Below are 57671 nucleotides of genomic sequence, written 5' to 3'. Positions count from 1 at the left end.
GTCGAATAGCGCTCGCATGGCTTTGGACGAGTTCGTGTACGACCCCAACGGGAAGTCGAACTCGACCTTGCTAAGTCTGACCAAGGGAACGATTACTTTTGTTGCCGGAAAAATAGCGACGACTGGTGACATGAAGATCGACACCCCTGTCGCGACTGTGGGGGTTCGAGGTACTACGCCACACGTCGAAATTCAGGACGATGGGACGGTCAAATTTTCTACTCTTATTGAGGAGGGCAAGAGCAAGCTCACGAAAAAGCCGGGGACGCCCGCCGCGGCGCAGCAACCCGAGCAAAAGCCCCATCCCAAGTCAAACTTGAACATCTGTCGAGGGTGCTAGGGCGTCTGCGAGACGCAAGCTGGTCCCGGTAGGAGCAATTTGCCAGTCAAACAAATCCGGACGTGCAACGCTCAACCGCCAGATATCAACGACCGCATATTCCTTAATTCCAAAATCGGAAGCCTGATATGGAATTTAGTGCAAGCGGACGCATCATCCACGGCATGGCGCCCATACTCTTCTTGCTGCTGCTCGGGCCGCCGGCGGTGGCGCAGAACTCGAAGAAGAGCAGCAATATCGAGAATATTGCGCTGTGCAACGGCGCGGATCGCACCTCACTCGAATCCCGGATCAATGCTTGCGCGGCGCTCATCGATTCTGGGCAAGCCACGACGGCTGCCATGGCTATCGCCCACAACAATCGTGGCAATGCCTATGTCGCGAAGGGAGACCACGACCGCGCTATCCAGGATTTCGACCAATCGATCAAGCTCAATCCGGCCTACGCCAAGCCCTTCAACAATCGCGGTGCAGTTTACGTGAAGAAGGGCGAATACGACCTCGCGATCAAATCTCTCGATGAGGCGATCAGGCTCAATCCCGACTATGGCAGAGCTTTTGCCAACCGTGCCGGAATCCACCTGAAGAAGAACGAGTATGACCGTGCGGCGCGGGACTATGACGAGGCCATTCGCCTCGAGCCCGATCTGGAAGCCGTATGGAGCGGACGCTGTTGGACCCGCGTTATCCTCGGCGAGTTGCAGGCGGCGCTGGAGGACTGCAATAGGGCGCTTCAGTCGGGGCCGGACAAAGCCGAGACGTATGACTCGCGTGGGTTGATCCACCTGGAGATGGGTCAGCTCGACGCGGCTATCGATGATTACGATTCTGCATTGCGGATCGACCCGAAGCTCGCGAGCGCGCTCTATGGACGTGGGCTCGCCAAGCTCAGGAAGGGCGACAAGGCCGGCAGCGATACCGATATCTCAGCGGCAAAGACGATCCAGGCCAGATGACTTCACGCGCTATGGGGTGCCGTAGACGGCCGAACGCAGGGCTCCGGATCCAGCCACATCCGGCTGGAGTCGGGCCCGGAGTGCCCCGCTCGACATCCTGTGCCACGTCTTCCCCTCTTATCCGACAAGGAAGACAGCGCCAATGCTTCCGTCAGATATCTGCGGAGACTGTGGCTTGTCGCGCCTGTTCGGCGAGCTGCGGCGCAGCCAACAGGTCCTCGAGCCACGTCTCGCCACGGAATTTGCGGTACTGCTCTGCCCGCAGCCGATCCGCCAGGCGTCCGGCCGGCAACCCAACGTCGTCGTAGGTGATCACGGCGTCCTTGGCGATGCCGCGCTTCAACCGGCACCCCTGCACCAGGCCTTCCGGCAAGTAGCGGCCAGCGCTCATCTCATCGGCATTCACTGCCTCTCCATACGTCATGTACATGCCGTAGTCGTCGAGCACCTCGCCGGCCTTGAGATCGCGCTTGGCGACGGCGCAGACTTCGACCACGGGGCCGCCCAGCGGCTTGGTGGTGGGATCGCGGAACAGTACCGCGCGCGCAATCGCGTTCGGCGCTTCAAAATGCACCAAGTGATAGGGGATGAAGAACGAATAGAGCGGCCCCGGTCCCATCTTGTACAGGCTTAGATAGTGCTGCTGCTTGGGGTCGGGATGCTCGGCCAGGCAATAGACCTTGGTCAGCGGCGTCCCCACCACGTAGTCGATCGCGCCGCCGAGCTTGCGCAGTTCCTCGACGTCGTATAATTCGCCGATCTTGAGCACGTCGCCGGTGTATTGCAGTCCGCGCGACATGCCGCGCGAGCGCACCTTGAATCCCGTCGCGTTGGCTACGATGCTCTGCTCGAAGCTGATTTTGGAGCCATCGGCGAAGCTGGTCACCATCGCGGCGTTCTGTCCCCAACGCTCGGCAAAGCCCTGTTGCGTGGTCGGGTTACGATAAGGATCCTGCAGGCCTTTCACGTTCCCCATCAGGCGCGGCGTGAGGCCAAGGCCCTTGACCCAGCGATAAAGATTCATCTGCACGCCCGGCTCGTCGCCCTCACAACCGGTGAGGATCGCACCATGCTGGTCGGCATAGGTCTGAAGGATGGGGCCGATGGTGGCATCGAGCTCGGCGTTCATCAGCACGACGTCCTTTCGATACTCGAAGGCTTCGAGCACGACGTGGGCGCCATATTCGACCGAGCCGGTAACATCGACGAGTACGTCGATGTGCGGGGAGCGTGCGAGGAGCATCGGGTCGCCGGTTGCCACCGGCCGCGCGCGTGCGGCGGCATGATCAAATTTGAGCTGCGATTCGGCGACGACAATGTCATCATGTCCCGCGTACTTGAACACCGCGACCGCCCTCTCGGGACGCCGGTTGGATATCGCGACGACCCGCATTCCGGGTGTGCTGTTGACGATCTGATTGGTCAGGCCCTGGCACATGAAACCGGCGCCGACGATGCCGACGCGGATGGGCCTGTGCTGATCGGCGCGAGCCTTCAATGCCGTATCGATGATCCACATGTTCTTCCCCACCGCCGCTCAACGCATCCGCCGGGCGGTTCATCTGCAGGAATCGTCACGCAGCCGCCATTGCGGGCGACATCCTGCGTTTCACCTCGTCTTCGACTTCATACAACGGGCGGAACGCCTGATCCTTCGATGAGATCACCGAGACCGGTAGCGGCCATTTGAGCCTCAGCCATGGGTCGTCGTAGCGGAGCCCGCTCTCGGCGCTCGGAGTGTAGAACTCGCCCACCTGGTAACTTGTGTCCGTGCTGTCGCGCAGCACCTGGTAGCCGTGCGCGAAACGCTCCGGCACGTAAAGCGCGCTCATATTGTCCTCGTTGAGCTCAACGGAGATGTGCCCGAGGTAGGTCGGGCTCTCGGGCCGCAGATCGACGATGATGTCGAGGATGGCGCCGCGCGTGCATCGCACCAGCTTGCTCTCGGCGGCCGGTGGATACTGGAAATGCATACCGCGTAGCGTGCCTTTCTTTGCGTTCGAGGCGACGTTGGCCTGCGCAATCACGGACTTCAATCCATGGTCGCGGAATTCGTTCTGGCAGAAGGCGCGCGCGAAGAAACCCCGCTCGTCCGTCTTGCGGTCGAGATCGATGATGAAGGCGCCCTTGAGCTTTGTTTCGGTGAAGATCATCGCCCGCCTCCGATTTACCCCTTGACGACAGAAAGCGGCCGGTCCGCTGCCGGTTCGGCAGCCCGGCGATGTCGCAGGTCGTCAGCGAGGATGCCGTCGGCGATCAGTTTCTGGATGTGGCCAATGCGCTGGTAACGCGGCCCCTCGAACTCCTCGAGCGTCAGCTTCGATCGGCGAAAGGCGTTATAGAGCTGCTCGGCACCGCGGCGCGCATCCCATTGTGGCTTGAAGGCGGGCAGCACGCGTGCGATCTTGTCGAAGTTGACGCGATAGGAGCGCGTGTCGGGGCTCGCATCAGGAGCGATCTCGAGTCGGCAGCGCGGAACCACATCGGCGACGATGGCGGCGATATCGCGGATGCGGTAATTATGCGCGGTCTGGCCGACATTGAACGCCTGATTGAAGACGATGCCCGCCGGGGCTTCCAGCGCCGCGATGAAGGCGCGCGAGATGTCTTCAATGTGGACGATCGGCCGCCAGGGCGACCCATCCGACTTCAGATAGATGAGGCCCTTGGTGACAGCCCAGGCCACCAAATTGTTGAGCACGATATCGAAACGGATGCGTGGCGAGACGCCGTAAGCGGTCGCCGGACGCATGTAGGTCGGGCAGAAGTCGTCGCCGGCGAGGGCGGAAATATCGCGCTCCGACCGGACTTTGGATTCACCGTAGGCTGTAACCGGGTTCAGCGCCCCGGTTTCATCGAGCATAGCCTCGCCGGCCCGCCCGTAATTGCTGCACGAGGAAGCCAGCAGGAATCGCTTGACGCCCGCCTCTTTGGCAAGCACGGCGAGGCGCACGCTGCCGCGGTGATTGATCTCGTAGGTGAGTGAGGGACGGAAGTTTCCGAGCGGGTCGTTCGAGAGGGCGGCCAGATGAATGATGGCGTCGAGCCCTTCGAGATCTTCGTGTGCGACGTCACGGACGTCTTTGCGGATATGCGGCACCGGCGCGATGCTGCCTCCGGCGCCAAATGTGCAGCGTTCATAGAGATTGCTGTCGAGCCCGACCACTTCGTGGCCCGACCGCAGCAGCATCGGGACCATTACGGTTCCGATATACCCTAGATGGCCCGTCACCATTACACGCATGACCGTTCACCCCGTTCAGTGCACCACCATCTTCCTTGCGTGGAAGGCTTCCGCGAATCCGTCCGGCGCCCGGCATTCCGCGCCGCGCAGCCGCGCCAGACCCATGAAGGTTTGCGCGTCGAACCAGTCCTTTGAGCGCTGCGTGCCGAAATGGTCGAAGAGCAGCTTCGCCTTGCGCTCCATCAGCGTCTTGCTGGCCGGGATGAAGACGTTTGGCTGGCTCAGATCGCCGTCCCATTTCGGGATTTCGTATTCGAGGATCGCGTGGTCGCGAAACGTGTTCCAGGTCAGCATCGATACTTCACGATGATCCTGGTGTGCATCATTGCGCGAGTGGGACAGGATCACGTCGGGCGATGTGCGTCGTTTCAACGCCTCGAACCAGGTCTTGATGTCGGCTCCCTGATACGGAAAGAAGCCGTCCTTGAACTCCGCCAGCTCGATGACCGACCGCGCGGCGTCTGCAAGGAATGCTTCGGCGGATGCACGCGCTTCGTCGGCACGTGGGCCGCAGGCGCTCAGCACCGCCCAGTGCACGTCCAAACGCACGCCGCGCGCGATCCAGCCCAGGATCGTTGCGCCGGCACCGATTTCGATGTCGTCCGAATGCGCGCCGATGCAGAGAACCGACAGGCGCTCACCCGAACCTGCAAGCTCAACGAGCTTCATCCAATCTTCCTTTCGGTCCCGGCTGAGCCGGCGGGGGAGGCCGGATTGAGGAGCCAAGGCATCGTGCCTTTCTCGACGAGGTCCTCGAGTATCTGCTTGTCTTTCAGCGTATCCATCGGACGCCAGAAGCCGTCGTGCTGGAAGGCCATGAGCTGGTCGGCTTCAATCAGGCGTCTGAACGGTGCCTCGACGAGTTCATCGCCCTCGCGCATGTAGTCGAATATTTGCTTGCGGAAGACGAAGAAGCCGCCGTTGATCCAGAGATTGGCCTCCTGGCTGGCGCGGATGCGCTCGACCTTGCCGTCGGGCCGCATGTCGACCAGATGCAGGCTGAACGACGGCCGCACCGCGGTAAAGCACGCAATCTTCCCGCTCGCGCGGAAGGCCGTGATCATTTCAGTCAGATTGACGTTGGAAAGTCCGTCGCTGTAGTTGGCGAGGAACATGTCCTCACCCGCGACGTGTTCGCGTACCGCCCACAGCCGCTCGCCGATATTGCGCCAGATGCCGGTGTCGATCATTGCGATGCGCCAGTCCTGCTGCGGATCGCCCAGAATCTCGACCTGATTGCCAAAGCCCTTGACGACGCAGTCGGCGTAGGTCTGCGGCTTGTAGTTCAGGAAGTATTCTTTGATGACGTTTGCCTTGTAGCCAAGGCACAGGACGAAGTCGTTGTGGCCGAACTGGCTGTAGTAGTGCATCAGGTGCCAGAGGATCGGCTTGTCCCCGATCGGAATCATTGGCTTCGGGATGCTTTCGGAGACGTCTCGAATGCGCGTGCCGAGACCGCCGCAGAACAGAACTGTTTTCATTTCAGCGGCCTTTGTTCGGGCGTGTCGCCTGTCGGCTTGCACCCATGTCAACGCCGTATCTCGGACAGTGAGGAACGTGCGACCTGCCGGCGCATCGTCGTCTTCCGTCTCCCGGAAAGAAGGGTGTCGGTGACGGTGCACGGAGTCAACCTGCCGTCCGAGGTACCCCCTTGGAAGGCGCACTATGCCGGAGCCAAGGAGGAGTTTCGCATCGTGACTTTCGAGGTAGCCACTATGCAGCGCATGCGTCGCCCAAAGCGCTGCCCGCTACCCGCTCCGATCGGATATTGAATCAACGATGAATGTGCAGCTCAAAGTCGATCATCCGAAACGGCCCAGAAAGCGGTCCAGTCTTCAGTTCGGGCGCTCGGACTATCGAGCCCACTATGAAGAAATGGCCGTCCGGACACTACGGACGATTGTACGGCACGGAAGGTTCATCGTCCTGCTCGTCGCGCTCGCGTTCGCATTCGCGTGCATCATCATACCGCTGATGCCGCGCAAGTATTCGGCGGAGGCTCTCATCTATCCGGATCTGGTCTCCCGTGAGCAGGGAAAAGTCGTGGCCCTGGCAAGCGTCGACGGCGCGGCCATTGTTACCGGTGAGGCTCGCTTGCTTCGCTCCGATCCGATCCTGCGGGCGGTCGCAAGGCGGCTCGGGCAGGATCCCAAGGCGACCCCGTCGCGCTCGTGGGCGACGCGGGGCCTCGACTGGTTTCGGGATGCCTATCTACCGGAGACCCGTAACCACTCGCCATTCGATCGCACGGTCGCGATGTTGCGCAACAAGGTGGTGGTGATGAACGACACCCGTTCCTACCTCATCTCCATCTCCTTCACGGCGTCCTCCGCCGAGGAAGCCGCGCAGGTCGTCAACGCCTTCGTGATCGAGTACCTCCGCGACAAGATCAGACAGCGCAGGCTGAACAAGGAGGTCGAACTGCGCCAGCAATTGGCGGTTTACGGCGAGAAGCATCCGAAGACCTTGCAGGCTTTGGCCGAACTTGACGCGGAGCGCGCCGCGTTGGAGGCCGCGACGAACCCGCAGGATGTCGATCGGGAGGAGGCCGCCGACGACCAAAGCGTCAAGATGGCGGTGCCAAATCATACGCCGACGAGCCCCAAGGGATTGGCGATTCTCGGACTGTCGTTACTGTCGGCCTTGTTGGCCGGCATTGGCCTGGCCATCTGGCGCGATCGCAGGGAAATGGAACGCAAGCACACAGTCGATTACCAGCCGCATCCGCAATAGCACGAACGTAATCCTGCATCCCGCGAGGGACCGAGGTCGTCGAAGGCTTTTCCATGGGCGCTAGACTTCTCATCCAGAGAGCATCATGGACGCTCATCGACCAGGGCGTGGTGAGCTTCGGCAATTTCCTGCTCAACGTGACGCTCGCGCGCACGCTCAGCGAGGAGGATTACGGCGAATTCGCGCTCTTCCTGGGCGCCGTATTCATGCTGCGGACGATCGATTACTCCCTCGTCTCCTATCCGCTGTCGGTGCGCCTGTGTGTCGCAAGCGGCGAGGAGCGCGCCGGGCTGCTCGGGAACACGATTCTGCTCGCCGTGGCCCTTGGTCTCATGCTGGCCGTGGTCATGGCGCTTGGAACCAGGGTGCTGGAGGTCGACAATATCGTGTTGCCGGCGTGCCTCTGCTATTTGTGCTGGCAGGCACAGGAGACCTCGCGGCGATGTCTGCTTGCCGATTTTCGCTACCGTGCGGCGGTGGCCGGAGACGGTATCGCCTATGTCGGACAGGCCATGCTGATCGCGCTTCTGGCCTGGCTCGATGCCATCACGCTCCCGGTCGCGCTCTATATGATGTCGGCGACGTTTGGCATCGGCGCCATGATGCATGCGTCGAAGCTGCGGTTCGGCTGGCCGAATTTCGCCGAATCGCGGCGACTGGCCCGTGAATGTTTCGCGGTCGGAAAATGGTCTCTCGTCAATTACCAGCTGGTGCTGGCCCGCGTTCAGCTGCTGCCGTGGATGCTGGCGGCTCTTGCAGGCACTGCGACGACCGCCTCGCTCCAGGCTGGCCTGAACATCGCCAATATGATGAACCCGATCATCTTCGGGATCGGCAACGCCGTACCTCAGGTCGCTGCTCATGCGTACCGCAGTGGGGGCACGATCGGTGCGTCGCGCGCCGCCCTCGGCTATGTCCTCTTCGGTTTGAGTCCGATTCTACTGATTTCCGCCGCAGGCGTTCTGATGCCGGAGCTGCTTCTGCGGACGGTCTATGGTCCGTCGTCGCCTTACCTCGCCGCCGCTGCGGGCTTGCAGCTCCTCATGATCGCCGGCGTGCTCGACTATGTCGCGGAAATGATCAGCAAGACGCTGCTCGGCGTTGAGGCCGGCAGGCTCGCTTCTCTGGTCAATGTCGCGGCCGTCGGCACAGCAGCGGTGCTGGCCTTCGTGCTCATTGGTCCATTCGGCGTGTTCGGTGCGTGCCTCGCTCTCCTGGTCGCCAATCTGGTGCGGGCGACCGGCGCCCTGATCGCGATTGCCTGGCTGATCGCCGACGAACGATCCCGCACGCTGGCGCGGTCTGTGGCCGCCGTCAGTGCAGCCCCGCTCGACAAGGTCCTCGGTGCCCCCGCGGAACAATGAGATAATTGCAGCGATGCGCAATATGCAGGCAGCAACGGCCAATAGCGTGAAGAGAGGATCTCGGGGTGCGCTTTCCGGGAGCGACTGGTATCTCGCGCTGCTTGCGATCGTGTTGCTGGGCTATGCGCTGATGGGTAAGGGATTCGCCTATCTCGGCGTTCCGCCGCTCTACGTCGGCGAGATCGCCTTTCTCGCCGGCATCGTGGTCTTTCTCCGGATCGGCTCATTTGCCGGCACGCTCGCAACGCTGCCGGCTGTCTCCCTCATTGCGCTGATGGGCTGGGTCCTCGTGCGCACGCTTCCGTTCGTTGGCCAGTATGGGATCGAGTCCCTGCGCGACAGCGTCGTGGTGATCTACGGCTGCTTTGCCTTCTTCGTGATCGGATTACTGCTGGAAGATGCGCGCCGGATCAACGCGCTGCTTCGCTACTACGGGATCATGCTGGTGAGCTTCCCGGCTATTCCGGTAGGGTTCTGGCTCACCAAATACTGGGGGGACTATATCCCGCGACTATACGGTCCGGTGCCGATCGTGGAGATCGGGGCGAGCGCGGTCGGAACGCATCTCGCTGGCGCGATGGTGTTCGTCCTGATTGGCTACCGGAAGGTCTCTTTCCTCTGGGTTTTCGTCTGGTTCACGACGCTGGCTTTGGTCAGTGCGACCAATCGTGGCGCAACGCTTGCCGTTATCGTGCCAGTCACGATCGCGATGCTGGTGCTGGGACGGTACCGCCTGCTGCTCATCACCGTGGGGGCAGCGCTAGGCATATTCGCCGTGCTCCTCGCGCTGGAGTCGACCTTTGGGGAATACGAGGAGGCCAAGGATTCGATCGAGCGGCCGGTCAGCGCTCACCAGATCGTCGAAAATGCCAAGAGCATCATCGGACAATCCGGCCAGCAAACGGAAGGCACCAAGCAGTGGCGTCTGAACTGGTGGGATATCATCGTCAGCGATACCATATTTGGACCCAACTTCTGGACCGGCAGAGGATTCGGAATCAATCTCGCCGCCGCCGACGGCTTCGCCGGCACGGACTATCGGCGCCATGATCGCCCGCCAACGCGCAGCCCGCATAGCGCGCACATGACCCTGTTGGCACGCGCTGGGGTTCCGGGCGCGGTGCTGTGGGCGCTGGTCCTGATGTCATGGTTCGGCTTGCTGATAAGGGCGATGCTGACGGCCCGCGCGCGCCGTCAGGGGCGATGGCTCGAGCTGTTCTTGTTCATCGGCTGCTACGCGATGGCAATTCTCATCAACGCGACGTTCGACGTCACGCTCGAAGGCCCGATGCAGGGTATCTGGTTCTGGTGCCTGTTCGGCTTCGGCGTAGGATCGGTGATGGTCTATCGCGCTCAGCAGTCTGACGGAAATGGAGCCGCAGCGCGATGATGGCGTGGACACGAAGCGCGACCGCGCGACAGGCGGGAATTGGCACGTTGGCGATCTGCAGCCTGTCGATTACCGCCGTCGCCGCCGTCGTAGGCGTCGATGGTTCGTCCTGTCCGCTCGATGCGATAGCCGTTGAGCCTGGCCAATCGATCCAGGCGGCGGTCGATCTCTCCGGCGAGGGCGCCGTGTTCTGCCTGAAGAAGGGAATTCACAGGGCGCAGGTCGTTCGGCCGCGGGCGGGCCAGCGCTTCCACGGGGAGGGCGAAACCGTTCTGAACGGTAGCTGGAGGATAGATGGCTTCAGGCGGGAGGGGCGCTATTGGGTAGCGTACGGCCAACTCCAGCGTGTCCCCAAACACGGCGAATGTCTGCCGAGCGCGCCCGTTTGCGACCAGCCCCAAGCGGTGTTCGTCGACGACGAGCCTCTGACCAGGGTACCAGGCAGGGATGCGCTTGCAACGAATGAAGTCTATATCGACTACGCAGGCGGCAGGATCTATCTCGCCGACGACCCGACGAACCGCAAGGTCGAGGCGACAATCGCCACATTCGCTTTCGAAAGCGATGCGCCCGATGTGTTAATCGGCAACCTCACCATCGAGAAGTATGGGAGCCCGGCGCAAAAAGGCGCGATCCATGCTCGGGAGGGTGTGCGATGGACGATCGAAAACTGCGTCGTGCGGCTCAACAGCGGTGCCGGGATCAGCGTCGGGACCGGATCGCGCGTGCGCAATTGCGACATTCATCACAATGGCCAGATCGGCATCGAAGGCGACGGCAAGGATATCCTCATCGAGGGCAACCGTATCTGGTCGAACAACATCTATGGCTTCGATCCGGAATGGGAAGCTGGCGGGGCCAAGATCGCCGAGAGCAGTGGCGTTACCTTCCGTGGCAATCATGTCCATGACAACAACGGTGCCGGCCTGTGGTGCGATATCGGATGTCGAAACGTCGTCTACGAGGACAACCTCGTGGAGAATAACCGGCATGTCGGTATCTTCCACGAGATTTCGTTCAACGCAGTGATCCGGAGGAATGTGGTACGGCATAATGGCAGTGGGAGAAGCTGGTTTTGGCATGCCGATATCATCGTTGCCGCATCGCAGGACGTGGAGGTGACCGGCAATATCGTGACCGCCGGGTCCGGGGCATGCGGGATCATGCTGATCGATCAGGGACGCCGCAGCGAGGAAGGCGCAATATACAAAACGCGCAACAACGTTGTTCACGCCAACGAAATGACATTCGAGGGGGCTCCTTGCGCAGGGGGCGCCTCTGACACCAATCCCAAAGACGAGAACTTTGCCATCATTCTCAATGGCAACAACCGGTTCGACACCAACACGTATCGAGCGCGGACCACAAACGGTCCGGCTCGCTTCGTTTGGGGGCACGACGTCACCGACTGGGAAGGATTCCGACGCAAGGGCCTCGAGCAGAGCGGCCGCCTGGTCTTGTACGACAAATGATGGCCAACGGCATGGAGACGGCAGCATCATGAGGGCATCTCGGATATTGCGTCTCGATAACGGCTCGGCTTGGCGTCCCGAGCGCGAGCAGTCGGTAATACTTCTGAGGAATTACCTCCAATGCCGGCTCGTGATCCGGTGCTGTCGATCAATGCGGACAGTCCCGGCCGGTCGCCTGCGGCGCTCGGAAATAGGGGCAGCTGAAGCTATGTCCGCGCGGCCGCTGCCCGCCGGTCAGAAAGGAGTAACGCGCAGGCGCTTGTTGATCGAGGTCACTGTGGGCGACATAATCGGCGCGGATCAAAGCAGGGGGCTCGAGCTCGATGCCTAAGCTCTCGATCGGCATCCCGGTGTTCAATGGACAGGACTTTCTGCCCGCGCTGCTCGACAGCTTGTTGGCGCAGACCTTCAGGGATTTCGAGATCCTCATCTGCGATAACGCTTCGAGCGATCGAACCCCGCAGATCTGCTGCGAATATGAGCGGCGCGATTCCCGCATCCACTATTTCTGCAATAGTCGGAACCTGGGGGCAATCGCAAATTTCAATCGGGTGTTCGAGCTCTCGACGGCGCCATTGTTCAAGTGGGCTGCTCACGATGATCTCTACCATGAGGCCTATCTGGACGCCTGCGTCAGCTTGCTCGAAGAAGATCCGGACATCGTTCTGGCCCACACCGGTACTGCCTTTATTGACGAGAAAAGCGAGTTCCTTCCCTTCGAACAGGAGACAGGAAGCTTCATCGATCCAAAGACCGGAAGGCGGTATTGGGCGGACGTCCCGGGCATAGGCGATACCCCTGTTGCCATCAGCCGATTTTGGCAAGTGCTCACGCGGGCGCGCTGGGGAACTCACATGTTTGGTGTTGTCCGGCGTGAAATGCTGCAGCAAACGTCCTTGCTGCCAAATTTCGCCGGCAGCGATCGTGCAATGCTGGCTGAACTGGCTCTGCTCGGCCGTTTTCGGAGCGCAAGCGAGCCACTGTTCCTGAAGCGTTTCCACGCCACCGTCTCCTGGGCTCTTGACCATGAGGAGTTGAAAAATTTTCTGAGTACGGATGGCCAGCGCTATTCGAGACGACTGCGTCAGATCAGGGCTTTCTTCGGCGCGCCAGGAGGCAAGCCGATCGGCGTGGCGAGCAAGTTGGTGTGCTTCATGCTGGTGGCCGCACATAGCGCCAAGGTCGTGGTCCAGCTCGCAGGCCAAGGTGATCCGCGCAGGGCGGCCCGTGGTTACGGGTGGCCGGGGGCGCGCGACCCGGCATTGCGCCAGAGGACACCCGGTTAGATGTCCATTGGACGACCGCTCGGTGCTCGCTTCCAGGCGCGTTTTCCCGCCCCACATGGGTGGCGTGCGTTTGGGGCCTTTCGCATGCTGAGTGGTTCAACATGGCTCCATGCCATTCGAAAGTGGCACTGGCTGTTCTATCTCCTGTTTGCGCTGGGCGCGCTAGCGGGCGTGGCGTCGTGGGCCTATTCGCCTTCGCTGTCGCCTGAGATGCTGACGGCGCGCTATGCCAATGACAAATCGAAGTTCATCGATGTCGCCGGCGTGCGCGCCCATGTGCGAGATCAGGGCAGTCCCGATGGCATTCCACTGGTGTTGATCCACGGCGCTGGCGGCTCGCTGCACGTATGGGAGGGCTGGGTGCGCGAGTTGGGATCGAAGGCGCGGCTGATCTCGGTCGACTTGCCGGGCCACGGCCTCACCGGTGCATGGCCGCGCGATGAGTACACTGTCGAGGCTTATGGAGATTTCATTGAGGCGCTGGCCGATGCGCTGAACCTCGATCGCTTCGTGCTGGCCGGACATTCGCTGGGTGGTGCCGTGGCCTGGACCTTCGCGGCGACGCGGCCGGACCGGGTGAGCCAGATAATCCTGATCGATGCGGCGGGCGAGAACCGCGAGGCGCCATGGCCGACCAGGCTCGCGCGCCTGCTGGTGGTGGGCGACATCGGCATCTACTTCAAGCCTGAGCAATGGGTGCGGCGCAAGCTTTCCGAGGCCTATGCCGATCCGGCGATGGTAACGGCCGAGCGTGTCAAGCGTACCGCCGAGCTGCAGCGCTTTCCAGGCAACCGCGAAGCCTCCCTGCAGCGCGCCCGCACCCAGGAGCCGCTCGATCCGACGCCGCTCAGGGGCCTCGCCGTAGCGACCCTTATCCTGTGGGGCGCGCAGGACCGATGGGTGCCGGTCGCCGACGCCTTCCGATTCCAGAACGACATTAGAGCCGCGAAGCTCGAGGTTTTCGAGAAGCTTGGCCACGATCCCATGGAGGAAGACCCGAAGGCCACCGCGGCCGCCGTTGCCGCCTTTCTGAAGCCGATCCCCGTCCGGCCTGCGCCAATTCCGCCACCCGCCGATCCACCGGAGAGCATTCGGCCCGCGGGTGGGAACCAGGTGACGAGCCGGAAGGCTGCCAACCACGTGCGCTGATTCTGTAGTGTTGCCGATTTCTCGAGAAACCGTCCTGGGCTTAAGCGGTGGGACGGACCTTTTTCCAAGCCCGCCCGCGCAGGATGTCCCAAAGCCAATAAGATACGAATATGGAATGATATCGGAGGTAACGCGGACCCAGTCTGAGCGGCTCCTTGCTTAACCGGTAAACCCAGGTCAACCCCATCCTTTGCATCCAGGGTGGAGCGAACGACCGGCGGCCGCTGAGTAGCGTAAACGCATCGCCCACCGCAAGGAACACGCCCCTCCGATACCGCGCCTGATTGTCGATGATCCACTGCTCCATCCGCACGCCGGGTAACGCCACCCATACGAAATCCGGATCGGCGCGATTGATGGTATCGGCGAACAATGCCTCGTCAGCCTCTGTGAAAGGCCGAAACGGCGGGCTGAGCATGCCGGCAATTTCGATATCCGGTTGCAGTTGGACGAGGACGCGCCGCAGTTCGGCGAGGCACTCCTCGGAATCGCCGAAAAAGAAATGGCGCCAGGGCTGCGGCGTGTTCCGCAATGCGTGCCGCATGAAGTAAGGACCATATACCCGGTCCTTGAGGCCGGCGCCGCGAAGATTAAGCGCCCAAACCACCGGCATCCCATCCGGCAACACGAGGTCGAACCGGGCCAGGACCCTGGCGAATTCGGGATTGTGCCGGGCTTCGCCAAGGATGTGGGTGTTGGAGGGGCAGACCGCCGTGGCCCGCGGCTCTCGCGCAAGCGCCTTGATTTGCTCCAGCGCGGAATCGTACGTGACACAAGCGACCGACGTTCCCAAGACCCCGATGGATTCGAACGATCCCTCGGTTGGATACGCGGTATCAGGTGGCGAGGAGCAGGAGGGACCGGCATCCATCGGATTTCCACTCACAAATGCCATGGCGTGAATACTCTGGTTCCCGCGGTAGAAGCCAGGTCCCGGTACTGGAGCCAGGGACAACAAATGACAGCGAGGCTCACACCGGGATTGTTCTTGAATTCTTCCCAGGAGGAAATCAGCTCGAACTCGTGGAGGCTTGGAGAATTGGCGGGGGTTGCAGCGAAATCGTGGATGAGAACGCGATAGCCGCGCCGCTTGAGCTGCTGCGCCAGAAAAAGTCCCGCCGCTTCCTCGGTAATGTAGGTGTTCGGCTTGTATGTGACGCCCAGGACCGCAACCGTGTCGCCAGGCTTGGCCATTTGCTGCACTTTCTCGACCAGCGCTTGCTTGGTTCGCTCATTCACGCGGTCCGAAGCCTCGGCCAGCGGCGCTTCCAGGCCGACCTGCCGAGCTGTGTAAGCCAGTAGACGGTTGTCGCGCGGGAAACAGGGGCCTCCATAACTCAAACCGGCGCGCAGATATTTCTTTCCAATCCGGCTGTCGTTGCCGAGAGCGTCGAGAATGACATGGATATCGGCCTGTGGATGACGCGCCGCAATCAGCCGCAATTGATTGGTGAAACTGATCTTCATGGTGATGTAACTGTTCAGCGAAATCTTCGTCAGTTCCGCGCTGATGATGGACATGCGGGCGATCCGCGGTGAATTGCGGTTATATTTCTTGTAGAGTTGTTCGAGGGCCGCGCCGCTTCCTGGATCCGTTTCGCCAATCAGCACCAGGTCCGGCTCCAGCAGACCATTGACCACATCGCCCAGCGCAATGAACTCGGGATTGTAACAGACGCTGAAATCCTGGCCGCAAACGCCACCGAGTTCGCGTTCCAACATGGGAATCAAGACCGCATCGATGGCGCCGGGCGTGGTAGTTGAACTGCAGACAAACAGATGCTTCGTCTTGCCGGCGTCCTTCATGGCCCTGGCCACCGGCTGCATGGCCCTCAGCAAGAACTCGTTGGAAAAACTTCCGTCCGGTAGACTCGGGGAGGGGGGAATGAAGAAAGTAGCATCGGTCGCGACGGTTTCTCGGGGATCGAGGGTGGCGCGAAATCGTGAATGTCCAGCCCGGATAGTTTCGGCGAGCAGTGGTTCATCCAGCGGCGCCAAACCTTCGTTGATCTTGTCGACCTTCTCCCGATCAATGTCCACTCCCACGACTTCGAAGCCGCGGGCTGCCAGCGTCGCAGCTATGCATGAGCCTAGCTTTCCCAAACCGCAAACCGAAACTGTTTTGATCGAGTTCATGTGAGGTGCACGTGTTCCGCCGTCGCACTCGCGCCGGCCTGGGTTGGGGAAAGGGTGGCTTGAGGACGCGCCTCAACAGAGGCGCGTTCGAGCCAGATTTCGCGCCACCACAAATGGATGCTGCGAGGGCAGAACATCCGCTGGCCGCTATAAAGCGCTTTGCAGCTGACGCCTTCCAGGATGACTGCCGGCGTATTCATCCGCCTCAATTGTCCGGTCTTTTCGTCGATGAAGCGCTCGACGCAGGTGCTGACGCGAAAGACCTTGCCGCAGAATGGCACGAGCTCGGCGTCGAACGAGAGACCTCTGTTCGAAAGTTTGACGTCCAGCGTCGCAAGGATTTCCTGATAGGATTTGACCCGCACCAAGTCGCCCGGCCGAAGTCCAAGATCGCGTCTGGGCGTAGGCTGGCCGACCGGGATCGTTCCCCTCAATCGGGGAAACGGAATGCCGCCGGTGATGGCCTGAATTCGATTGTATAACCAGCGAGCCGGGTGTCCCCATCTGTCGCTGAAGGCCAGCGTTCCATAATAGTAGAACAAATACAGGAAGCCGCGGGCTATCTCCGGCAGCGTTTTGTTGCCTGACCTATAGGAATCCACATACTGCCGGGCATCCCACCATCTGAGCGGTTTCGTATAGTTGAGCAGTTCGGTGGCCTGACAGTAGTATCTGGCATCTCCGCCGGCGCCATGGCGCTTTGTGGCGCCCAAGACGGCGCTCTCCGTGCAGCGCGGCGGCGGTGAGACCGGCTCCCCGCTCGGCGAATGGACGCGCCTCGGCACGTATTGGCCCTGCGCCGGCCCGTCGACGGGTTTGAGCCAGGCGCCCTTCCAGAATATGAGGCAGCCGGCCTGACATCCTCCGTAAGCCTGGCCATCGCAACGGAGGCTGAGATGGTATCCGTCCAGCAGGCGTCGTCCTGCATACTGCCCGCTGACCGTATCGCAGGTCTTGTATGCGCGCCGGTAAACACGAAAACGCTGGCCGCAATACTTGAACATTTGCGGCATGAACGGGAGTTCGTCGAGGCGGCCATTTTTGTCGAGCGTCCTGAGGATGTCTTCCTTGCTCAAAACCTCCACCCAGTCGCCTGCACACGCTTCCATGTTCAACGTCCTATCCAGCCCGGAAAGGTGGCCCCTGAACCCTCGAGTGCGAACCGACAGACGCCGACACGGGAATCGTGCTCCTCTCCCACTGTCGGAACAGGGAAATCTAGCAATTGCATACTAAGTCGATATTTTTGACGAGCCAGTGTTCCAAAAGGCGCAATGGCTATTCTTAAGGGGTAGTCCCTGGCCGTGCCGGACGCCTCTGCATGACAATCGCGAGAATGCGGCGCGGCTAAGCAGATCCGCACGACGGAGTTTGCGGATGACCAGCCAGTGGCACACACGAATAAGAATGCCGGCTATTGTTGCGCCGCCTTGGCAGGTTCACGTCAGCAGGCATCCTTGATTTGGTGGATCGGATGGCCGTGCTCAAGCGCCCATACCGCCGCTTGCGTTCGGTTCGCTACCTGGATCTTCCGCAGGATCGATTTCATGTGGACCTTGACCGTCGCCTCGGTAATGTCGCACGAGCGCGCGATCGTTTTATTGGCGTGCCCTTGCACGAGGCCGTCGAGAATCTGAGTCTCGCGCTCTGACAGTCTGGGGTGATTCTGCAGCGGCGGCGTCCAATGTGTGCCATCCTCGTGGCCGTCAAGATGCGCTACGCTACAGCCGCTTACCGTAGGCCGAGCCGGAGGCATGGGGACTACGTTGACCGATCCGGTCTCGTGTTCGGTGTCGCCCGACGGGGGCTCGTCCGTCCCAAGCTCTGGCTGATGCGACTTGTCCTTCGGTGAGGGGCGGATGGCCGGGCTCTTCGTTCTGGCCAAGACCACAACGCGGGCGTCTTCGAATGTAACGAAGTCAAGCGTTCTGATCAGCGTCTCAGGAGATGCGAACAATGGAACACAGCCGTCGACTTCCGACGTCAGTAGTTTCTGGAAGTCGGCGGCGGACGCATGCTCGAACAGCAGAACGATCTTGCTGTTGGCCCACAATTTACGAATGTTGATGGCTTCGGCGACCGCATCGTCGGTCGTCTCCGCTCCCAGGATTACAAGCTTGGGGCCATCACCCACCATTGCCGGGTCATTGATATCTGCTGCGGATGCGCTACTGCAAACGACGCGATAGCGATAATTCTTTATCAACGACTCGAGTGCTTCGCGTACAAGCAAATGAGGTTCAATGATAACAGTCGCTGTTCTTCTCGCCATGACGATCCCTCGCGGGGGGTCCCTTGGTGGACGAAAGTTTTCAGACGATCAAATGCTGGATGCCTCTGCCTTGGAACCAATCATCTTAAGGAGAAGGTAAAAGGAGTAGTGAGTCTGTGGTGGATTCTTCGTTTGCCCTGGGGTTGCCGACTGTTGATTGGGGACACAAGCATATCGTCTGCAATCGCAAGGCCCGCACGGGGATTCCGGTGACTCATCATCTAAGAAGAGGTACTTATTAAGAATCCGGCCTCCCCCGGTAGGTTATGCCAATATTACCCAGCAATATGGCATGACGACTTGGCCGAGCTATCAGCGAATTGGTAACGGGATGGCCTCCATCTTTGGGAAGTCGCAGCACAGACAGAGACAACGGTGTTCCTTGGCGACCTGTGCCTGGGCGCTGGCGATGTCCGTCATCCTTCATGCGTGGTCGATTGATCCTGCCACGGCACAGCCGGCGGCGTCCAAAGCATATCGGATTACGGCCGGCGACAAGGTTGGCGTGACCGTTTTCGGCCAGCCCGATCTATCGGGTGAATCAACTGTCGATCAAAGCGGCAGTATTCGAATGCCTATGATTGGTGAGATCTATGCAGTCAATCTTACACTGACCGAGCTTGAACAGAGCATCGCTCAAGCGCTGGCGCCGGGATATGTCCGTAACCCGACGGTCAGCATAAGAATAGCGGAGTTTAGTCCGATCTATGTACTGGGCCTGGTCCGGACGCCAGGGGTCTATCCCTACCGCGAGGGATTATCGGTGCTTGGAGCCATAGCGCGGGCGGGCGGCGTCGGCGTGTCGGAAATTCAGCAGAGCGGTATGCTCGGTGCTTTGTTGCAGGCGGAAGAGCGCGTTCGCCTGCTGGAAATAGGCCGCGTGGTCCTGCTTGCAAAGCGCGCCCGGCTGATCGCGCTGCAAAACGGCGATGACCGGATCGATTTCCCGGATATGTCAGGGCTCGTTGTCGACCCAGTCCGCATCGCCCAGATCCGCGACAGCGAACAGCTTGCGTTCACAGCAGAGAGGCAAGCCGTCCTGCAGGAGACCGAAGCTCTGCAGAAGCAGCTTCCGCGTTTGGAGGCTGAGATTGCATCACTCAAGCGCCAGGCGGAACTCGAATTGCAGCAGCGCAGCCTCAATCACGAACTGGTTGCAGACTATGAGCAGTTGGCCAAGACCGGGCTTGCGCGCAAGTCAACGTATATTGAGGTAAGGCGCGAAGAGGCGCGCATAGACGGAAATATTGGGCGTCTGAATTCAGAGTCGCTGAAGGCGGAACTCTCGATTGGCGACCTGCAATTCAAGATCACGGAGCTGCGCAATGGTTATCAGCGTCGCATGTCGACCGAACTGCGCGAGGCAGAGCGCTCCCTGCTGGAATTGACTGTTACGCTTCCGGCAGCGCATCGCGTGCGTGCCGCTTACGCGCGGCAGGTCGGGCTGTTGACTGCGGAACAAGCGCAGCAACCAGCCATAGCCGTGATCCGTGCCAAGGGCACCACGAACGTAAAGTACGACGCGTCCGTCGACTTCCAGCTGCAGCCAGGAGACGTCGTGCAGATCGGCTCGCTGTTTCCACCCGTGCCTGAATTGTCCCTGGATCGGCTTGATATGTCCGGAGAGAAGGCGGCCTCAGGCGAGACGTCATCCCGGACGGGAAACGCCGCTGCAGCGCAACGGGGCGCCGTCGGATCGACGGCGACGGTCAATTGAGCGGACAGCCGCTTCGGTCAATCGAACCGTCCGACCACTCGTGATCCAGGGCGGTTTCGGAGCCTGGTCATCATCACGCGCTCTTCCGGGCTTCGAGCATCATGCCCGGCGATCAAGTGAAGCGCTTCCTTCGATAGACCGTACTCGCGCTCAAGTTCGTCAAACGAAACTCCACGAGCGCGACGAGCGGAAATGGCTCGACTGAGCTCCAGGAGAATCGCCTCTCGCAGTGGGTCATATGGCAAAATCATGAGAATCGCCCTTCGCTGGCAATCTTTGTCACCGAAACCACCCAAACCCTTAGTCCCCTTGAATCCGCATGGCATCCGCGGTGGTGTCGCGAAAGGACCACGGCGGCAACACGTCGATAGTTAAATGCCACTGACTTCGCCGCCATCTCGTCCGGGATATGAAGTCATTCTCGAACCTGACAGCAGCTGCGGGAAATGTATCCCCTTGCCGCCCGGCGCAGCGCGATAGGTCATGTTCGCCGCGGTCGGTGCCGCATCAAGATGTGTAGCACGAGCTCAAGCGCAGTTCCATAAGCGCCGTGCGATCCGTGGCTCGCGCCGTGCGCACGGTGGAGGCCGTCGACAATCGGGCTACTCCTTCTTGGCGCTTGAGCACGTAATCGTCCGCCGTAACGTTACGCGCGGTGGCCGGTATCAACACCGAACATCGGTGATGGAGGATTCAAAAATGTCGAAAACATTGAAGCCCTGGGCGTTGGTCACAGGAGCGGGCGGCTTCATCGGCCATCATCTGGTGTCGTACCTGAAGACGGCGGGCTATCGCGTGCGCGGCGTCGACATCAAGCGGCCCGAATATGGTGGCACCGACGCCGACGAGTTCATGATGCTCGACCTTCGAGAATTGGAGAATTGTCGGATCTGCACCACCGGGATGGATTTCGTCTATCACCTGGCCGCCGACATGGGCGGAATCGGATATATCACCGCGTCCCATGCCGGGATCGCCCGCAACAATTCCTTGATGAATCTGCATATGCTCGAGGCGGCGCGCCATAACGACGTCGAGCGGTTGTTGTTTTCGTCATCTGCCTGCGTCTATCCACATGGCCTGCAGACCTCCCCGGATGTGACACCGTTGCGCGAGGAGGACGCGTTTCCTGCGGAGCCTGAAGAAGGTTACGGCCTCGAAAAGCTTTATGCGGAGAAACTCTGCCAGTATTATACGGAAGACTACGGCCTCTGCACGCGTGTCGTGCGCTTTCACAACGTGTATGGCCCGCTGGGCACCTATGATGGCGGTCGTGAAAAGGCGCCGGCGGCGATGTGCCGCAAGGTCGCATGCGCTCCAGACCCCGGCATGATCGAAGTATGGGGAGATGGCAAGCAGACACGCTCCTTCATGTATATTGATGATTGCGTCGAGGGCATTCATCGCATCATGCGATCGGACTATGGTAGGCCCCTTAACCTCGGTACGGATGAACTGGTTACCGTCGACGAGCTGGCCGAAATCGTGATCGGAGCGTCGGAAAAGAAGATCGCCATCGTGCACGATCTCTCCAAGCCGCAGGGAGTGCGCGGTCGGAACAGTGACAACACGCGGCTGCGGGAAGTGCTGCGGTGGGAGCCGCGCATGACCTTGCGCGAGGGAATCGTTCCTACCTACCACTGGATTGCTGCGCAAACGGCAGCCATGGCCCCGGTCGAAAAGAGCCTGTCCGGCGCGGCAGTCGCAGCGGAGTAGGTAGGTACCCCGGATAAAGGTTCGTTTTTGCCCGGTCATCGAACGGTTGATGACGCATGCCACACGTCGACGCACGTCTTGCCCGCACATTGTCGCCGGCCGGTGGCAAACCGTTCGGAGTTGGCGAGTGGCGCCGCGGGGGACTTCCGGAAAAGGGGACCAGACGCCGTCGAATTGTCGCCGCGGTTCTCTTTGCAGGCGACATCGTATCCGGCACCCTGGCCGTCGTCGCAGCCGCGGTGATCGTCACCGTGGCGGCCGGCCAGACAAACCTGATCGGTCGGATGCAGACACAGATGTGGCTGCTGCTGCTATTGTTACTCGGCATCAACTGTTCGCTCGGCCTCTACCGGTCCAATATCAGAAGCCCGATGGAGCGCTTCCGCCTGCGCGCGACGGCAACGTTGCTGTTTGTCTTCGCTGGAATGCTGATGTGGATTCGGGAGGGGCCGTCGGTCGAATTGGCGATCGTGCCGGTGATTGGCATGATCGCGCCTGTGCTCGGCTTGTGGACCGAGCACCTGGCCGGCGCGCTGCTCGTCAAGTCCGGTCTTCACCGCGCTCCGACTGCTATCGTGGGCACCGGCGCAAGCAGCCGCGCGCTTGCTCGCCTGTTGCTGAATCGACCGGCCTGCGGACTGCATCCGATAGGATTCATCGACGATGGTACATGCTCCGACGATGTTGTGGATGTGTTTGTGCCTCGACAGGACGCTGACAGTATAAGCGCGGTCCTGCCCGTGCTCGGTACGCTTGATGGATGGTGCGCCGATGCCGGTGCCGAAGTCGTAATCGTACCGGATTGCGAGGACCTCCCGCGGGATGCGGCTGCGCTGTATCGGCTGGGTGCCCGGCAAGTCCTGGTTATTACCCGGCTGGGCGAATTTCCAACTTTTGGCCTTCAGGTTCGCAACGCCGACTGCTTCGTGGCCCTGGAGCTGAACGGACAGCCGAGTGACTACAGCAAGGAGCTGAAGCGTGGCATCGACCTGGTCCTTGCGCTGGCGCTCCTGCTTCTCACCGCGCCCATCATCGGACTGCTCGCACTCACGATCAAACTCGCCGATCCCGGCCCCGCGTTCTATGGCCAGTGGCGCGTCGGCCGTTACGGCAGGCCAATCCGAATTCTGAAGCTGCGCACGATGTATAGGGATGCTGAGGAGCGGCTCGAGCGAGTACTCGTGAGCGATCCAGAGTTACGCAAGCAATGGCAGCGGCACTTCAAGCTGGTACGGGATCCACGCATCCTGCCGCATGTCGGCAGCCTGATGCGCCGTACCAGCCTTGATGAGCTGCCTCAGCTCTGGAATGTCATTCGCGGCGACATGAGTCTGGTGGGGCCGCGGCCGTTTCCCAGCTATCATATGGACGCATTCGACCCGCAATTTAAGGCGCTGAGGGCTAGCGTCCCGCCAGGGCTGACCGGCTTGTGGCAAATCTCCTCGCGCAGCAATGGCGACCTCGACGTGCAGCGCGCAGAGGACTGCCTCTATATCAAGAACCGCTCTCTCTGGCTCGACCTGTATATTTTGATGGCAACGCTGCCGGCCGTAGTTCGCGCGATGGGTGCAAAGTAATTGAGAGCCGTCGCTCGGTTTCCGTGGATACCAGCGCGGCCGTTGCCGGCTTGGTCGCGTGTGCTGGATCGTCGACGTTGCGTCCTGCAATCGGATGATGTGTGGAAGAGAAGGGATATCGCGTAGGAGTACTCCCTATGCGCTGCGAACAAGTGCTGCGAAGCGCGTATGATTCGACAAAATAGAATCGCGGTGCGGCTGGCAGGAACGAATATTCTGGTTGCTAGTGGCAGCCGGAAAGCAGCTTTCGGAGTGACGATCATGGATATGCCAGTCGGTTCCGATCGGGTCATTACCCCAACCAATGCGACGGTCTCATCCCGGAAACCAATTCCGCAGCGGCGGCGCGTTCTCGTGACGGGCGGGGCAGGCTTCATCGGCTCTCATTTGTGCGAACGTCTGCTGGAAACCGGCTGCGAGCTGCTCTGCGTCGATAACTTCTTCACCGGGACCAGGCGCAATATAGAACACTTGCTTGACGATCCGCGGTTTGAGATCTTGCGGCACGACATAACCTTTCCCCTCTATGTCGAAGTCGACGAGATCTACAATCTCGCCTGTCCGGCATCGCCGATTCACTATCAATGGGACCCCGTGCAGACGACAAAGACGAGCGTGCTGGGTGCCATCAATATGCTTGGTCTTGCCAAGCGGCTACGTGGCAAGATCCTTCAGGCGTCCACCTCTGAGGTCTACGGCGACCCTGAGGTTCACCCGCAGCAGGAATCCTACTGGGGTCACGTAAATCCCATCGGACCGCGTTCCTGCTACGATGAAGGCAAGCGTTGCGCCGAAACGCTGTTTTTCGACTATGGCCGGCAGCACAATCTGAAAATCAAGGTATTGCGCATTTTCAATACCTACGGACCACGCATGCAGCCGAATGACGGTCGTGTCGTGTCGAATTTCATCGTCCAGGCCCTCAACAATCAGCCTATAACGATCTATGGAGACGGCCTGCAGACGCGTTCGTTCTGCTTTGTCGACGATCTGGTCAGTGGAATGATCGGTCTGATGAATACCCCGGATCAGATTACAGGACCGATCAATTGCGGCAATCCGGGTGAGTTCACGATTCGCGATTTGGCTGAGAAGGTGATCGCCATGACCGGCTCTCGCTCACGGATCGTCCATCGTCCGTTGCCGCAGGACGATCCAAGACAGCGCCGTCCGGACATTAGTCAGGCCCAAGAGTTGCTGGACTGGCGACCGAAGGTGGCGCTCACGGAAGGTCTACAGCGAACGATTGCGTATTTCGAGAAATCGTATTCGAAGGAGAGAAGCCTCGCTCGAGGGAGCCGATCGATCGCGCGCCCGCGATCCTCCTCGAGGTCAAAAATGCGCGAATTGGCGCGAAACCGTGATGCCGTTGCTCAAGCAACTGTACCGGCGTCTTCGGCCGCATATGGATTGGGCGCAGATCGACGCTGACATTGGCGGCGGAGTACGGGCTCTTTCAACGTCTCCATCGATAATGGGGCGGTGCCCCATCGGCTGATCCTTCATCATCGTCAATTGCTGGTTTCGAGAATCTGCCGTCGTTCAACGAAGCCGCCTGATCGCCGGCTATTTGCCGAGACGTGTCGTGCCAGGAGTCTTCCGGCCCCTGCGGACCAGTCGTTCAATGCGGGCCGCTCCGACGTGACATGCCTTGTTATTGTTAATGGCCGGATGTGTTGGTGCTGGCGCCTCAATCTGTTTGATTTGGCCGACTGCCTTGATGGGGTCTGTGAATCGCTTGCTCATATCGGAGATCGATGGCGGATTGCTGCCGTGTTCGGGTTGCGTCTGGGATCCATTGTTTATCCCCCAAATCGCCGCCTGCGTCCGGTTCTGGACCCGGATTTTGCGAAGGATCGCTTTGACGTGGACCTTCACGGTCGCTTCGGCGATATCGATCTTGCGCGCTATGCATTTGTTGGGGTCGCCTTCGATGATGCAGCGCAGAATCAATTTTTCCCGCGGGGAAAGCAGCGGCACGGTCGGATCTTCCGTCGCAACGAGAATCGGCTCACCTCTTTGGTTTGCGGCAGGCTCGACCGGATGAGGGCCATTGGGATCGAGAATGAATGACAGGAATGCCGGCGGGAAGATTGTTTCCCCCATCATTACCAGCTCCACGGATTTGATGAATCTGTCGCAGGTGATGACGTTGACGAAATATCCGTTGGCGCCTGCGCGGAATGCCGAGACCAACTCGTCTAGCCGATAGTGATCGGCAACGACCGCAATGCGTCCGTCCGGGTGTCGGCTTCTGAAAAATTCGATTTGCTCGAGTGCAGCATCAAAATCGTCGCCGGTGTGGACAATGAGAAACAGCGGCGGATGCAGGTCTGGTTTGTTCGGGTGCAAATCATCGGCACATGATACAGAAGCCAGGATGCGAAAATTTGCCGAGCGTAGGATTTTGGCGAGTCCTTCCCTGAGTAAGATGCTTTTCCCAACGAGGACGGCCGCAAGAAAATGTTGCCTCCGCATGGTGGTACTCCCAGCCTGAACGCCATTCGGAGCCATTGAACCGCGGCCCTCTTATTTCACGATTTGTCGTCGCATTAACTACATTTGCTCTGGTGTAAAATCCTCTATCAAGAATTCAGTTATTCGGTTGGTGGGGTCTCCGCATTCATGAGAAGATATCTCCTAGTCAATTTCGAAGCGTCGCGTTTGGTTAATTTCAAAGCTTCGCGTTTGCGCATCGTGACGATTTTATGAATGTTAGATTCGAATTCCCGATATCCCTATATATCTTTGGTTATAGGATGCCGTTCATAATGGCAGGTAGCCGTGGCGCACCTTGTTTGGCGTGGATTGCATTCTCTGATTGAGTGGAGTGGAGCAATACAACCGAGTGTTGTGCTTTCGTTGGGGTCCAAGCAGGCCGCGGCACTACACCGCGGTTCGGGGAAGCGAGACTTTCGGCACCAATCAGGCATCAATCGGTGGCTTGCTAGCCCGAATTCGGGACGTTTCGCTGATCAGGGCTCTTGCGAAGATTGAAAGTCGGCAAGCGTACTGACGAGGACTCGCAATCGTTTTGCTATTCCTGCCAATCTACCTTTTGCGATGCAGCAACTCGTGTTGCATGTCCTTGAAAAAAAATGTCTGCGCAGGGGATGCTCACCGAAAGATGCTTGGGAGCGTAGGTTATACGTAAGGGGGCAGGCCCAGGGACCGCCCATGCGCTGCACTCGTTTAGTGATCGCGGATTGCTATCCCGTCGTTCTGCAGGGCTTAACGTCCCTGTTCGCGGCTCAATATGATTTCAAGATCGTAGCGTCTTGCAGTGATGGCGCGAGCTGCATCAAAGCGATGCGGGACCTGGCGCCCGACGTCGCAATTCTCGACGTCTCGATGCCTGACCTCACCGGGTTGCAAATCCTCGCCATCGCCAAGGCCGAGAATCTTTCCACGCGGCTGGTCTTCTTCACCCCATCAATCGAACACGGCGAACTCGCAGCAGCAGTGGCGGCCGGTGCTTGCAGCGTCATTCCGAAGGACGCGGCGTCCGAGGTCCTGATGCAGTCCGTGCGGAAGGCAGCGAATGGCTGGAGGTTACTGCCGCTGTTCCCCTCGGAGCTGGATCTATCCCGGAACGAAAGAAACGGCGCCAACGTCGACAATGTGCTGGCAGTGCTGACGGACCGCGAGCGCGAGATCATGCGTCTGGTGTCCGAAGGATTGTCGAACAAGGAAATTGCGCGTCGTTTGAACATCTCCCACGGCACCATCAAGGTGCATCTCCATCACATGTATCAGAAGCTTGAAATCGATAACCGGACAGTGCTCGCGGCACTCGCCATATCGCAGAATTGACAGCTCGGGCATCCCCTGAAATCAGGTTCGCCGGATGTGCCGCGGTTGAGAATGGCCGTAAGGAGTAAGCGGCCGTCAGCGGCGGCGCGCTCGCGCGGACCTTGCGAGGCCACGCATAGCTATAGAGCGGCATGGCTTCGGTTCCGTTCACGCTGAAAATCTTCAACGGCGACAGGAGTGCAGGAACCGGACCAGTTCGACGGGTTGCCCGATCGACCAGCTTCGGCTGCAGTCCGTCATAAAGCTTCAGCGCCTTCATCGCCTCCACCGCCGCCGCGCCGTACGGGGCCGCGATCGGGTTGCAGATCGACAGTTTTGCAAATGAGGCGGCCTTGAGCGTTGCTTCTCCCTTCACGAGGCCGGACGTCTTATGCTGCATCCGGCGCCGCGCTGGAGCAGGGAATGCCGATCCTGACCGCGCGGGGCCCGGCTTCGGCGTTGCTGCGCAGCTGGAAGGTGGCGCAGACGCTGATCGAAATCTGGTCGGGTGTTGCGACCGACGCCCGCGCGATCGTCGATGCCGCGACCGCCGTCGCGCCTCATGTCGCCGTGGCTTGCACGCGCAAGAACGTTCCCGGTACCAAGCGCTTTGCGGTCGCGGCGGTGAAGGCGGGCGGCGCGGTGATGCATCGCCTCGGCCTGTCCGAGACGGTGCTGGTCTTTCCGGAGCACCGCGCCTTTCTCGGCGACGACCTGCTCCCCGACATGATCGATCGATTGCGGCGAGCCGCGCCGGAAAAGCGCCTGGTGATCGAAGTGACCACGATCGAGGCGGCAATCGTCGCGGCGGCGGCGGGTTTCGACGTGATCCAGGCGGAGAAATTCGTACCGGCCGAAATCGCCGGGCTCGTTGCCCGGATGGCCCGAATGGGGTCGGTGCGATCACGGCCCATCATTGCCGCCGCCGGCGGCATTCATGCCGGAAACGTCGCTGCCTACGCGCTGGCCGGGGCCGACGTCGTGGTCACGTCGTCGCCATATCTGGCGCGGCCGCGCGATGTTCAGGTGCGGATTGCACCGCTATAGCCGCCGGCAACCTGCCGTCGGTGATAGCGGGGCAATTTCCGGCGGCGTGACGCTAGCCGCCATCACGCGCGCGACCATTCCGGTATTGATGTCGCAATGACCGGGCCCGGGGCCCGGATCAGACGTGGACCGCGGTGCGAACGCGGCCGGCATTGCCGAACACGCGCAAATAGCGCTCGATCTCGGACGCATCGCCGGTCGACTTTTCCGGATTGTCCGAAAGTTTCACCGCCGGTCGGCCGTCGACCGACGTCACCTTGCAGACGATCGAGATCGGATCGAGGTTGGCCGAACCGTCGGGCGCGCATCCGACGAAATCGTTGGTCAGGTTGGTGCCCCAGCCGAAGGCGATCCGGACCCGGCCGGCGAAATGACGGTGGGTTTCCTCGATCGATCCGACATCCATGGCGTCGGAGAACACCAGGAGCTTCTCCCGGGGATCGCGGCCCTTCTGTTTCCACCATTTGATGATTTCCTCGCCGGCCGCGATCGGCGGCGCGCTGTCCGGACGAAAACCGGTCCAGTCCGCCACCCATTCCGGCGCATCGCGCAGGAACGATTTGGTGCCGAAGGCGTCTGGCAGGGCGATCAAGAGGTTGCCGCCATAGGTATGGCGCCACTGGTCGAGAATACGATACGGCGCCCAGCGCAGCTCATCGTCGTCATCGGCCAGCGCAGCTGCGACCATCGGCAATTCATGGGCGTTGGTGCCAATCGCCTCGAGGTCGTTGTCCATCGCCAGCAGCACGTTCGAGGTTCCGGTGAAGGACGATCCGAGGCCCTCCTTCACCGCCTCGACGCACCAGCGCTGCCACAGAAAGCCGTGCCGCCGCCGCGTCCCGAAATCGGATAGCCGCAAGCCGTCCAGCTTCCGCAACCGCTCGACCTTGGTCCACAGCTTGGCCTTGGCGCGGGCATAGAGGACGTCGAGCACGAACCGGCCCTGGCCCTTCACGACCTGGCGCGAGCGCAGCTCGTTGAGGATGGCGAGCGCCGGAATCTCCCACATCGTGGTGTGGGTCCAGTTGCCATGGAAATGCAGCTCATACTGGCCGTCGACCTTGCGCAGCTCGTATTCGGGAAGCCGGAACGCCGCGAGCCAGTTGATGAAGTCGGGCGAGAACATCTGGGTCTTGCCGTAGAAGGTATTACCGGCGAGCCAGATCAGCTCTTTCTTGGTGAAGCGGATGGTGCGGGCATGATCGAGCTGGGCGCGCAGTTCGCCCTCGTCGATCACCTCGGCAAGCCGCACATGCCGGCTGCGATTGATCACCGAAAAGGTGACCTGCTGGCCCGGATAGAATTCCCGGATCATCTGCAGCATCAGGAGCTTGTAGAAATCGGTATCGAGCAGGCTGCGCACGATCGGGTCGAGCCGCCAGCCGTGATTGTAGGTCCGGGATGCAATGTCTGTAACTGCCATGGGGGGACCCTAGCCCGCCGGACGGCCTGCAACCAGTACCCTTTGGGCCGGGCATGGCAGCTCAGCGCGAAAGCCGCTGCCGGGCTTGGCTGATGGCGGCCCGGACGCCGGTCCAAACAGGTTTTTCGGGGGCGAATTGCCGCCGCAGATAGGTCACGAGCTCGGTCAACTGGTCGTCGCTCATGCTGTCCTTGAAGCCGGGCATATAGCCGAGGTCGCTCGTAACAGGAGAGGCGATGCCGTGCAGGATCACCTGGATCAGGTTGTCGGGCACGGCGCTGTGCAGGTTGCTGTTCAGCGCCAGCGACGGCCGGCTGCCGAACAGGACCGGCCCGCCGACCGCGTGGCAGACCGCGCAGGCGCCTTCGTAAAGCCGCGCGCCGGCGGGCGAAGCCGAGACCATCCGGGTGCCGGTCGATTTTTCCAGTCCGGCGGCCAGTGTGTCCTGCGCCGTTTTGTCGGGTGCATTCGCGTTGAAGGAAGCGAGATAGACCGCCATGGCGCGAATGTCCTGGTCGGGAAGAGCCGCAAGTTCCTTCACCACAGGCGCCATTGGCCCCGCGGCCACGCCGTGGAGGCGGGATTCGCCCGTTCGCAAATAGGCGTAAAGCTCGTCTTCGCTCCAGGGGATCGGTGCATGCGACAACGAAGTGAGCGGCGGTGCTTCCCAGCCTTCGGCGAAGCCGCCGGCGAGGTAGGCGCCGGCCTTCTCCGCGCCGAGCGCGTTGCGCGGCGAATGGCAGGCGCCGCAATGGCCGAGGCCCTCGACCAGATAGGCGCCGCGATTCCAGGTCGCCGATTTCGTCGCATCGGCTTCGAACGTCGTGGGCTGATGGAACAGCGCGTTCCATCCCGCCATCAGCGGACGCAGGTTGAACGGAAACGCCAGCGTGTTGTCAGGCGTCTCGGCGCGCACCGCCGGCTGCGCCATCAGAAAAGCGTAGAGCGCCTGCAGGTCGGCATCGCTGGTCCTGGCGAAATGGGTGTAGGGAAACGCCGGATAGAGATGCCTGCCGTCGCGATGGATGCCCTCGCGCATGGCGCGCTCGAAAGCCGGATAGGACCAGGCGCCGATGCCGGTCTCGACATCGGGCGTGATGTTGGTGGCGTAGATGGTGCCGTACGGGGTTTCGATTCCCCGGCCGCCGGCATTGACGGCGCCGTTCACGCTCGTGTGGCAGACCGCGCAGTCGCCGAGCGCGGCCAGTTGTGCCCCGCGAGCGATGGTCGCCGCGGAGAACACGGACGCATCCGGCCGCGCGATCGGTGCGATCGCCCGCCACGGCAGCACGGCGGCGCCGATGCCGATCGCAGCGACACACAATGCCGCAGCCGTGGCAAAAACGCCGCGTCGCCCGGCGAACGGATTGGTCCATCGGTCGGCCGGAGCAGGCGGCTGCGGCGCGGCCAGCGGCGCCGGGCCTGGCGGCTGGCTTTGTCCGCCGCGCAACCCCGCCAGAATGCGTTCCGGCGTGAACGGCAATTCGCGAAACCGCACGCCGGTCGCATCATAAATCGCGTTGGCGATGGCGGCGGCGCTCGGCACGGAGGCGGACTCGCCGACGCCGAGCGGCGGCTGGTCCTGCCGCGGCAGCATCAAGACGTCGATCTTAGGAATGTCGGGGAATTTGATGATGGGGTAGGCGCCCCATTCGCGCGCCGTCACCGCGTTGCGGTCGAACGAAACCTGCTCCATCAGCGCGCGGCTGGTCGACTGGATGACGTTGCCGTGGATCTGGTGGCGGACGCCGTCCGGGTTGATCATCAGCCCGGAATCCTGCCCCGCCACCACGCGGGTCACGCTGACATCGCCGGTCGCCTTGTTGACGGCGACGTCGGCAATCCATGCCGACCACGCCGCGCCATAACCCGGAAACTTGCTGTGCACATAGAGCGCGTAGGCAAAGCCGCGCCCACGCACGATGTCGCCTTCGGCCTCAGGCTCCTGCCGCACCGGACGCGGCACCCAGCCGGCGCGTTCGGCGACGGCGTTGACGAGATCGACCGCGCGCTGGTCTTTCAGGTAGCGCAGCCGGTATTCGACCGGATCGACGCCGGCCTCAGAAGCCAATTCGTCGATATAGGATTCATGGGCAAAGGTGTTGGGCAGTGCCGAGACACCGCGAAACCACGACGCCCGCACGATCGGCGGCATGTCGTGCGCCACCACGCGCAGATTATCGTAGTCGTAAGGCGGGATCGCGGTGCGGTCGCCCATCTCAAACACGGCCGGCGTGGGCGCAATCGTTCCGGTGAGCAGCAGCGCCAGGGTAGGCGCGCCGTTCGAGGGATAGCGCGTCGCGAAATCGTAACCGGCGACGCCGCCGTCGGCGTTCAACCCGCCGTTGACGTCCATCAGTTGCGCGGTGCCCTTCGGCTCCCAGGCATGTTCCTGTTCGCGCGTCAGCTGCACGCGGACCGGACGGCCGACTGCGCGCGACAGCAGCACCGCGTCCGCGGTGACGTCATCGGCGCAGTTGCGGCCATAGCAGCCCGCGGCTTCCAGCCGGATCACGTCGATGTCGTGCTCCGGCTTCTGCAGCAGCAGCGCGAGGTCGGCGCGCAGCAAGTGCGGATTTTGCGTGCCGGACCACACCTTGATCTGATCGTCCCTGATGTCGGCGACCGCGCAGGACGGACCGATCGAACCGTGCATCTGGTACGGCCATATATAAGTGCGCCGCATCGGCCTGGCGGCAGCCGCGATCGCGGCATCGACATCGCCCTTGTCGATCAGGGTGCGCGGCGCCGACGGATTGGCGCGCAGCGCGGTCTCGATGTCCTTCAAGTCGGGCAGCGCCGGGGTCGGCTTCCAGCTCACCTTGAGCTGCGCGGCCGCCTTGACCGCGTTTTCCTCGCGCTCGGCGACGACGCCGACGAAATCGCCGATCCGCACCACCGCCACCAGCCCGGGAATATCGCGGACCGACGCTTCATCGACCGCGATCAGGCTGGTGCCGACGAAATCGCCGGCATCGACGCCGGCATAAGGCGGCCGCACCACGCGGCCGTGCAGCATGCCGGGTACGCGCACGTCGTGAACGTAAACCAGTTCGCCGGTCGCCTTCGCCGGCAGGTCGGTGCGCGGCACCGATTGGCCGACGATGCTGTAGGCGTTGACGGCCTTGACCGGCACGTCGTCCGCAAGTTCGAGGCGGACGGTCTCGCCGAATATCAACTCGCCGTAGGAGACGCTGCGGTTGTCCTTGCCGCGGATCAGGCCGTCCTCGATGACGAGCTCTTCGGCCGGCATTTCCAGCCGCTCGGCAGCGCGCGCGATCAGGAAGTGCCGCGCCTGTGCCGCCGCCTTGCGCAGCGGCACCGCCGTGATCTGGATGGTCTCGCTGGCGATGGTAGCGCCCTGATTGGGAACCAGCGCGGTATCGCCCAGCACCACGACGACGCGGGCAAAGGACACATCGAGTTCTTCGGCGACGATCTGCCCGAGCGCGGTGCGAATGCCGGTGCCGAGATCGACATGGCCGTTGTAGGCCGTGACCGAACCGTCGGCCGTGATCTTGATGAAGGTCTCGAACCCGGCCGCGGCCGGCCGGACAACGGTCAATGATCCTGACCCGGACTCGCTGATGTCGGGAACGTCTGCGGTCATCAATCCAGCGCCTCCGCGACGCGGCCAGCGGCCCGCATCGCCGCACGCATGATTTCGACATGCGCGCCGCACCGGCACAGATTGTAGCGTAGCGCCTCGAGCAACTCGCTCTCCGTCGGATGCGGGTTGCGATCGAGCAGCGCCCTGGTGGTCATGATCATGCCGTTCAGGCAGTAGCCGCATTGCGCGGCCTGTTCCCTGATGAAGGCCTGCTGCACCGGATCGGGATGTTCGCGCGAGCCCAGGCCTTCGAGCGTCACGATGTCGCGCCCGACGCAGCCTTCGATCGGAATGACGCAGGACCGCGCCGCAACGCCGTCGATCAGCACGGTGCAGCTGCCGCATTCGCCGAGCCCGCAGCCGTATTTCGGCCCGTTCAGTTCGAGATCGTTGCGCAACACATAGAGCAGCGCGGTGTCGGGGGCGGCGTCGATCTCGTGGATCCGGCCGTTGACCGTCAGGCGGATCGTGCTCTCAGTCATGTCGGTGGTTCCGCTCCAACGGTTGCGCTGCAAACATCGCGTCGAAACGCGCCAAAACCCATGGGCAAGATACCGTTTGCATACAAACGTGCAAGCATGCCGACGGCGGGCGAAACCGGCTGCCCGGTTTGTGAACAAACCCGGCAGGCAATCTGCGGTATTAATCGGCAGCCGCCGTTTTCGCATTGCACGGCGCTTGACAGCTTTCAGCCGGGCGCGCAACATCGTTCGTGTACGAACAATTACCCCGTTACGATACGAGGCGTCGTTACCGTTTGGCCGTCCGACAGTTTGACGCTGGCTTGTGAGTTCGTTCATGCTGATCGATACGACTGCTGCCGACGACAAGATCCGCTGCGATGCGTGTCCCGTGATGTGCTACATCAAGCCGGGCGCGGCGGGCGCCTGCGATCGTTATGCCAATTACGATGGCGAGCTGGTGCGCGTCGATCCGCATATCTTGCTGGAGCGAACGGTATCGCATGGCGGACGGCTGGTGCCGTTCCAGGCCAGCGGCGACTGGGACGGCAAGATCGTGCACGAGCCCAGCCTGTTCGTGACCGCGATCGGCGCCGGCACCACCTATCCCGATTACAAGCCCGCGCCGTTCATCGTCTCCTCCGAGGTCGACGGCGTCGACATGGTCACGGTGGTGACCGAAGGCATCTTCAGCTACTGCGGCGTCAAGGTGAAGATCGACACCGACCGCTATCTCGGTCCGGAGACGGCGGCGGTGCGCGCGCAGGGCGAGGCGATCGGCCACGTCACGACGAGCGAATACGGCTCGCAGATGCTGTCGCTCGGCGGCGTGCATCACCTCACCGGCGGCTCCAAGAAGGAAGGGCGTGTCACCTGCGACGCGCTGATGGACCTCAGCAACTGCAAGCCGGTCGAGCTGACCATCGACGGCGGCGCCACCGTGGTGGTGCAGGCCGGATATCCGCCCATCGTCAACGGCGTGCCCGAAGAGCGGATGCGGGTCGGCTGCGGCTCGGCGACCATCGGCATGTTCGCCAAGCAGTGGCACGGCAAGGTCGATGAAGTCGTTGTCGTCGACGATCACATCACCGGCGTGCTCAGCGAGCATCAGGCCGGCAAGCTGCTCGACATTCCCGATACCGGAATCAAGATGAAAGGGCGGCGTTCGACGCCGGGCCGCTATTTCCAGGTCGCCGAGCCCGGCACCGGCTGGGGCGGCACCAAAATCTCCGATCCGTTGTCGGTGCTCGGTCCGTTCGATCCCAGGAAGGCGCACCCGGGGCTGACCATGCTGATGGTCTCCACCACAGGCGAGCATGCGGCCTATTATGTGCTCGATGAGGCGCTGAAGCCGGTCGAGCAGCCGATGCCGGTTGATCTCAGGCTGTCGGTCGAGCGGATCCAGGAGAATTGCGAGCCCGCTCTGTGCACCGTGCTGTTCATGGCCGGGGCAGGCGGGTCGTTGCGCGCCGGCGTCACCGACAATCCGGTGCGGCTGACGCGATCGGTCAAGGACGCGCTGACGCGCGTCACCAGCGGCGGCGCGCCGGTTTATGTCTGGCCGGGCGGCGGCATCACTTTCATGGTCGATGTGACGCGATTGCCGGCCGGCGCCTTCGGCTATGTTCCGACGCCGGCACTGGTGGCGCCGATCGAATTCACGTTGCGGCTGTCGGATTATGCGGCACTCGGCGGCCATATGGATCATGTGCGGCCGTTGACCTCGCTGAAGGACAATACCGAAACGCGCCAGGTGGCTTCGCCGCCGTCCGCCGGGGAACGCCGGCCATGACGCGGGTTCCGCAAATCGGGTTGCTGGCCGACGGCAGGCGGCTTCATCTGCAGGATGGTCCGATCGACCTGATCGTCGAGGCGCAGGGCGGCGACGTACGCGCGGCCTACGACGCGGCAGCACGACGCTTCACCGGCCTGCTCGACGAACTCTGCAGCGAATTGCCGCTCTTGCGGCAGGCCACCGATCCCGCGCGATGCCCGCTGCAAGGCGTCGTCGCCCGCCGCATGCATGCCGCGGTGGCGCCGTTTGCCGCCGAGCACTTCATCACGTCGATGGCGGCGGTGGCAGGTTCGGTCGCGGAAGAAATCCTCGGTGCGATGACCGCCGCGGCGCGACTCGAACGCGCCTATGTCAACAATGGCGGCGACATTGCGCTGCATCTTTCCGGCGGCGAAAGTTTCACGGTAGGCCTGATGGACCGGCCGGACGCCGCCGGGCTGCTGCAAACCATGGTGGTCGATGCCGATGATGCGACGCGCGGGGTTGCGACCTCGGGGCGGCATGGGCGCAGCTTCTCGCTCGGCATTGCCGACGCCGTGACGGTGCTGGCGCGGACGGCTTCCCAGGCCGATGCCGCCGCCACCATCATCGCCAATGCCGTCGATCTGCCCGGACATCCCGCGATCCTGCGCTGCCCGGCCAACGAACTGCAGCCCGACAGCGATCTCGGCGCGCGCCTCGTCACCCGGGATGTCGGCGCGTTGTCCCAAGACGAGATCGAAGGCGCGCTGGCGGCCGGCGCGGCGCGCGCGCGGCGACTATTGCTTTCGGGATTGATCGAGGGCGCAGCTTTGCGCCTGTGCGGCGAGACCATCGTGGTGGGAGCGAGGCTGCAACCGCAGCGGTTGCGACCGATTCACAGAGACATGCCCGCGAGCCTGATGCATGCTTGACCGGAAACAAGGCTGACAAAAATGAGTGCTGTCATTCGCAAGATTGTCACCGTGGTCGAAGAGACCCGGCTGGAAATGGGCAAGGCCGTTACGCCGCCGACGCGGCGTGCGGCGGCGATCGCCGTGATCGAGAATCCGTTTGCCGGAAGATATGTCGAAGATCTCAGCCCGCTGATCGCGATCGGTGAAGAACTCGGCGAATTGCTGGCGGCGAGGGCGGTGGCCGCGCTGGGCATCGAGGGCGCCAAAGCGCACAGTTACGGCAAGGCGGCCGCGGTCGGCGAAAACGGCGAGCTCGAACATGCGGCCGCGATCCTGCATCCCAAGATGGGCGCGCCGGTGCGCAAGATCCTGGGCAAGGGAGCGGCGCTGATACCATCGTCGAAGAAGCGAAGCGGGCCGGGGACGACGCTCGATATTCCGCTCGGCCACAAGGATGCAGCGTTCGTGCGCAGCCATTTCGACGGCATGGAGGTCATGATCAACGATGCGCCGCGCGCCAACGAGATCATGGTGGCGGTCGCGGTCACCGACAGCGGCAGGCCGCTGCCGAGGGTCGGCGGCCTGACAACGGCTGAAGTCAAAGGCGAAGACGGTTTACGATAATTTCTTAACCAGTGGAGGTAAGGGATGCGACGAAGCAGATATTTCTTGAGCGCGGGATTGGCGATCGTGGTCGCGGGCATGGCGCATTCCGCTCTTGCCCAGAGCGAAATCAAGATCGGCGAGATCAACAGTTATTCGCTGTTGCCGGCATTCACCGAGCCCTATCGCAAGGGCTGGCAGCTGGCGTTGGAACAGATCAATGCCGCCGGCGGCATCAACGGCAAGAAGCTCGTGGTCGTCTCCAAGGATGACGGCGGCAAGCCGGCCGACGCGCAGACCGCCGCCAACGAACTGGTGTCGAGCGAGAAGGTGGTGATGCTGACCGGAACCTTCCTGTCCAACATCGGTCTCGCCGTCAGCGATTTCGCCAACCAGAAGAAGGTTTTCTTCCTGGCGGCCGAGCCCCTGACCGACGCCATCACCTGGGCCAAGGGCAACCGCTACACCTTCCGCCTGCGTCCTTCCAACTACATGCAGGCGGCAATGCTGGTGGAAGCGGCCGCCAAACTGCCGGCCAAGCGCTGGGCAACTGTCGCGCCGAACTATGAATACGGCCAGTCCGCAGTGGCGGTGTTCAAGAAACTGATGTCGGAGAAGCGGCCGGATATCCAGTGGGTCGATGAACAGTGGCCGCCGTTCGGCAAGCTGGATGCGGGTCCCGTCGTGCAGGCGCTTGCGGCAGCCAACCCGGAAGCCATCCTGAACGTGACCTTCGGCGCGGATCTCGTGAAGTTCGTGCGTGAAGGCAACACCCGCGGCCTGTTCAAGGATCGTGCGGTGGTCTCCTTCCTCACCGGCGAGCCGGAATATCTCGATCCGCTGAAGGAAGAGACGCCTGCGGGGTGGATCGTCACCGGCTATCCCTGGTACTCGATCAAGACGCCGGAGCATGACGCTTTCCTCAAGGCGTATCAGGCCAAATACAACGACTATCCGCGGCTCGGCTCGATCGTCGGCTATCAGACCATCAAGGCGGCGGCGGCGATCCTCACCAAGGCCAACTCCGACGATCCGGAGAAACTGATCGCGGCCACGGAAGGACTATCGATGCCGTCGCCGTTCGGCGAAATCACCTTCCGCAAGATCGACCACCAGTCGACACTGGGGGCCTTCGTCGGCAAGACCGCGCTCAAGGACGGCAAGGGCATCATGGTGGACTCGGTCTATCGCAAGGGCTCCGACTTTCTGCCGAGCGATGCCGAAGTCGCCAAGCTTCGCCCGAAGGAGTGATCTCTCCTCTCCCTCTCCCCGCGTACGGGGAGAGGGAGAACGAACGACCTCATCCTGAGGAGGCGCGTAGCGCCGTCTCGAAGGATGAAGCCCATGAACCAAAATGCGCTAACCCGGACCGCCAATGGCCTTTTACTTCGTCCAGTTCCTGACCGGCCTTGCCAGCGCGGCGTCGCTGTTTCTGGTGGCGTCCGGCCTGTCGATCATCTTTGGTGTGACGCGGATCGTCAATTTCGCCCATGGCGCGTTCTACATGCTCGGCGCCTATGTGGCGTTCACGCTGACCGAACGCTTTTCCGGCGCGCTCGGCTTCTGGGGCGGCATCGTGGTTGCCGCGCTTGTGGTGGCCGCGGTCGGCGTGCTGGTCGAGATGGTGCTGCTGCGGCGGATCTATCATGCGCCGGAATTGTTCCAGCTGCTGGCCACTTTCGGCCTCACCCTGATGGTCGAGGATCTGGTGGTCCTGATCTGGGGGCCGAGCGATCTCCTGGGCCGCCGCGCTCCCGGCTTCAAGGGCGCGGTCGATTTCTTCGGCCAGAACATTCCCTCTTATGACCTGTTCCTGATCGCGTTCAGTCCGATCGTGCTCGGACTGTTGTGGCTGGTGTTCCAGCGCACGCGCTGGGGCATCCTGGTTCGCGCCGCAACCCAGGACCGCGACATGGTGGCAGCGCTCGGCGTCAACCAGAAATGGCTGTTTACCAGCGTGTTCGCGCTCGGGGTATTCCTCGCAGCAATGGGCGGCGCGCTGCAGATTCCGCGCGACGCGGTGCATCACGCGCTGGATTTGCGGATCATCGTCGACGTGTTCGTGGTGGTCGTGATCGGCGGCCTCGGCAGCATCGTCGGCGCCTTCGTCGCCGCCGTTCTGGTGTCCGAACTGAATGCGTTCGGCATTCTCATCTTCCCGAAGATTTCCATCATCCTGGTGTTCCTGGTGATGGCCGCGGTGCTGATCGTGCGGCCGTGGGGCCTGTTCGGCAAGCCGGAAGCCGCCGCGCGCCGCACGCCGGGGCTGACCGTCAATCCCTGGCGTCCGCTGACCTCGAATGAGCGTCTGGCCGCGATTGCCGCGCTGGTCCTGGCGGCGGCGCTGCCTTTGGTCGGCGGCAACTACGCGCTCACGGTCGGATCCGAAATCGCGATCTTCGTGATCTTCGCCGCCAGCCTGCATTTCCTGATGTCGGTCGGCGGGCTCGCCTCGTTCGGCCATGCCGCCTATTTCGGGCTGGGGGCCTACGGCATCGCCTTCCTCGCCAAGATGGCCGGCCTGCCGATGATCGTCTGCCTGCTGCTCGGCCCGCTGTTGGGATGTCTGGGCGCGGCGTTGTTCGGATTCTTCGCGGTTCAGCTCTCCGGCGTCTACTTCGCGATGCTGACGCTGGCGTTCGCGCAGATCGTCTGGTCAGTCGCATTCCAGTGGGTCGCGGTGACCGGCGGCGATAACGGCATTCTGGGCGTCTGGCCGGAGAAATGGGCGGCGGGGCCTGCGAGCTTCTACTGGCTCTCCATCGCGGTGGCTGCGGCGGCGGTGGCGGCGCTGCGCATCATCGTGTTCTCACCGTTCGGCTACGCGCTGCGGGCGACGCGCGACTCCTTGCTGCGCAGCGAGGCTGTCGGCATCGACGCCAAGCGCATCCAGTGGACCGCCTTCGTGATCGCCGGCACCGTCGCCGGCATCGCCGGCGCGCTGTTCGCCTACCTGAAGGGCAGCGTATTTCCCGACAGCCTCGGCATCTCGCTGTCGGTCGATGCGCTGGTCATGGTGCTGCTCGGTGGGGTCGAGACCGTCTCCGGCGCCGTGATCGGCGCCATCGTCTACAAGGCGCTCTCGATCTGGCTGGTCAGCCAGACCGACCTGTCGAAACTGGTGCTGGGCGGCTTCATCGTGCTGATCGTGGTCGCCTTCCCGAAGGGCATCGTCGGCATGCTGGAGACGATCAGGCATCGCCGCCGCGCCGGGACAGAGAAGTCCGCGATCGTCACTCCCCGGATAGAGGCCGCCGAATGAGTACCGCGCCCACACTGCTGTCGGTCGAAGGCCTGAGCAAATCCTATGGCGGCGTCCACGCCGTGCGCAGTGTGTCGTTTTCACTGAGGGCCGGCGAGATCCTGGCGCTGATCGGCCCCAACGGCGCGGGCAAGAGCACCTGCTTCGACATGCTCAACGGCCAGACCACGCCCGGCGCCGGCACCATCCATCTGCTCGGCGAAGAGACCACCGGCCGGAAACCGCGCGAGATCTGGCGGCTCGGCGTCGGCCGCACCTTCCAGATCACCGCGACCTTCCCGACCATGACGGTGCGCGAAAACGTCCAGGTCGCGCTGGTGTCGTATGGCCGGCAGTTGTTCAATCTGTGGGTCTCGGCGCCGAAATTCGCGCGCGAGGAAGCCGGCCGTCTGCTGGAACTGGTCGGCATGGGCGGCTATGCGGAGCGGCCCTGCGGCGAGCTTGCCTATGGCGACCTCAAGCGGCTGGAACTGGCTATCGCGCTCGCCAACCAGCCGAAACTGCTGCTGATGGACGAGCCGACCGCGGGCATGGCGCCGCGCGAGCGCATCGAGCTGATGCGGCTGACCGCCAAGATCGCGCGCGAGCAGTCGATCGGCGTGCTCTTCACCGAGCACGACATGGACGTGGTGTTCGAGCATGCCGACCGCATCCTGGTGCTCAATCGCGGCACGCTGATCGCCGAAGGCTCGCCCGAGGAAGTCCGGCGCAACCCGCAGGTCCGCGCAGTCTATCTCGGCGAGGGCCTGGTCTATGACATCAGGCACCGCGAGGGAGCATCGGCATGAAGCTCGCAGTCGAGGGGCTCAACAGCCATTACGGTCCCGCCCATATCCTGTTCGACATTTCCCTCGAAGTCGGCGACGGCGAGGTGGTGGCGCTCTTGGGCCGCAACGGCGCCGGCAAGTCGACCACCTTCCGCTCCATCGTCGGGCTGGTCGAGCAACGCACCGGCCGCATCGTGTTCGAGGGCGATGACGTCTCGGATCAGCCGACGCACGCGATCGTCAGCCGCGGGCTCGGCTACGTGCCGGAAGAGCGGCGCATCTTCACCGATCTCACGGTCGACGAGAATCTCGAAGTCGGCCGCCAGAAGGTGCGGCCGAACGCGCCGCACTGGACCCGCGAAAAACTGTTCACGCTGTTTCCGAACCTCGCCGAGATGCGCAATCGGCCGGGCGGCCGCATGAGCGGCGGCGAGCAGCAGATGCTGACCATCGCGCGCACCCTGATGGGAAACCCGTCGCTGGTGCTGCTCGACGAGCCCTCGGAAGGCCTGTCGCCGAAGATCGTGGAGCAGATGGTGGAGGCGATCCTGACCATGAAGAAAGCAGGCGTCAGCATCGTGGTGTCGGAGCAGAACCTGCATTTCGCGCGGCTGATCTCCGATCGCGCCTATATCATCGAGCGCGGCCGGATCTGCTTTTCCGGCACCATGGCCGAACTCGACGCGCGTCCGGACATCAGGGACACCCATCTGGCGCTATGATGGCGACGGCGGAAAAAAAGGGGCGGGCAACGCACATGGCCAGGAATGTTTCGCCGAAACGGAGCCTGAAAACGTCGAAGCCGCCCTACGTGCTGGAGGAGCAGGTCGGCTTCATCCTGCGTCAGGTCTGGCAGCGCCACGCCACCATCTTCGCGAAGGAAATCGGCATCAACCTGACGCCGACGCAGTGGGCGGCGCTGGCGAAACTCACCGAGACCGGGCCGTGCTCGCAGAACCAGCTCGGGCGGCTGACGGCGATGGACGTCGCCACCATCAAGGGCGTGATCGACCGGCTCACCGCGCGCGGCCTGACCGAAACCAGCCCCGATCCCGCGGACGGCCGCCGTTTGCTGGTGAGCCTGACCCGCGCCGGCCAGAAGATGGCCGACAAGGCGATGCCGAACGCGCTGGCGATCACGCGGGAAACGCTGGCGCCGCTCGACGCCAAAGAGCGCGAGACGCTGATGGCGCTGCTGAGCAAGCTGCGGTGATTGGTTCGTAGGGTGGGCAGAGGCGCTCTTGCGCCGTGCCCACCATCTTTTCCTTATCGTTGCCGTGGTGGGCACGCTTCGCTTTGCCCACCCTACGCTTTCCTTATCGTTCCTGCTCTTTGTTATTCTTGTCCTTCGATTTCGATGAATTCGCGATGCGCTCCAGCAGCTTCAACAGCTCCGCGGTTTCGTCGTCTTTCGGCTTTGAGGGTTTGGGGAAGGGTATCACGTCAGACATTGGTTGGTCCCTTACTCGATACGTCCGCGCCATAGCTCCCTTCTCGTCTGCGATTGCCGCGTTTCTGCGACATCAGATCTTTCCTTGATCCGGAGTCCGCCACAATTTTCTCAAACTTGGCTCGGCGTTGCCGGGCGAGTTGCGCCGATCAGTGCCCTACAATCTCCGGCACCTTGCCCGCCGGCGGCGTGTTGCGGCTGCGCTGGGTGCGGATGATGCCGTCGATGATGGTCATGCCGATGCCGGGGAGGTCGCCGAGCTGCACGCTTTCCAGGATGTTCTTGCCGGGCGAATGCTGCGCCTTGTCCATGATGACGAAGTCGGCCGAGCGGCCGACCTCGATCAGGCCGCAATCCAGCGCGCGCATCCGGGCGGTGTTGCCGGTGGCAAAGCAGAACGCGATTTCGGCCGGCACCTCACCGAGCGAGGACAGCAGCGACACCATACGCAGGATGCCGAGCGGCTGCACGCCGGAACCGGCCGGCGCGTCGGTGCCGAGGATGATGCGGTTGAGGTCGCCCATCTCGCGCGCGGTGCGCAGCGTGAACAGCGCCGAGCGCTCGTTGCCGTTGTGCACCAGTTCGAGGCCGCGCTTGCAGCCCTCGCAGATGCAGCGGATCTGGTCGTCGGGCAGCGCGGTGTGGCCGCCGTTGATATGGCCGACCACGTCGGTGTCGGCTTCCAGCACCACGTCCTTGTCGATCAGGCCGGAGCCGGGGATTGACGGCCCGCCGGTATGGATGGTGCTCTGGATGCCGTATTTGCGCGCCCATCCCACCATCTTGCGCGCGGTCGGGCCGTCCTTGACGCCGCCGAGCCCGACTTCGCCGAGCAGCTTGACGCCCGCCGCGGCGAGTTCCTTGAAGTCGTCCTCGACCATTTCGCATTCGATCACCGGCGCGCCGGCATGCACCTTCACGCCGCCCGGCCGCAGCGTCCAGAACGCGCGCTGCGCGAAGATCGCCATCGCCTTCAAGCCCACGACGTCGCGCGGCCGTCCCGGCATATGCACTTCGCCCGCCGAGATCATGGTGGTGACGCCGCCATGGAGATAGCTGTCGATCCAGTTGGTCTGGTTCTGCCGCGGCGTCCAGTCGCCGGCGACGGGGTGGACGTGGCTGTCGATCAGCCCGGGCGCGACCGTGGTGCCCATGGCGTCGACGATGGTGGTGGCGCCCTCGGCGTCGACGTCTTTCCCGATCGCCGATATCTTGCCGTTCACGGCCACGCTATATTACGCGCACAGCCTGAATCATGTTGGCAAGGGTCAGTAGTTGCTTCGGTAATCAGCGAGGACATCCATCGACGCTCCACAGTAACTGGTGATGTGATCGTGAGCCTTCACCAGTCCGTCGAACTCAACCCGGGTATAGGCGAACAGCTTCTTGCTGACACTGTGTGGGTACCGGAAAGAGTCGCCCTTCGGGTCTGTGTTGTGCATGTGTTTGATAAGCTTCTCAACGTGCAAGCCCCAAGGGTCCATCTCACCAGGCAGCGCGGCCAAATCAAACTGCTGTCGCTTCAGCTCATTCCAGAGGTCCAGAAGGCTGTGCCCGTAGTCTTTGCCAGAATCTCCAGTATAGCTCGCAAACTCTTCAATTGCCCACTTCAGGTGAAGCTCGACTGAATGCCGGGCAACGTAGAACAAAGGCGCCTGAAGCAGCCCATTGTGACGCCACCGCTCTTTTAGCGCTGTTGCCATCTCCCGGAATGCCACCTCGTACGAATAGGCGAAGAACGACAGCGTTTGATCCGACATCGAAGGGGGTTCTTCACGATGCAGGAAGCGCTCAAATTGTGTGGGGATTTCGAAATTGCCGACATCATTCAGCAGATCGAGAAATTCGCCCATCTCTAGCTTTCGTTCCACTATTTCTTCGAAGCGTTCCAAATCTCTTCTGACTTTTCAGCCTCGTGCTTCAACAGTGCATCGAAGAATTCGGCGGACTCTTTCGTATAGCCGCCCTTTTTCTCGCTATCGTCAGCTTGCTTTAGTATCTCTTTCTTGAACAGCACGACTGCTGCAAGCTCTTTGTCCGACAACCAACCACCTTTTTCCGGCATCCATTCGTCGATTACGGCCGAGAGGCTCTTGTTCTCCAACCGGTCCATGGCCTTGAAGTCTGCGTTGGTCTTCTTCGACCATGGGGTTATGAGATCAGAGTGGGCCATCGAAGCATCCGTTGCCGCCTGACTCTGTGTGGCGTGCATTGCGGCCACCAGCTCGGTAGTCTTGAGGGGCGCTATTCCGCGGACCACTCTCGTGAACAGAAAGAAGAAGTCCGCCTTAATCATCTTGACCCATGGCCGAATGATGACCGCCCGCTCCTCCGGCGTAACCTTCAGCTCGACCAGCTGGGCATCTATATCGTCGAGCACGGCCTGCTTCTCCTTCGCAGTAGGCGTGCCAAGACGGTTGCCCCATGAGATCGTCAAATAGCTGGCTCGGGCGCTTATTGCCGCCAGCCTTCGTAGCCTGCCGATGATTTCCTCGGCCCTATCCAACGTCTCACGGAGTTCAACCTGAACCTCCCAGACCTTGAACGTCTTTATTTGCGATAGGAATAGAAAAATGCCGCACACAACAAAAGCAGTGCCTAAACCGGCCGCCGACTTCATGTTGCCTGACCAGGCTTGAAAGGCTGCAAGCAGGAGACAGCCGACGCCCACTACGAAGGCCACAAAGATGTAAATCTCTCTGAGCTTTTCCATGTTATCTGCCGCCACTGGAAGCCTCATAACAAAAAGCCGAGACTCAGTTGATCCGAGAATTCCACCTAAAGGACCCGATATCCCGCCTCGGCTAACATGTCAGCGTTTGAGATACGTCGCAATCAACGTTGCGATAATACCGACAACGCCAATCCCTAGAGCGACCTTGCCTGACTTCCCCGAGCCCATTTGGCGCAATAACAAATAGTAGGTCGGCCACCTGCCGAAATGTCGGACGAGTTCATCTAAAGAATACTTGTCGAGCAAACCCGCTCTCTCTTTCTCAGAGAGAAGTGCCGGTTTGTTCGTCCCATTAGGACGCAATCTTTCGTTCGCCCGTTTAGGCGTTAAGGTACTGTCGCTCATTTTGCGTACAACCTGTAGGTGGCTTTCCACCTAAACAACGCAACACACTTATCTATGTTGCATCGGGACCGTTATCGATTCCTTAGGCTCCGAACCATGTTCGGGTGACACCCTTTCAACATGCGTTCTTTTTCCGCTTTGTCAACAAACTCGGAAAGCCCCTATTTTATAAGGGTTTCTTAAACTACCAATACAACGGCAGACCTATATTGCCTCTGTTTACCGCCAAATGGGACTCTTGTGTTGTTAATTATCTTATAGAGATTCGTGCGCGGCTAGTACATTTCGTAGGAAAATGCAAGATAGATTATCTGGCCCCGGTGTTCTGAACAGATTTCTGACTCGATAAGTGTAACCTCTGCCGGGGTTAAGCTGCGAAGCGGACTGGCCCCTGGATCGACAACGGCAGCTCGTTGAAAAACAGATGGTTTGGCGTCTCGTTCGTCCAACCGATTGTGTGTGCTCTGGCCCGTGCCGGCTTGCCATCGAGCCGGTGCTGAATACTCCGAGCGGCGATCCACCCGACTCCCACGGCTTGTCGGGCTCTTCACGAAAGCAGACATCAGGCTGACGGATCGGCACGTCTGCTGAGTGCCAACAGCCGGCATCGAGCACCGCAAACGCTGCGCGCAGCGAATGCTGGCATTCATCGGCCACCGTTGGTACGCTTCGCCAAATCAACGGACATGGAAGATAACGACAACTTCACTTTGGGCCTGAATCTTTTGGGAAGAGTACCGTCTGTGCGGTGTTGAAAAGTGCCAATGCTGAGTCTAGCAGCGCCTGACTTTCCTTGAGCTTTTGCGTGTAAGCTGACTGGGTGAGAAAGCTGTACACGGTTGCCACGCGATCTGGCACGGCGCTACAATAGTCATCTAAAAATTTCACCAAGCTGAAGTTCTCTAAGGACGCTTCAAGATGCTCCAGGTCAGCCAACGTTAAGATGACCAACTTTTCTACTCGCCGTCCTCCGGGAACAGGTCCGAGTAGTGCGTCAAATTCCTTCGCAAGTACTGCGCCCAAGGTTGCCACCTTGGTGTCATGCGCTATAAGCAGCGGGAAAATCCGGCGGACTTCCTTGAAGTCGTCGCCCTGACCTTTCCAAATATCATTTGTGATAGCGCGAACGATCCTCGCGAGTTGCGAGACGCCTTTTCTTCTCTCAATCGACGACGCGGTCGTTTCGCTGTATTTGAGACGAATTTCTTCAAGAAAATCGTCGCCAAGGATGGCTCCTTCTTTCAACCATACAGACTTAGATTCTGAAACAACTAAATCCTTAACGTCATTGAGAATATTGTCGACCTCGAACTCGCCATCGGCGTCTGCGCCTTTAACGTTGCAAGCAAGACGATCGACTAAGCCCCTTGCACTGGGATAGGCGCGGCGAAGCATATCGCTAACATAATCTTCAAAAGCTAAACCAAACCGCCCGAAAACTTCATTGGCGCTTTGAGCTTGCGCTGTAATCTGGAAAAGTGATCCGATTGAAATCCGCTCGCTGAAAAAGACTGGATCGAGAACGACTGCCGTCTTATTTTCAGTAATGAGAATCGGCCGCGCGCGAATCGCGCGATACCCGGACTTGTCAAAGTCGTTCCATAGGTCTTCCGCAAGCTGTTCAGACGACTGAGATTCGTGGGCCAGAAACTTCGGAAACAGGTCACTATAGGCAGTTGCATTCCCAAAAGTCGCCGGTCGAAAAAAAATATCTTGCTCGGTGCCTATTAAGGCCTTTGTGGAAACGCCTGCGAGGCAAACGAAATATTCTTCAACGGAAAGTCCCGTAATGCGTTTGAACTCGGCCTCAAATTCCGGATACCGCTTCGGAAAATACTTAGAGAAAAAAGCCCAGCCGTGGCCGAGCGTTTCACGTGGGTACGGAGCAGGATTTGCTTCCTCGAACGCTTTCCAAAACGGCCCTGCGGCTTTCAGGCGAGCCTCGTCGATGTTGGCTTCGCCGATGCCGTCAAGCTTGTTCCCAAATATTCTGTTGTTCCAGAGGCCACTCGCGATAAGTGCGCACCTGACGAACTTTGATTTTGTCGCTGCATTTTGAAACGTGTCGCCGTCATTCGTCAGGTTTTTGCAATGCTTCGAAATCCATCGCATCAGCTCAAGGAGCTGCCCTCGGAAGAAGAAAGTGGGTGGAATTTTCCACGCCCCGTTCTTCCAGAATTCGTTGACCTTGTTCCGCTCATCATCATTCAAGGCAAGTTGGATTGCACGCTCCTGCCGCACCCTGATATCTTCGGTTCCTGGCCCCGAAACGATCCGATTGATAAGTGCGCAACAGCAAAGGGCTTCGTCGCGACTAAGGCCCTCTAGCGATTGGACCATGCCTTTTTCGCTGACTTCGATGTCGGGGTAGATAGCCTGCGCTGTGACGAATACGCCAATTTGCGTGAGATTTACGACGGAGGGTTTCCTTGGGAGCAGGATCATTATGCAAATCCGTGGCACGGCTCAAGGCTCATAGGCCGGCCCTTCCTCAAACTAATTGTAATTCCTAGCACTCGATGGTGGACGCTCTCAACCCGGCAAAAATGGCGCACATGCAATGATCGCTAAGGTATGTCCGAAAAGTGTCAAAAGCTCACTTGGCGCGCCGCTCAATGCCCCACGATCTCAGGCACCTTCGTCGCCGGCGGCGTGTTGCGGCTGCGCTGGGTGCGGACGATGCCGTCGATGATGGTCATGCCGATGCCGGGGAGGTCGCCGAGCTGCACGCTTTCCAGGATGTTCTTGCCGGGCGAATGCTGCGCCTTGTCCATGATGACGAAGTCGGCCGAGCGGCCGACCTCGATCAGGCCGCAATCCAGCGCGCGCATCCGGGCGGTGTTGCCGGTGGCAAAGCAGAACGCGATTTCGGCCGGCACCTCACCGAGCGAGGACAGCAGCGACACCATACGCAGAATGCCGAGCGGCTGCACGCCGGAACCGGCCGGCGCGTCGGTGCCGAGGATGATGCGGTTGAGGTCGCCCATCTCGCGCGCGGTGCGCAGCGTGAACAGCGCCGAGCGCTCGTTGCCGTTGTGCACCAGTTCGAGGCCACGCTTGCAGCCCTCGCAGATGCAGCGGATCTGGTCGTCGGGCAGCGCGGTGTGGCCGCCGTTGATATGGCCGACCACATCGGTGTCGGCTTCCAGCACCACGTCCTTGTCGATCAGGCCGGAGCCGGGGATCGACGGCCCGCCGGTATGGATGGTGCTCTGGATGCCGTATTTGCGCGCCCATCCCACCATCTTGCGCGCGGTCGGGCCGTCCTTGACGCCGCCGAGCCCGACTTCGCCGAGCAGCTTGACGCCGGCCGCGGCGAGTTCCTTGAAGTCATCCTCGACCATTTCGCATTCGATCACCGGCGCGCCGGCATGCACCTTCACGCCGCCCGGCCGCAGCGTCCAGAACGCGCGCTGCGCGAAGATCGCCATCGCCTTCAAGCCCACGACATCGCGCGGCCGGCCCGGCATATGCACTTCGCCCGCCGAGATCATGGTGGTGACGCCGCCATGGAGATAGCTGTCGATCCAGTTGGTCTGGTTCTGCCGCGGCGTCCAGTCGCCGGCGACGGGGTGGACGTGGCTGTCGATCAGCCCGGGCGCGACCGTGGTGCCCATGGCGTCGACTGTGGTGGTGGCGCCCTCGGTGTTGACGTCCTTGGCGCGGCCGATCGCGGTGATCCTGCCGTTCTCGGCGACGATGGTGTCGGCGTCGAGGATCGGCTTCTCCAGCGCGCCCGACAGCAACAGTCCGATATTGCGGATCACCAGTTTGGTCGGGCCGGCGGCCTGGGGGGCATCATGGGCCATCGAATTTGTCCTTTTGGTTCAATGCGTTCGGGGCGCCTGATGGGCATCTTGCGCGCGGCTTGACGCCCGGATCAAGCGGGATTATTCATTTGTATACAAATGAATGTGTACAAACGAATTTCCCAAAACTAACCCCGGCGCCGGTCATGAGCAACTTCAATCAGGAAAGCGTCCTCAGCGTCCATCACTGGACCGATACGCTGTTCAGCTTCACCACCACCCGCGACCCCTCGTTCCGTTTCCGCAACGGCGAGTTCACCATGATCGGGCTGAAGGTCGGCGAGAAGCCGCTGCTGCGCGCCTACAGCGTCGCCAGCGCCAATTACGAAGACCGGCTCGAATTCTTCTCGATCAAGGTGCCCGACGGCCCGCTGACCTCGCGGCTCCAGCACCTGAAGGAAGGCGACCAGGTCATCGTCAGCCGCAAGGCCACCGGCACGCTTGTGATCGACAACCTCGAGGACGGCCGCAATCTCTATTTGATCGGCACCGGCACCGGCCTTGCGCCATTCCTCAGCGTGATCAAGGACCCCGAGACCTATGAGCGCTTCGAGAAGGTGGTGCTGCTGCACGGCTGCCGCCGTGTCGCCGAACTCGCCTATGGCGAGATGATCACGGAAAAACTGCCGAACGACGAGCTGATCGGCGAACTCGTCCGCAACCAGCTGATCTATTATCCGACCGTGACGCGCGACCCGTTCCGCAACCGCGGCCGGATCACCGACCTGATCAATTCAGGCAAGCTGTTCAGCGACATCGGGCTCGCCTCGCTCGAACCCGGACGCGACCGCGTCATGATCTGCGGCAGCCCGGCGCTGGTTGCCGACACCCGCGCGCTGCTGTCGGGCAAGGGTTTTGTCGAAGGCAATCACGGCGAGCCCGGCCAGTTCGTGGTCGAGAAGGCGTTTGCGGAGCGGTAGAGCGGGGTGGTACCAGGTTAGGGTCGCGACGGCGGGAAAGTCGAGGCATTCTACTTTGCATGGGGTTGTTTTCGCGATTTTTTATAGAGCCCCTGAGCCGCGCTCTCGAACCGTGAAGGCCCGTCCAGTCGGCCGCTCGCTTCACCCCTTCCTCTTTTCCGACAGCTTGTAGATCTCCAGCGCGTCGGCATCCGCGCCGCGCGCGGATTTGGCCAGCCTGAACAATTGCGCGGCCAATGCCGCCATCGGCACCGGCGTCGAGGTGTCGTGCGCCACGTCGACCACCGTGTCGAGATCCTTCAGCATGGTGGCGATATGGCCGAGCGGCGGCGAGTGGATGCCCTGCGCCATGCGCGGCACGAACAGCTGTAACGGTATGGAATCGGCGAAGCCGCCGGCGAGCGCTTCCGGCAGCCTGACGGCGTCGATCCCGGCATTGCTGGCGAGCCGCGTCGCCTCCGCCAGCACCGCCATTGCGCAGCCGACGATCACCTGATTGCAGAGTTTTGTGGTCTGGCCCGCGCCGGTCGGGCCCATATGCGTGAACCTCTTCGCCATCGCCAGCACATAGGGCCGCGCCCGCTCGATATCGGCGGCATCGCCGCCGGCCATCACCGCGAGCGAGCCTTCTTCGGCGCCCTTGGTGCCGCCCGAGACCGGCGCGTCGATCCACGCCATGCCGGTCGCCGCCTTCAGCCGCGCCGCGATCGAGCGCGCCGCGTCGGGATGGATCGAGGAGAAATCGACGACCAGCTTTCCGGCGCCCTTCACAGCCGCAAGGCCGTCGGGACCGAACACGACTTCTTCCACCGCAGCGGCATCGGTGAGGCACATGAAGAGGATGCCGGCACCGGCTGCGACGTCGCGCGGCGTGGCGGCCGGCTTCGCGCCGGCCTCGACGAGCCCGGCGGCCTTGCTCGCAGAGCGGTTCCAGACCGTGACGTCGTGGCCGGCGTCGAGCAGGCGCCGCGTCATCGGAAGTCCCATCATGCCGAGCCCGAGATAGCCGAGCTTTTCCCGTCCGTCCGTTCCGCCAACCCCGGCCATCCCGTTTCTCCCTGTTGCACCGTGCCCAAAGCTTCGCCACGGTCTGCCGGCTCTACCACAAATCCCGCACATGCCGGCAATGCGGACGGTTCCGGCGGCTTGCCTGATTGTTTGAACCATGAAAGGCTTGGCGCTTCCAATTTGCGATGATGCCTGACGGCATCGGGAAAACGGAGTGGGGCGTGATGCGGATATCTTCGAAGTGGATTTTGGCGGCCGGCGCGGCGGCTAGCTTGTTGGCCGGCGTGAGCGCATCTAGCGCGCAACAGACGATCCGTGTCGGCTGGACCATTCCGGCCGAGGAATCGAAATACTGGATGATGCGCCGGCCTGCGGAATTTCCCGATCTCGGCAAGACCTACAAGATCGAATGGACGCAGTTCCAGGGCACCGCGCCGATGACGCAGGCGCTGGCCGCGGGCGCGCTCGATTGCGCGACCCAGGCGGTGCTGTCGCTGTCGAACGGCGTGGTCGGCGGCGGTCTGAAGGCCTACATCGTCGCCCAGCACGTCTTCGAAAAGCCCGGCGGCTTCTCGGTCTATTGGGCGGTCAAGGACGATTCACCGATCAAGACCATTGCCGATCTCAAGGGCAAGACTGTCGGCATTTCCGTGATCGGCGGCGGCACCCAGGGGCCGTTCAACATGCTCCTGAAGAAGAACGGGATCGACCCGGCCAAGGACATCAAGCTGGTCGAAGTCGGCTTCGCGGTTTCCGAGGACGCGCTGCGTCAGGGCCGCGTCGATGCCGTCAACATGAACCAGCCTTTCGCGGCGCGGGCCGAGGCCAAGGGCGGCACCCGCAAGCTGTTTGCGCTTTCCGAGGTGATGCCGAACATCGTTCATATTCTGGAGGCGTGCCGGGCCGACTTCGTCGACAAGAATCCGGAGCTCGTCAAAGCCTATGTCCGCGATCTCACCTTGGGCATGAAGAAGGCGCTGGCCAATCGCGAGGAAACGCTGAAGGTCGTCTCCGAGCAGTTGAAGGCGCCGATCCCGGTGCTGGAAACCTATCTGCTCAAGGACAACGACTTCGGCCGCGACCCCGGCGCCGCGCCGAATTTCCCGGCGATGCAGAAGATGCTCGACATCTATGCCGAGACCGGAATGCTGCCCAAGCTCGACGTCGCGCAGTTCAAGCACCCGACCATCGTCGCGCCGCTGCAGTAGGGCTTTCTTCCCTTCTCCCACAAGGGGAGAAGGGAAGATATCCGCGTTCGCCGGGACGACGGCAGGGAGAGCTGTAATCCATGAAGAAGTGGCGATCCCGTGTGACGACCGACGGCCTCGATCGTGCGCCCCACCGCGCCTTCATGCGGGCGATGGGGCTCGACGACGCGGCGCTGGCGAAGCCGATGATCGGGGTCGTCAGCATGAAGGGCGAGCAGACGCCCTGCAACATGACCCACGATTTCCAGGTCGATGCCGCCAAGGCGGGAATCGCGGAAGCCGGTGGCACGCCGCGCGAATTCGCCACCATTTCGGTATCCGACGGCATCAGCATGAACCATGAGGGCATGAAGTTCTCGCTGCTGTCGCGCGAGCTGATTGCCGACTCGATCGAATCCGTCGTCCACGGCCTCGCCTACGACGCCCTGATCGGCTTCGGCGGCTGCGACAAGACGTTGCCCGGCGTGATGATGGGAATGATCCGCTGCAACGTGCCGTCGATCTTCATCTATGGCGGCAGCGCGCTGCCCGGTCGCTTCGAAGGCAAGACCCTCACGGTGCTGGATTCCTACGAGGCGGTCGGCGGCTTCATGACCGGCGAGATCGATGCGGCGACGCTCGAGGGCATCGAGCGGAGTTGTTTGCCGACGATCGGCGCCTGCGCCGGCCAGTTCACCGCCAACACCATGGCGATGGTGTCCGAGGCGATGGGGCTGACCATGCCCAACGTGTCGATGATACCCGGCGTCTATGCCGAGCGGGCGCAGGTGGCGCGTCAGGCCGGGCGGCTGGTGATGCAGATGCTGGAACGCGGCGGACCGCTGCCGCGCGAGATCGTCACCCGAAAGGCGCTGGAAAACGGCGCCGCCATCGTCGCCGCCACCGGCGGTTCCACCAACGCCGCGCTGCATCTGCCGGCGTTGGCCAACGAAGCCGGCATCGCCTTCTCGCTGGACGATGTCGGCGAGGTGTTTGCGCGCACGCCGCTGATCGGCAATCTGCGCCCGGGTGGCAAATATACCGCCAAGGACGTCTACGATATCGGCGGCGCCGCCGTCGTGATCCGCGCGCTGGTCGAAAGCGGCCACATCGACGGCTCGTGCCTGACGATTACCGGCAGGACGATCGCGGAGGAGTATGGCGGCGCCAATGCGCCGGACGGCGAGATCATTTTCAGTGTCGGCAAATCGATCATGCCCGACGGCGGCGTCGCGGTGCTGAAGGGCAATCTTTGCCCCGACGGCGCCGTCATCAAGGTGGCCGGTCTGAAGAATCTCGTGTTCGAGGGAACTGTGCGGGTGTTCGAGGACGAGGAGCAATGCGTCGCCGCCGTGCGCAACCGGAAGTACGCCGCGGGCGAGGTTCTCGTCATCCGCAACGAAGGCCCGGTCGGCGGGCCCGGCATGCGCGAGATGCTGGGCGTCACCGCGCTGATCTACGGGCAGGGGATGGGCGAGAAGGTCGCGCTGATCACCGACGGGCGCTTCTCCGGGGCGACGCGCGGGATGTGCATCGGCTATGTCTCGCCGGAAGCCTTCATCGGCGGCCCGCTGGCGCTGGTCCACGACGGCGACCGTATCCGGATCGACGCCGCGGCGCGACGTATGGATCTCCTGATCGACGACAACGAGTTAGCGAGGCGGAGGCAGGTCTGGCAGCCACGGCCGCCGCGGCATCGCGCCGGCGCGCTCGCCAAATATGCGCGCCTGGTCGGGCAGGCGCCCGGCGGCGCCGTTACCCATGATGGCGCGGCGGAATGGCCGTGGTTCGATTGACACGACAGCTTTCGGTTTCGTGCCGCCTCAGGTGACGCCGGCAACCTGATTGTAGCGGGGATCGCGCCAGACTTCTGCGTCGATGCACGAAGCCAGGATGTCGGCCGCATCCCAGACATCCACGAATCGCACGTAAAGCGGCGCGAAGCCGAAGCGCATCAGATCGGGGGCCCGGAAATCGCCGATCACGCCGCGCTCGATCATGGCCTGGACGACGGCAAAGCCCTTGTCGAAGGCGATCCCGACCTGACTGCCGCGCAACGATGCCTGGCGGGGCGTCACGATGTCGAGGCCCGGCAGGAGTTCCGCAACCCGCGACATGAAGAGTTCGGTGAGCGCGAGGCTCTTCTGCCGCAGGGCAGCGACCTCGACGCCCTCCATGGCATCGAGCGCCGCATCCACGCCGCGCATTGAAATGATCGGCTGGGTTCCGCAGAGGAATCGCTTGATGCCGGCATCAGGCCGGAAGTTGCGATCGAAGGCGAAGGGGGCGGCATGACCCCACCAGCCCGACAGCGGATGCTGCGCGGTGGCCTGGTGGGTCTTTGCTACCGCGATGAAGGCCGGAGATCCCGGACCGCCGTTCAGATATTTGTAGGTGCAGCCGACCGCGAAATCGATTGCATGACCGTCGAACGCGATCTCCACCACGCCGATCGAATGGCAGAGATCCCACACCACCAGCGCGCCGGCGTCGTGAAGCTGTCGGGTAATGGCGGCCATGTCGAGCAGCTCGCCGGTGCGATAATTGACATGCGAGAGCACGGCGACCGCGACATCGCGGTCCAGCAGCGCCTCGACTGACGGGCCATCCGTGCCGATCAGCCGGCGCTGCATCGGGCGGCCCGCGGACTTCATGGCGCCTTCGACGATATAGAGGTCGGTCGGGAAGGAATCAGCCTCGGCGATCACCACGTTGCGATCCGGCCGCAATCCGATGGCGGCATGGATCGCCTTGTAGAGATTGATCGACGTGGTGTCGCAAACCAGCGTTTGCCCCGGAGCGGCCCCGAGCAGTGTCCCGACGCGGTCGCCGAGCTGGACCGGCATGTCGAACCACCCGGCGCTGTTCCAGCTCCTGATGAGGTCGTGGCCCCATTCCTGTTCGATGGTGCGGTTCAGCGCCGCTGCCGCATTTCGCGGCATCGGGCCGAGCGAATTGCCGTCGAGGTAGATGACGCCTTCGGGAATGACGAAACGATCGCGGAAGCCGCGAAGCGGATCAACCAAATCGCGCGCGACGCACGCATCGCGCGAAATCATCGAGGCGCAAGACATCTTCGAAGCCTAACAAGACATCGTCGAAGCCTAATCCCGATTGACAGCAAAAGTCTATCCTTTTAGGCTTAAAATATCGTCCGCGAGCGCTGCAGGTCGGTGTCGATGCCGAAGCACCTCCGTTGTTTTGCGAAGCTGGGATAGGGCAGGCATGACATGCCCGAAAAGGACATTGGCCCTGAAGATATCGTCGGCTCGTCGAATGGCGCGGACGCGATGAGCCAGCGCAGGGAAATGTCGTATTCCGACTACCTCCAGCTCGACAGGATACTGAAGGCGCAGCAGCCGCTTTCCGCCGCGCATGACGAGATGCTGTTCATCGTCCAGCACCAGACCTCCGAGCTCTGGATGAAGCTCGCTATCCACGAGTTGAACGCCACTTGCCGGTTGATTGCGGCGGACGATCTGCAGCCGGCCTTCAAGACATTGTCGCGGGTATCGCGCATCTTCGAGCAACTCAACTCCGCCTGGGACGTTCTTCGCACCATGACGCCCAGCGAGTACACGGAATTTCGCGGATCGCTCGGGCAATCGTCCGGCTTTCAGTCCTGGCAATACCGCATGATCGAGTTTCTCGTCGGCAACAAGAATGCCGCGATGATCGCTGTTCATCAGCACGACAACGCTATTGTCGATCGGCTCGAAGCCGTCCGCCGGGCCCCGGGCATTTACGATCTCACCATACAACTCCTGGATCGGCGCGGCCTCGGCATCGACAAGGCCGTGCTCGAACGCGACGTTTCGGTATCGCATGTCGCAAGCGACAGCGTCCTGAGTGCGTGGCTGACGGTCTATCGGGATCCGGCCCGGTACTGGGAACTATACGAACTGGCTGAAAAGCTGGTGGATTTCGAAGACTATTTCCGCCGCTGGCGCTTCAACCACGTTACGACCGTCGAACGGGTGATCGGATTCAAGCGTGGCACCGGCGGCACTTCGGGTGTCTCCTACCTGCGCAAGATGCTGGACGTCGTGTTGTTTCCGGAGCTCTGGCAGGCCAGGACCCAACTATGAAGGAGCTGATCGACATCTCGCCGGCGCTGCGCGTCGGCATGGGGGTATTCCCCGGCGATGCGCCTTTCGCCGTCAGCCAGACCTTCACGATCGGGCCGGACTGTCCGGTCAACGTTGCCAGCATCGCGATGTCGACGCATTGCGGCGCGCATGTCGATGCGCCGCTGCACTACGATCCCGCCGGCGCCAGCATCGACGGGCTGGATCTCGGCGATTTCATCGGCCCGGCAAGGGTTGTCGACGCCCGCGGCAATGACCCGTTCTGCCACTTTGAGGAGATCGCCGCCGCCCTCGACGGTGCTCCGCCGCGGCTGCTTTTCAAATTGATGGACAGGGGCGATCAAATGGCCTGGCCGACGGGTTTCCGCACGCTGGCTCCGGAAACCTTGGAGCGCCTGGCGCTTCGCGGGACGCGGCTGATCGGCGTGGACGTGCCGTCCGTCGATCCGGAGACCTCGAAGGATCTCCCGTCGCACATGGTTTGCCGGCGGCACGATATTCGCATAGTCGAGAATCTCGTACTGGCCGACGTGACACCCGGCGACTACGAGTTGATCGCGCTGCCGTTGAAGCTCAGCGGCCTTGACGCGGCGCCGGTGCGCGCGGTGCTCAGGAGGTGAATGGCCGTACGCGACGGCGTTCTGGCAACGGAGTTCCGGCAACAGCACGCCGGCGCCGGCGATGCCAAAATCGACATCGCCAAGCCCGGCCGGGTTCCGCTATGCTCGGTTCGACTGAAGGAAATGGGGAAGGCGGGCGTGCTTGACGGACCTATGCCGAGAGATGCGGGAATGAAGGTAGTGCCATCGCGGCCGGATGTTCGGACTGAGCTGGCGCCGGCGCGCGGGCAGGCCTCCGCCATGATCGAGATCGATGGTGTCTCGCAGGTTTTTCGCACCTCCGGCCGCCAGGACCATCTGGCGTTGTCGGATATTTCGCTGACAATCGAGGATGGCTCCTTTGTCTCGATCCTCGGTCCCTCCGGTTGCGGCAAGTCGACGTTGCTCTATATCGTCGGCGGTTTCGTCAATCCGACCGCAGGCGTGGCGAAGGTGAAGGGCAAGGCGATCACCGGGCCCGGTCCCGATCGCGGACCGGTGTTCCAGGAGTTCGCGCTGTTTCCCTGGAAGAGCGTGCTCGGCA

At 61.7% G+C, this 57671-nt stretch carries 48 protein-coding genes and 3 pseudogenes (2 of these 51 running past the window's edge); 28 read left to right on the top strand and 23 right to left on the bottom strand.

Annotation, left to right across the window (positions count from 1 at the left end; genetic code table 11):
* Both KMZ68_RS20195 and KMZ68_RS20190 read left to right on the top strand, forming a co-directional pair.
* Positions 1-340 carry the 3' portion of a FecR family protein gene (locus KMZ68_RS20195; RefSeq protein ID WP_215612925.1) on the top strand. The gene continues 314 nt to the left of window position 1, outside the view, so 340 of the gene's 654 nt are visible here — the last part of the coding sequence; its start codon lies off the left edge, out of view; the stop codon is at positions 338-340.
* A 128-nt stretch (positions 341-468) separates the two neighbouring features.
* Positions 469-1296 (top strand): tetratricopeptide repeat protein, encoded by an 828-nt coding sequence (locus tag KMZ68_RS20190; protein WP_249779425.1) that lies wholly within the window; start codon positions 469-471, stop codon positions 1294-1296.
* A gap of 151 nt (positions 1297-1447) precedes the next feature.
* On the opposite strand, the gene KMZ68_RS20185 is transcribed toward KMZ68_RS20190, so the two are convergent.
* From KMZ68_RS20185 to KMZ68_RS20165, 5 genes are read right to left on the bottom strand one after another with little or no spacing between them, the layout of a single operon-like run.
* Positions 1448-2815 (bottom strand): NAD(P)H-dependent oxidoreductase, encoded by a 1368-nt coding sequence (locus KMZ68_RS20185; protein ID WP_215612924.1) that lies wholly within the window; start codon positions 2813-2815, stop codon positions 1448-1450.
* A 55-nt stretch (positions 2816-2870) separates the two neighbouring features.
* Positions 2871-3449 carry a dTDP-4-dehydrorhamnose 3,5-epimerase gene (gene rfbC / locus KMZ68_RS20180; protein ID WP_215612923.1) on the bottom strand — a complete coding sequence of 193 codons (579 nt, stop codon included), beginning with the start codon at positions 3447-3449 and terminating at the stop codon, positions 2871-2873.
* A gap of 14 nt (positions 3450-3463) precedes the next feature.
* Positions 3464-4540, bottom strand: a complete 1077-nt coding sequence (locus tag KMZ68_RS20175) for an NAD-dependent epimerase/dehydratase family protein (protein ID WP_215612922.1) — start codon at positions 4538-4540, stop codon at positions 3464-3466.
* 15 nt (positions 4541-4555) lie between these two features.
* Complete coding sequence (locus KMZ68_RS20170; RefSeq protein WP_215612921.1) at positions 4556-5209, bottom strand: PIG-L deacetylase family protein; 654 nt, start codon at positions 5207-5209, stop codon at positions 4556-4558.
* Complete coding sequence (locus tag KMZ68_RS20165) at positions 5206-6021, bottom strand: glucose-1-phosphate cytidylyltransferase (RefSeq protein WP_215616413.1); 816 nt, start codon at positions 6019-6021, stop codon at positions 5206-5208. The genes KMZ68_RS20170 and KMZ68_RS20165 overlap by 4 nt, the downstream gene beginning before the upstream one ends.
* A gap of 298 nt (positions 6022-6319) precedes the next feature.
* On the opposite strand from KMZ68_RS20165, the gene KMZ68_RS20160 reads away from it, so the two are divergent.
* The 6 genes from KMZ68_RS20160 to KMZ68_RS20135 all read left to right on the top strand — a co-directional run bounded on the left by KMZ68_RS20160 (position 6320) and on the right by KMZ68_RS20135 (position 13934).
* Positions 6320-7273, top strand: coding sequence for a Wzz/FepE/Etk N-terminal domain-containing protein (locus KMZ68_RS20160; protein ID WP_215612920.1), 954 nt, complete (start codon positions 6320-6322; stop codon positions 7271-7273).
* Positions 7274-7326: 53 nt separating this feature from the next.
* Positions 7327-8637, top strand: coding sequence for a lipopolysaccharide biosynthesis protein (locus tag KMZ68_RS20155; RefSeq protein ID WP_215612919.1), 1311 nt, complete (start codon positions 7327-7329; stop codon positions 8635-8637).
* A 13-nt stretch (positions 8638-8650) separates the two neighbouring features.
* Positions 8651-10027, top strand: a complete 1377-nt coding sequence (locus KMZ68_RS20150) for an O-antigen ligase family protein (RefSeq protein ID WP_215612918.1) — start codon at positions 8651-8653, stop codon at positions 10025-10027.
* Entirely contained in the window at positions 10024-11499 is a 1476-nt protein-coding gene (locus KMZ68_RS20145; protein WP_215612917.1) for a right-handed parallel beta-helix repeat-containing protein, read from the top strand. Before KMZ68_RS20150 ends, KMZ68_RS20145 begins: the two co-directional genes overlap by 4 nt.
* A gap of 323 nt (positions 11500-11822) precedes the next feature.
* Positions 11823-12785 carry a glycosyltransferase family 2 protein gene (locus tag KMZ68_RS20140; protein ID WP_215612916.1) on the top strand — a complete coding sequence of 321 codons (963 nt, stop codon included), beginning with the start codon at positions 11823-11825 and terminating at the stop codon, positions 12783-12785.
* Between the two features lie 84 nt (positions 12786-12869).
* Complete coding sequence (locus KMZ68_RS20135) at positions 12870-13934, top strand: alpha/beta fold hydrolase (protein WP_215612915.1); 1065 nt, start codon at positions 12870-12872, stop codon at positions 13932-13934.
* A gap of 40 nt (positions 13935-13974) precedes the next feature.
* Here the strand turns inward: KMZ68_RS20135 and KMZ68_RS20130 are convergent, their stop codons facing one another.
* The 4 genes from KMZ68_RS20130 to KMZ68_RS20115 form a co-directional block, all read right to left on the bottom strand.
* Positions 13975-14805: a WecB/TagA/CpsF family glycosyltransferase gene (locus KMZ68_RS20130; RefSeq protein ID WP_215612914.1), complete on the bottom strand. Its 831-nt coding sequence runs from the start codon at positions 14803-14805 to the stop codon at positions 13975-13977.
* A gap of 11 nt (positions 14806-14816) precedes the next feature.
* Positions 14817-16070 carry a nucleotide sugar dehydrogenase gene (locus tag KMZ68_RS20125; RefSeq protein WP_215612913.1) on the bottom strand — a complete coding sequence of 418 codons (1254 nt, stop codon included), beginning with the start codon at positions 16068-16070 and terminating at the stop codon, positions 14817-14819.
* On the bottom strand, positions 16067-17179 hold the full coding sequence (locus tag KMZ68_RS20120) for a hypothetical protein (protein ID WP_215616412.1): 1113 nt from the start codon (positions 17177-17179) through the stop codon (positions 16067-16069). The genes KMZ68_RS20125 and KMZ68_RS20120 overlap by 4 nt, the downstream gene beginning before the upstream one ends.
* 335 nt (positions 17180-17514) lie before the next feature.
* Positions 17515-18342 carry a helix-turn-helix domain-containing protein gene (locus KMZ68_RS20115; RefSeq protein ID WP_249779424.1) on the bottom strand — a complete coding sequence of 276 codons (828 nt, stop codon included), beginning with the start codon at positions 18340-18342 and terminating at the stop codon, positions 17515-17517.
* Positions 18343-18751: 409 nt separating this feature from the next.
* Here KMZ68_RS20115 and KMZ68_RS20110 point away from each other — a divergent pair, with 409 nt between their 5' ends.
* From KMZ68_RS20110 to KMZ68_RS20095, 4 genes are all read left to right on the top strand, one after another.
* Complete coding sequence (locus tag KMZ68_RS20110; protein ID WP_215612912.1) at positions 18752-20059, top strand: polysaccharide biosynthesis/export family protein; 1308 nt, start codon at positions 18752-18754, stop codon at positions 20057-20059.
* Between the two features lie 699 nt (positions 20060-20758).
* Positions 20759-21775 carry an NAD-dependent epimerase/dehydratase family protein gene (locus KMZ68_RS20105; RefSeq protein WP_215612911.1) on the top strand — a complete coding sequence of 339 codons (1017 nt, stop codon included), beginning with the start codon at positions 20759-20761 and terminating at the stop codon, positions 21773-21775.
* Positions 21776-21831: 56 nt separating this feature from the next.
* Entirely contained in the window at positions 21832-23352 is a 1521-nt protein-coding gene (locus tag KMZ68_RS20100; protein WP_215612910.1) for a sugar transferase, read from the top strand.
* A gap of 330 nt (positions 23353-23682) precedes the next feature.
* A complete protein-coding gene (locus KMZ68_RS20095) occupies positions 23683-24783 on the top strand; it encodes a UDP-glucuronic acid decarboxylase family protein (protein WP_249779657.1) in 1101 nt (366 codons plus the stop codon).
* 135 nt (positions 24784-24918) lie between these two features.
* On the opposite strand, the gene KMZ68_RS20090 is transcribed toward KMZ68_RS20095, so the two are convergent.
* Positions 24919-25830 (bottom strand): LuxR C-terminal-related transcriptional regulator, encoded by a 912-nt coding sequence (locus tag KMZ68_RS20090; protein ID WP_215612909.1) that lies wholly within the window; start codon positions 25828-25830, stop codon positions 24919-24921.
* Between the two features lie 699 nt (positions 25831-26529).
* Here KMZ68_RS20090 and KMZ68_RS20085 point away from each other — a divergent pair.
* Positions 26530-27165, top strand: a complete 636-nt coding sequence (locus KMZ68_RS20085) for a LuxR C-terminal-related transcriptional regulator (protein WP_215612908.1) — start codon at positions 26530-26532, stop codon at positions 27163-27165.
* 205 nt (positions 27166-27370) lie between these two features.
* Here the strand turns inward: KMZ68_RS20085 and KMZ68_RS26065 are convergent.
* Positions 27371-27535 (bottom strand): annotated as a pseudogene (locus tag KMZ68_RS26065) (substrate-binding domain-containing protein); the annotation flags it as partial.
* 2 nt (positions 27536-27537) lie between these two features.
* Here KMZ68_RS26065 and modD point away from each other — a divergent pair.
* Positions 27538-28191: pseudogene (gene modD / locus KMZ68_RS20080) on the top strand (ModD protein); the annotation flags it as partial.
* Between the two features lie 118 nt (positions 28192-28309).
* Here modD and pncB read toward each other — a convergent pair.
* The 3 genes from pncB to KMZ68_RS20065 form a co-directional block, all read right to left on the bottom strand.
* Positions 28310-29614 (bottom strand): nicotinate phosphoribosyltransferase, encoded by a 1305-nt coding sequence (gene pncB, locus KMZ68_RS20075; RefSeq protein ID WP_215612906.1) that lies wholly within the window; start codon positions 29612-29614, stop codon positions 28310-28312.
* Positions 29615-29675: 61 nt separating this feature from the next.
* Entirely contained in the window at positions 29676-33224 is a 3549-nt protein-coding gene (locus KMZ68_RS20070) for a molybdopterin cofactor-binding domain-containing protein (protein WP_215612905.1), read from the bottom strand.
* Positions 33224-33706 (bottom strand): (2Fe-2S)-binding protein, encoded by a 483-nt coding sequence (locus tag KMZ68_RS20065; protein ID WP_215612904.1) that lies wholly within the window; start codon positions 33704-33706, stop codon positions 33224-33226. The genes KMZ68_RS20070 and KMZ68_RS20065 overlap by 1 nt, the downstream gene beginning before the upstream one ends.
* 316 nt (positions 33707-34022) lie before the next feature.
* Here KMZ68_RS20065 and KMZ68_RS20060 point away from each other — a divergent pair, with 316 nt between their 5' ends.
* From KMZ68_RS20060 to KMZ68_RS20025, 8 genes are all read left to right on the top strand, one after another.
* Positions 34023-35477, top strand: coding sequence for a 6-hydroxynicotinate reductase (locus KMZ68_RS20060; RefSeq protein WP_215612903.1), 1455 nt, complete (start codon positions 34023-34025; stop codon positions 35475-35477).
* Complete coding sequence (locus KMZ68_RS20055; RefSeq protein WP_215612902.1) at positions 35474-36373, top strand: UPF0280 family protein; 900 nt, start codon at positions 35474-35476, stop codon at positions 36371-36373. The genes KMZ68_RS20060 and KMZ68_RS20055 overlap by 4 nt, the downstream gene beginning before the upstream one ends.
* Positions 36374-36394: 21 nt before the next feature.
* Positions 36395-36979 (top strand): amino acid synthesis family protein, encoded by a 585-nt coding sequence (locus KMZ68_RS20050; RefSeq protein WP_215612901.1) that lies wholly within the window; start codon positions 36395-36397, stop codon positions 36977-36979.
* Between the two features lie 24 nt (positions 36980-37003).
* Complete coding sequence (locus KMZ68_RS20045) at positions 37004-38209, top strand: ABC transporter substrate-binding protein (protein ID WP_215612900.1); 1206 nt, start codon at positions 37004-37006, stop codon at positions 38207-38209.
* Between the two features lie 124 nt (positions 38210-38333).
* Positions 38334-40220, top strand: coding sequence for an ABC transporter permease (locus KMZ68_RS20040; RefSeq protein ID WP_215612899.1), 1887 nt, complete (start codon positions 38334-38336; stop codon positions 40218-40220).
* Complete coding sequence (locus KMZ68_RS20035) at positions 40217-41008, top strand: ABC transporter ATP-binding protein (protein ID WP_215612898.1); 792 nt, start codon at positions 40217-40219, stop codon at positions 41006-41008. Before KMZ68_RS20040 ends, KMZ68_RS20035 begins: the two co-directional genes overlap by 4 nt.
* The gene (locus KMZ68_RS20030) at positions 41005-41709 is read left to right on the top strand and encodes an ABC transporter ATP-binding protein (RefSeq protein WP_215612897.1); all 705 of its coding nucleotides are present in this window, start codon (positions 41005-41007) and stop codon (positions 41707-41709) included. The genes KMZ68_RS20035 and KMZ68_RS20030 overlap by 4 nt, the downstream gene beginning before the upstream one ends.
* 35 nt (positions 41710-41744) lie before the next feature.
* Positions 41745-42200, top strand: a complete 456-nt coding sequence (locus KMZ68_RS20025) for a MarR family winged helix-turn-helix transcriptional regulator (RefSeq protein ID WP_215612896.1) — start codon at positions 41745-41747, stop codon at positions 42198-42200.
* Between the two features lie 103 nt (positions 42201-42303).
* Here the strand turns inward: KMZ68_RS20025 and KMZ68_RS26165 are convergent, their stop codons facing one another.
* From KMZ68_RS26165 to KMZ68_RS19995, 7 genes and pseudogenes are all read right to left on the bottom strand, one after another.
* Positions 42304-42438 (bottom strand): hypothetical protein, encoded by a 135-nt coding sequence (locus tag KMZ68_RS26165; RefSeq protein WP_256443686.1) that lies wholly within the window; start codon positions 42436-42438, stop codon positions 42304-42306.
* Between the two features lie 148 nt (positions 42439-42586).
* Positions 42587-43666, bottom strand: a pseudogene (locus KMZ68_RS20020) (amidohydrolase family protein); the annotation flags it as partial.
* Positions 43667-43705: 39 nt separating this feature from the next.
* Positions 43706-44290, bottom strand: coding sequence for a hypothetical protein (locus KMZ68_RS20015; RefSeq protein ID WP_215612895.1), 585 nt, complete (start codon positions 44288-44290; stop codon positions 43706-43708).
* A gap of 17 nt (positions 44291-44307) precedes the next feature.
* Positions 44308-45150: a hypothetical protein gene (locus KMZ68_RS20010; protein WP_215612894.1), complete on the bottom strand. Its 843-nt coding sequence runs from the start codon at positions 45148-45150 to the stop codon at positions 44308-44310.
* Positions 45151-45249: 99 nt separating this feature from the next.
* Positions 45250-45516, bottom strand: a complete 267-nt coding sequence (locus tag KMZ68_RS20005) for a hypothetical protein (RefSeq protein WP_215612893.1) — start codon at positions 45514-45516, stop codon at positions 45250-45252.
* Positions 45517-46221: 705 nt separating this feature from the next.
* The gene (locus KMZ68_RS20000) at positions 46222-47961 is read right to left on the bottom strand and encodes a hypothetical protein (protein ID WP_215612892.1); all 1740 of its coding nucleotides are present in this window, start codon (positions 47959-47961) and stop codon (positions 46222-46224) included.
* 167 nt (positions 47962-48128) lie between these two features.
* Positions 48129-49325, bottom strand: coding sequence for an amidohydrolase family protein (locus KMZ68_RS19995; protein WP_215612891.1), 1197 nt, complete (start codon positions 49323-49325; stop codon positions 48129-48131).
* A gap of 146 nt (positions 49326-49471) precedes the next feature.
* On the opposite strand from KMZ68_RS19995, the gene KMZ68_RS19990 reads away from it, so the two are divergent.
* Entirely contained in the window at positions 49472-50245 is a 774-nt protein-coding gene (locus KMZ68_RS19990) for a ferredoxin--NADP reductase (RefSeq protein WP_215612890.1), read from the top strand.
* A gap of 141 nt (positions 50246-50386) precedes the next feature.
* On the opposite strand, the gene KMZ68_RS19985 is transcribed toward KMZ68_RS19990, so the two are convergent.
* Positions 50387-51292 (bottom strand): NAD(P)-dependent oxidoreductase, encoded by a 906-nt coding sequence (locus KMZ68_RS19985; protein WP_215612889.1) that lies wholly within the window; start codon positions 51290-51292, stop codon positions 50387-50389.
* Positions 51293-51477: 185 nt separating this feature from the next.
* On the opposite strand from KMZ68_RS19985, the gene KMZ68_RS19980 reads away from it, so the two are divergent.
* Together KMZ68_RS19980 and ilvD are read left to right on the top strand one after the other, a co-directional pair.
* The gene (locus KMZ68_RS19980) at positions 51478-52461 is read left to right on the top strand and encodes an ABC transporter substrate-binding protein (protein WP_215616409.1); all 984 of its coding nucleotides are present in this window, start codon (positions 51478-51480) and stop codon (positions 52459-52461) included.
* A gap of 80 nt (positions 52462-52541) precedes the next feature.
* Positions 52542-54236 (top strand): dihydroxy-acid dehydratase, encoded by a 1695-nt coding sequence (gene ilvD, locus KMZ68_RS19975; protein ID WP_215612888.1) that lies wholly within the window; start codon positions 52542-52544, stop codon positions 54234-54236.
* Positions 54237-54263: 27 nt separating this feature from the next.
* Here ilvD and kynU read toward each other — a convergent pair whose 3' ends face one another.
* Positions 54264-55466, bottom strand: a complete 1203-nt coding sequence (kynU, locus tag KMZ68_RS19970) for a kynureninase (RefSeq protein WP_249779423.1) — start codon at positions 55464-55466, stop codon at positions 54264-54266.
* A 204-nt stretch (positions 55467-55670) separates the two neighbouring features.
* Here kynU and kynA point away from each other — a divergent pair, with 204 nt between their 5' ends.
* From kynA to KMZ68_RS19955, 3 genes are all read left to right on the top strand, one after another.
* Positions 55671-56528, top strand: a complete 858-nt coding sequence (gene kynA / locus KMZ68_RS19965; RefSeq protein WP_215612886.1) for a tryptophan 2,3-dioxygenase — start codon at positions 55671-55673, stop codon at positions 56526-56528.
* On the top strand, positions 56525-57148 hold the full coding sequence (gene kynB, locus KMZ68_RS19960; protein ID WP_215612885.1) for an arylformamidase: 624 nt from the start codon (positions 56525-56527) through the stop codon (positions 57146-57148). Before kynA ends, kynB begins: the two co-directional genes overlap by 4 nt.
* 171 nt (positions 57149-57319) lie before the next feature.
* On the top strand, positions 57320-57671 hold the start of the coding sequence (locus KMZ68_RS19955) for an ABC transporter ATP-binding protein (RefSeq protein WP_215612884.1). 494 nt of this gene lie beyond the right edge of the window; the window shows 352 of its 846 coding nt (coding positions 1-352); the start codon lies at positions 57320-57322; the stop codon falls past the right edge of the window.

It is taken from the genome of Bradyrhizobium sediminis (assembly GCF_018736105.1).
Lineage (GTDB): Bacteria > Pseudomonadota > Alphaproteobacteria > Rhizobiales > Xanthobacteraceae > Bradyrhizobium.
Note: the sequence above shows the minus strand (reverse complement) of the source record. Positions and strands in the feature narration are given on the sequence as shown.

Bases quoted from the DNA above. Each gene is read 5' to 3' on its own strand.
- KMZ68_RS20010 (WP_215612894.1), bottom strand. From the start codon at position 45,150: ATGGAAAAGCTCAGAGAGATTTACATCTTTGTGGCCTTCGTAGTGGGC.
- KMZ68_RS20150 (WP_215612918.1), top strand. From the start codon at position 8,651: ATGCGCAATATGCAGGCAGCAACGGCCAATAGCGTGAAGAGAGGATCT.
- KMZ68_RS20155 (WP_215612919.1), top strand. From the start codon at position 7,327: ATGGGCGCTAGACTTCTCATCCAGAGAGCATCATGGACGCTCATCGAC.
- KMZ68_RS20085 (WP_215612908.1), top strand. From the start codon at position 26,530: ATGCGCTGCACTCGTTTAGTGATCGCGGATTGCTATCCCGTCGTTCTG.
- KMZ68_RS20055 (WP_215612902.1), top strand. From the start codon at position 35,474: ATGACGCGGGTTCCGCAAATCGGGTTGCTGGCCGACGGCAGGCGGCTT.
- KMZ68_RS20070 (WP_215612905.1), bottom strand. From the start codon at position 33,224: ATGACCGCAGACGTTCCCGACATCAGCGAGTCCGGGTCAGGATCATTG.
- KMZ68_RS20100 (WP_215612910.1), top strand. From the start codon at position 21,832: ATGCCACACGTCGACGCACGTCTTGCCCGCACATTGTCGCCGGCCGGT.
- KMZ68_RS20110 (WP_215612912.1), top strand. From the start codon at position 18,752: ATGTCCGTCATCCTTCATGCGTGGTCGATTGATCCTGCCACGGCACAG.
- KMZ68_RS20015 (WP_215612895.1), bottom strand. From the start codon at position 44,290: ATGGGCGAATTTCTCGATCTGCTGAATGATGTCGGCAATTTCGAAATC.
- KMZ68_RS20160 (WP_215612920.1), top strand. From the start codon at position 6,320: ATGAATGTGCAGCTCAAAGTCGATCATCCGAAACGGCCCAGAAAGCGG.
- KMZ68_RS20065 (WP_215612904.1), bottom strand. From the start codon at position 33,706: ATGACTGAGAGCACGATCCGCCTGACGGTCAACGGCCGGATCCACGAG.
- kynA (WP_215612886.1), top strand. From the start codon at position 55,671: ATGCCCGAAAAGGACATTGGCCCTGAAGATATCGTCGGCTCGTCGAAT.
- KMZ68_RS20140 (WP_215612916.1), top strand. From the start codon at position 11,823: ATGCCTAAGCTCTCGATCGGCATCCCGGTGTTCAATGGACAGGACTTT.
- ilvD (WP_215612888.1), top strand. From the start codon at position 52,542: ATGAAGAAGTGGCGATCCCGTGTGACGACCGACGGCCTCGATCGTGCG.
- KMZ68_RS20145 (WP_215612917.1), top strand. From the start codon at position 10,024: ATGATGGCGTGGACACGAAGCGCGACCGCGCGACAGGCGGGAATTGGC.
- KMZ68_RS20035 (WP_215612898.1), top strand. From the start codon at position 40,217: ATGAGTACCGCGCCCACACTGCTGTCGGTCGAAGGCCTGAGCAAATCC.
- KMZ68_RS20040 (WP_215612899.1), top strand. From the start codon at position 38,334: ATGGCCTTTTACTTCGTCCAGTTCCTGACCGGCCTTGCCAGCGCGGCG.
- KMZ68_RS19980 (WP_215616409.1), top strand. From the start codon at position 51,478: ATGCGGATATCTTCGAAGTGGATTTTGGCGGCCGGCGCGGCGGCTAGC.
- KMZ68_RS20045 (WP_215612900.1), top strand. From the start codon at position 37,004: ATGCGACGAAGCAGATATTTCTTGAGCGCGGGATTGGCGATCGTGGTC.
- kynB (WP_215612885.1), top strand. From the start codon at position 56,525: ATGAAGGAGCTGATCGACATCTCGCCGGCGCTGCGCGTCGGCATGGGG.
- KMZ68_RS19985 (WP_215612889.1), bottom strand. From the start codon at position 51,292: ATGGCCGGGGTTGGCGGAACGGACGGACGGGAAAAGCTCGGCTATCTC.
- KMZ68_RS20005 (WP_215612893.1), bottom strand. From the start codon at position 45,516: ATGAGCGACAGTACCTTAACGCCTAAACGGGCGAACGAAAGATTGCGT.
- KMZ68_RS20130 (WP_215612914.1), bottom strand. From the start codon at position 14,805: ATGGATGCCGGTCCCTCCTGCTCCTCGCCACCTGATACCGCGTATCCA.
- KMZ68_RS20000 (WP_215612892.1), bottom strand. From the start codon at position 47,961: ATGATCCTGCTCCCAAGGAAACCCTCCGTCGTAAATCTCACGCAAATT.
- KMZ68_RS20025 (WP_215612896.1), top strand. From the start codon at position 41,745: ATGGCCAGGAATGTTTCGCCGAAACGGAGCCTGAAAACGTCGAAGCCG.
- KMZ68_RS20120 (WP_215616412.1), bottom strand. From the start codon at position 17,179: ATGGAAGCGTGTGCAGGCGACTGGGTGGAGGTTTTGAGCAAGGAAGAC.
- rfbC (WP_215612923.1), bottom strand. From the start codon at position 3,449: ATGATCTTCACCGAAACAAAGCTCAAGGGCGCCTTCATCATCGATCTC.
- KMZ68_RS20030 (WP_215612897.1), top strand. From the start codon at position 41,005: ATGAAGCTCGCAGTCGAGGGGCTCAACAGCCATTACGGTCCCGCCCAT.
- pncB (WP_215612906.1), bottom strand. From the start codon at position 29,614: ATGGCAGTTACAGACATTGCATCCCGGACCTACAATCACGGCTGGCGG.
- KMZ68_RS20090 (WP_215612909.1), bottom strand. From the start codon at position 25,830: ATGCGGAGGCAACATTTTCTTGCGGCCGTCCTCGTTGGGAAAAGCATC.
- KMZ68_RS20060 (WP_215612903.1), top strand. From the start codon at position 34,023: ATGCTGATCGATACGACTGCTGCCGACGACAAGATCCGCTGCGATGCG.
- KMZ68_RS20105 (WP_215612911.1), top strand. From the start codon at position 20,759: ATGTCGAAAACATTGAAGCCCTGGGCGTTGGTCACAGGAGCGGGCGGC.
- KMZ68_RS26165 (WP_256443686.1), bottom strand. From the start codon at position 42,438: ATGTCTGACGTGATACCCTTCCCCAAACCCTCAAAGCCGAAAGACGAC.
- KMZ68_RS20115 (WP_249779424.1), bottom strand. From the start codon at position 18,342: ATGGCGAGAAGAACAGCGACTGTTATCATTGAACCTCATTTGCTTGTA.
- KMZ68_RS19990 (WP_215612890.1), top strand. From the start codon at position 49,472: ATGAGCAACTTCAATCAGGAAAGCGTCCTCAGCGTCCATCACTGGACC.
- KMZ68_RS20175 (WP_215612922.1), bottom strand. From the start codon at position 4,540: ATGCGTGTAATGGTGACGGGCCATCTAGGGTATATCGGAACCGTAATG.
- KMZ68_RS20125 (WP_215612913.1), bottom strand. From the start codon at position 16,070: ATGAACTCGATCAAAACAGTTTCGGTTTGCGGTTTGGGAAAGCTAGGC.
- KMZ68_RS19995 (WP_215612891.1), bottom strand. From the start codon at position 49,325: ATGGCCCATGATGCCCCCCAGGCCGCCGGCCCGACCAAACTGGTGATC.
- KMZ68_RS20185 (WP_215612924.1), bottom strand. From the start codon at position 2,815: ATGTGGATCATCGATACGGCATTGAAGGCTCGCGCCGATCAGCACAGG.
- KMZ68_RS20170 (WP_215612921.1), bottom strand. From the start codon at position 5,209: ATGAAGCTCGTTGAGCTTGCAGGTTCGGGTGAGCGCCTGTCGGTTCTC.
- KMZ68_RS20190 (WP_249779425.1), top strand. From the start codon at position 469: ATGGAATTTAGTGCAAGCGGACGCATCATCCACGGCATGGCGCCCATA.
- KMZ68_RS20135 (WP_215612915.1), top strand. From the start codon at position 12,870: ATGCTGAGTGGTTCAACATGGCTCCATGCCATTCGAAAGTGGCACTGG.
- KMZ68_RS20050 (WP_215612901.1), top strand. From the start codon at position 36,395: ATGAGTGCTGTCATTCGCAAGATTGTCACCGTGGTCGAAGAGACCCGG.
- KMZ68_RS20165 (WP_215616413.1), bottom strand. From the start codon at position 6,021: ATGAAAACAGTTCTGTTCTGCGGCGGTCTCGGCACGCGCATTCGAGAC.